This is a genomic window from Amycolatopsis sp. NPDC024027 (assembly GCF_040638975.1).
Classification (GTDB): Bacteria; Actinomycetota; Actinomycetes; order Mycobacteriales; family Pseudonocardiaceae; genus Amycolatopsis.
The window spans coordinates 314,991-372,661 of record NZ_JBEZYY010000005.1; the positions used below are offsets into that span (position 1 = coordinate 314,991).

The 57,671-nt window shown below is 72.2% G+C and carries 39 protein-coding genes and 1 pseudogene (2 of these 40 cut by a window edge); 11 read left to right on the plus strand and 29 right to left on the minus strand.

Annotated features, from left to right (window positions below):
• Positions 1-631: the 3' portion of a thiolase family protein gene (locus AB0F52_RS15860; RefSeq protein WP_360170420.1), read on the plus strand. Its footprint begins 566 nt before the window's first position; the window shows 631 of its 1,197 coding nt (coding positions 567-1,197); its start codon lies off the left edge, out of view; the stop codon is at positions 629-631.
• A 289-nt stretch (positions 632-920) separates the two neighbouring features.
• On the opposite strand, the pseudogene ligD reads toward AB0F52_RS15860, so the two are convergent.
• Positions 921-1,872, minus strand: a pseudogene (gene ligD, locus AB0F52_RS15865) (non-homologous end-joining DNA ligase).
• Between the two features lie 40 nt (positions 1,873-1,912).
• Between ligD and AB0F52_RS15870 the strand changes: the two are divergent.
• Positions 1,913-2,749, plus strand: a complete 837-nt coding sequence (locus tag AB0F52_RS15870) for a PHP domain-containing protein (protein ID WP_360170423.1) — start codon at positions 1,913-1,915, stop codon at positions 2,747-2,749.
• A 344-nt stretch (positions 2,750-3,093) separates the two neighbouring features.
• Here AB0F52_RS15870 and AB0F52_RS15875 read toward each other — a convergent pair whose 3' ends face one another.
• From AB0F52_RS15875 to AB0F52_RS15905, 7 genes are all read right to left on the minus strand, one after another.
• The gene (locus AB0F52_RS15875) at positions 3,094-5,124 is read right to left on the minus strand and encodes an MDR family MFS transporter (protein ID WP_360170426.1); all 2,031 of its coding nucleotides are present in this window, start codon (positions 5,122-5,124) and stop codon (positions 3,094-3,096) included.
• 80 nt (positions 5,125-5,204) lie between these two features.
• Positions 5,205-6,041 (minus strand): SDR family oxidoreductase, encoded by an 837-nt coding sequence (locus tag AB0F52_RS15880; RefSeq protein ID WP_360170429.1) that lies wholly within the window; start codon positions 6,039-6,041, stop codon positions 5,205-5,207.
• 121 nt (positions 6,042-6,162) lie between these two features.
• Positions 6,163-7,332 carry a glycosyltransferase gene (locus AB0F52_RS15885; protein WP_360170432.1) on the minus strand — a complete coding sequence of 390 codons (1,170 nt, stop codon included), beginning with the start codon at positions 7,330-7,332 and terminating at the stop codon, positions 6,163-6,165.
• Complete coding sequence (locus AB0F52_RS15890; protein ID WP_360170435.1) at positions 7,332-8,138, minus strand: alpha/beta fold hydrolase; 807 nt, start codon at positions 8,136-8,138, stop codon at positions 7,332-7,334. The genes AB0F52_RS15885 and AB0F52_RS15890 overlap by 1 nt, the downstream gene beginning before the upstream one ends.
• Positions 8,135-8,440: a phosphopantetheine-binding protein gene (locus AB0F52_RS15895; RefSeq protein ID WP_360170438.1), complete on the minus strand. Its 306-nt coding sequence runs from the start codon at positions 8,438-8,440 to the stop codon at positions 8,135-8,137. Before AB0F52_RS15895 ends, AB0F52_RS15890 begins: the two co-directional genes overlap by 4 nt.
• Positions 8,437-12,723, minus strand: a complete 4,287-nt coding sequence (locus AB0F52_RS15900) for a beta-ketoacyl synthase N-terminal-like domain-containing protein (RefSeq protein ID WP_360170441.1) — start codon at positions 12,721-12,723, stop codon at positions 8,437-8,439. Before AB0F52_RS15900 ends, AB0F52_RS15895 begins: the two co-directional genes overlap by 4 nt.
• On the minus strand, positions 12,720-19,517 hold the full coding sequence (locus AB0F52_RS15905) for an SDR family NAD(P)-dependent oxidoreductase (protein ID WP_360170444.1): 6,798 nt from the start codon (positions 19,515-19,517) through the stop codon (positions 12,720-12,722). The genes AB0F52_RS15900 and AB0F52_RS15905 overlap by 4 nt, the downstream gene beginning before the upstream one ends.
• A 742-nt stretch (positions 19,518-20,259) precedes the next feature.
• On the opposite strand from AB0F52_RS15905, the gene AB0F52_RS15910 reads away from it, so the two are divergent.
• Both AB0F52_RS15910 and AB0F52_RS15915 read left to right on the plus strand, forming a co-directional pair.
• Positions 20,260-21,369, plus strand: coding sequence for a pyridoxal-phosphate dependent enzyme (locus AB0F52_RS15910; RefSeq protein ID WP_360170447.1), 1,110 nt, complete (start codon positions 20,260-20,262; stop codon positions 21,367-21,369).
• Entirely contained in the window at positions 21,366-21,983 is a 618-nt protein-coding gene (locus AB0F52_RS15915; RefSeq protein ID WP_360170450.1) for a PAS domain-containing protein, read from the plus strand. The genes AB0F52_RS15910 and AB0F52_RS15915 overlap by 4 nt, the downstream gene beginning before the upstream one ends.
• 2 nt (positions 21,984-21,985) lie before the next feature.
• On the opposite strand, the gene AB0F52_RS15920 is transcribed toward AB0F52_RS15915, so the two are convergent.
• Positions 21,986-22,891 (minus strand): glutaminase, encoded by a 906-nt coding sequence (locus AB0F52_RS15920; RefSeq protein WP_360170453.1) that lies wholly within the window; start codon positions 22,889-22,891, stop codon positions 21,986-21,988.
• A gap of 160 nt (positions 22,892-23,051) precedes the next feature.
• On the opposite strand from AB0F52_RS15920, the gene AB0F52_RS15925 reads away from it, so the two are divergent.
• The 3 genes from AB0F52_RS15925 to AB0F52_RS15935 all read left to right on the plus strand — a co-directional run bounded on the left by AB0F52_RS15925 (position 23,052) and on the right by AB0F52_RS15935 (position 28,404).
• Complete coding sequence (locus AB0F52_RS15925) at positions 23,052-24,440, plus strand: amino acid permease (protein ID WP_360170456.1); 1,389 nt, start codon at positions 23,052-23,054, stop codon at positions 24,438-24,440.
• 31 nt (positions 24,441-24,471) lie between these two features.
• Complete coding sequence (locus tag AB0F52_RS15930) at positions 24,472-25,473, plus strand: LacI family DNA-binding transcriptional regulator (RefSeq protein WP_360170459.1); 1,002 nt, start codon at positions 24,472-24,474, stop codon at positions 25,471-25,473.
• A gap of 99 nt (positions 25,474-25,572) precedes the next feature.
• Complete coding sequence (locus AB0F52_RS15935) at positions 25,573-28,404, plus strand: glycoside hydrolase family 2 TIM barrel-domain containing protein (protein ID WP_360170462.1); 2,832 nt, start codon at positions 25,573-25,575, stop codon at positions 28,402-28,404.
• 31 nt (positions 28,405-28,435) lie between these two features.
• Here AB0F52_RS15935 and AB0F52_RS15940 read toward each other — a convergent pair whose 3' ends face one another.
• Positions 28,436-29,392, minus strand: a complete 957-nt coding sequence (locus AB0F52_RS15940) for a TetR family transcriptional regulator (RefSeq protein WP_360170465.1) — start codon at positions 29,390-29,392, stop codon at positions 28,436-28,438.
• A gap of 87 nt (positions 29,393-29,479) precedes the next feature.
• Here AB0F52_RS15940 and AB0F52_RS15945 point away from each other — a divergent pair, with 87 nt between their 5' ends.
• Positions 29,480-30,625 carry an FAD-dependent monooxygenase gene (locus AB0F52_RS15945; RefSeq protein ID WP_360170468.1) on the plus strand — a complete coding sequence of 382 codons (1,146 nt, stop codon included), beginning with the start codon at positions 29,480-29,482 and terminating at the stop codon, positions 30,623-30,625.
• Positions 30,626-30,651: 26 nt separating this feature from the next.
• Here the strand turns inward: AB0F52_RS15945 and AB0F52_RS15950 are convergent, their stop codons facing one another.
• Positions 30,652-31,329, minus strand: coding sequence for an NUDIX domain-containing protein (locus AB0F52_RS15950; RefSeq protein ID WP_360170471.1), 678 nt, complete (start codon positions 31,327-31,329; stop codon positions 30,652-30,654).
• A 78-nt stretch (positions 31,330-31,407) separates the two neighbouring features.
• Between AB0F52_RS15950 and AB0F52_RS15955 the strand changes: the two genes are divergently transcribed.
• Both AB0F52_RS15955 and AB0F52_RS15960 read left to right on the plus strand, forming a co-directional pair.
• Positions 31,408-32,409, plus strand: a complete 1,002-nt coding sequence (locus AB0F52_RS15955; RefSeq protein ID WP_360170475.1) for an SPFH domain-containing protein — start codon at positions 31,408-31,410, stop codon at positions 32,407-32,409.
• Positions 32,406-33,275: a hypothetical protein gene (locus AB0F52_RS15960; protein WP_360170478.1), complete on the plus strand. Its 870-nt coding sequence runs from the start codon at positions 32,406-32,408 to the stop codon at positions 33,273-33,275. The genes AB0F52_RS15955 and AB0F52_RS15960 overlap by 4 nt, the downstream gene beginning before the upstream one ends.
• Before the next feature lie 63 nt (positions 33,276-33,338).
• Here the strand turns inward: AB0F52_RS15960 and AB0F52_RS15965 are convergent, their stop codons facing one another.
• From AB0F52_RS15965 to AB0F52_RS16040, 16 genes are all read right to left on the minus strand, one after another.
• On the minus strand, positions 33,339-35,564 hold the full coding sequence (locus AB0F52_RS15965; protein WP_360170481.1) for a glycoside hydrolase family 15 protein: 2,226 nt from the start codon (positions 35,562-35,564) through the stop codon (positions 33,339-33,341).
• Positions 35,565-35,909: 345 nt separating this feature from the next.
• A complete protein-coding gene (locus AB0F52_RS15970) occupies positions 35,910-36,605 on the minus strand; it encodes a TetR/AcrR family transcriptional regulator (RefSeq protein WP_360170484.1) in 696 nt (231 codons plus the stop codon).
• Positions 36,606-36,657: 52 nt separating this feature from the next.
• A complete protein-coding gene (locus tag AB0F52_RS15975; protein WP_360170487.1) occupies positions 36,658-37,758 on the minus strand; it encodes a glycerate kinase in 1,101 nt (366 codons plus the stop codon).
• Positions 37,755-38,132 carry a gamma-glutamylcyclotransferase gene (locus tag AB0F52_RS15980; protein WP_360170490.1) on the minus strand — a complete coding sequence of 126 codons (378 nt, stop codon included), beginning with the start codon at positions 38,130-38,132 and terminating at the stop codon, positions 37,755-37,757. The genes AB0F52_RS15975 and AB0F52_RS15980 overlap by 4 nt, the downstream gene beginning before the upstream one ends.
• Before the next feature lie 9 nt (positions 38,133-38,141).
• Entirely contained in the window at positions 38,142-39,587 is a 1,446-nt protein-coding gene (locus AB0F52_RS15985; protein ID WP_360170493.1) for an NCS2 family permease, read from the minus strand.
• Positions 39,588-39,696: 109 nt separating this feature from the next.
• Positions 39,697-40,173 carry a nucleoside deaminase gene (locus tag AB0F52_RS15990; protein ID WP_360170795.1) on the minus strand — a complete coding sequence of 159 codons (477 nt, stop codon included), beginning with the start codon at positions 40,171-40,173 and terminating at the stop codon, positions 39,697-39,699.
• A 70-nt stretch (positions 40,174-40,243) separates the two neighbouring features.
• Positions 40,244-42,535, minus strand: a complete 2,292-nt coding sequence (gene pucD, locus AB0F52_RS15995; protein WP_360170496.1) for a xanthine dehydrogenase subunit D — start codon at positions 42,533-42,535, stop codon at positions 40,244-40,246.
• Entirely contained in the window at positions 42,532-43,002 is a 471-nt protein-coding gene (locus AB0F52_RS16000; protein WP_360170499.1) for a (2Fe-2S)-binding protein, read from the minus strand. Before AB0F52_RS16000 ends, pucD begins: the two co-directional genes overlap by 4 nt.
• The gene (locus AB0F52_RS16005) at positions 42,993-43,862 is read right to left on the minus strand and encodes an FAD binding domain-containing protein (protein WP_360170502.1); all 870 of its coding nucleotides are present in this window, start codon (positions 43,860-43,862) and stop codon (positions 42,993-42,995) included. The genes AB0F52_RS16000 and AB0F52_RS16005 overlap by 10 nt, the downstream gene beginning before the upstream one ends.
• 193 nt (positions 43,863-44,055) lie before the next feature.
• Positions 44,056-45,744: a glyoxylate carboligase gene (gcl, locus tag AB0F52_RS16010; protein WP_360170505.1), complete on the minus strand. Its 1,689-nt coding sequence runs from the start codon at positions 45,742-45,744 to the stop codon at positions 44,056-44,058.
• A gap of 1 nt (position 45,745) precedes the next feature.
• A complete protein-coding gene (locus AB0F52_RS16015) occupies positions 45,746-46,633 on the minus strand; it encodes a 2-hydroxy-3-oxopropionate reductase (protein WP_360170508.1) in 888 nt (295 codons plus the stop codon).
• On the minus strand, positions 46,630-47,442 hold the full coding sequence (locus AB0F52_RS16020) for a TIM barrel protein (RefSeq protein WP_360170798.1): 813 nt from the start codon (positions 47,440-47,442) through the stop codon (positions 46,630-46,632). The genes AB0F52_RS16015 and AB0F52_RS16020 overlap by 4 nt, the downstream gene beginning before the upstream one ends.
• A gap of 139 nt (positions 47,443-47,581) precedes the next feature.
• A complete protein-coding gene (locus tag AB0F52_RS16025) occupies positions 47,582-48,439 on the minus strand; it encodes a 2Fe-2S iron-sulfur cluster-binding protein (RefSeq protein ID WP_360170511.1) in 858 nt (285 codons plus the stop codon).
• Between the two features lie 33 nt (positions 48,440-48,472).
• Positions 48,473-50,215 carry an NAD(P)H-dependent oxidoreductase subunit E gene (locus AB0F52_RS16030; protein ID WP_360170514.1) on the minus strand — a complete coding sequence of 581 codons (1,743 nt, stop codon included), beginning with the start codon at positions 50,213-50,215 and terminating at the stop codon, positions 48,473-48,475.
• Between the two features lies 1 nt (position 50,216).
• Entirely contained in the window at positions 50,217-52,136 is a 1,920-nt protein-coding gene (locus AB0F52_RS16035) for a molybdopterin-dependent oxidoreductase (protein ID WP_360170517.1), read from the minus strand.
• Positions 52,137-52,148: 12 nt separating this feature from the next.
• The gene (locus tag AB0F52_RS16040) at positions 52,149-53,138 is read right to left on the minus strand and encodes a 2-dehydropantoate 2-reductase (RefSeq protein WP_360170520.1); all 990 of its coding nucleotides are present in this window, start codon (positions 53,136-53,138) and stop codon (positions 52,149-52,151) included.
• Positions 53,139-53,390: 252 nt separating this feature from the next.
• Between AB0F52_RS16040 and AB0F52_RS16045 the strand changes: the two genes are divergently transcribed.
• Positions 53,391-54,188, plus strand: a complete 798-nt coding sequence (locus AB0F52_RS16045) for a GntR family transcriptional regulator (RefSeq protein ID WP_360170523.1) — start codon at positions 53,391-53,393, stop codon at positions 54,186-54,188.
• 277 nt (positions 54,189-54,465) lie between these two features.
• Here the strand turns inward: AB0F52_RS16045 and AB0F52_RS16050 are convergent, their stop codons facing one another.
• Together AB0F52_RS16050 and AB0F52_RS16055 are read right to left on the minus strand one after the other, a co-directional pair.
• Complete coding sequence (locus tag AB0F52_RS16050; protein WP_360170526.1) at positions 54,466-55,842, minus strand: OFA family MFS transporter; 1,377 nt, start codon at positions 55,840-55,842, stop codon at positions 54,466-54,468.
• Positions 55,843-55,874: 32 nt separating this feature from the next.
• Positions 55,875-57,671: the 3' portion of an acetate--CoA ligase family protein gene (locus AB0F52_RS16055; RefSeq protein WP_360170529.1), read on the minus strand. Its footprint extends 330 nt past the window's final position; the window shows 1,797 of its 2,127 coding nt (coding positions 331-2,127); its start codon lies off the right edge, out of view — the gene reads right to left on this strand; it ends in the stop codon at positions 55,875-55,877.

A 57,671-nucleotide genomic window follows, 5' to 3' on the forward strand; every position in this document is an offset into this window, starting at 1 on the left:
CGCCGGCGAAGTGGCCCCGCTGAAGGCGCCCGCCGCCGACGGCACGCTGCGTGAGATCACGACCGACGAGACCGTCCGGCCCGCCACCACGCCGGAGATCCTCGCCGGCTTGAAGCCCGCATTCCGCGCCGACGTCTGGGAGAAGCGCTTCCCGGATCTCGCCTGGCACATCACGGCGGGCAACTCATCGCCGATCAACGACGGCGCGGCCGCACTACTCATCACCAGCGCCGAGACGGCCACGGCACTGGGCCTGAAGCCCCGAGCCCGCATCCACAGCTTCGCGGTCGCCGGCGACGACCCGCTGTTCATGCTGACGGGCGTCATCCCGGCCACCCGCAAGGTCCTGGCACGCGCCGGACTCGACGTGGCGGACATCGACGCATTCGAGGTCAACGAGGCATTCGCCAGCGTCGTGCTGGCCTGGCAGCGCGAGATCGGAGCGGACCCGGCAAAGGTCAACATCAACGGCGGCGCGATAGCGCTGGGCCACCCGCTGGGCGGCAGCGGCGCCCGCTTGGCGACAACACTGCTGTCGGTACTGGAGCAGACGGGCGGCCGCTTCGGCTTGCAGACAATGTGCGAGGCGGGCGGCCTGGCCAACGCAACGATCATCGAACGCCTGAACTGACCGCACGGTCGACCGGCCCGCCCGCCAACCGCCGGCAAAGGCGCCGCACGGCCCACAGCCGGCCAACGCGCCGCACGACCCCCGGCCCGCAGCTGGCCAACGCGCCGCACGCCACGCCGGACGGAGCCCAGTCCCCCCGCAACCCCGATCCGAAGCCAGAACACGGCCGGCGGTGCCGGGTCAAGGCACGCTTTCCCGCCTTGACGCGGTACCGCCGGCCGTAGTCACAATCGCGGCTTCGGGGTTGCGGACAGCAGGAAAGAACCCGCCGAGCGCCGAGGCAAACACATCACGCAGGCTCAAGAGGCTCCTCGACCCCATCCCGATCAGCCCATTCCAGCAGCGGCTCAAGCGAGAACACCGCATCATCCATCCCGGCATGAAGGTCCCCCACCTCGGCAAACCGGGCCGGAACGGTGGCAATGGTGAAATCCCCCGGCTCGGCATCATCGATCTCCGTCCACCGGATCGGCGTGGACACGGTACCTTCAGGATTCCCGCGAACCGAGTAAGCGCTGGCGATCGTGTGATCGCGAGCATTCTGGTTGTAGTCGACGAAGAGCAGCCGCGGATCCCGATCCTTCCGCCACCAGGTGGTGGTGACGTCATCCGGAGCCCGCCGTTCAACCTCGTGAGCAAAAGCCAGCGCAGCCCGGCGAACGTCGGCGAAGCCCCAACGCGGTTCGATCCGGACATAAATGTGCAGACCACGCCCCCCCGGACGTCTTCGGCCACCCGACGGCACCAAGCTCGTCGAGGATCTCGTGGGCCACATGCGCTACCCGGCGAACCCGGTCATAGCCGCAGTCGGGCATCGGGTCGAGATCGATCCGCCACTCATCAGGCTTCTCGGTGTCGGCCCGGCGGGAATTCCACGGATGGAACTCCACAGTGGACATCTGCACGGCCCAGGCGACGTGCGCGAGCTCGGTGACACACAGTTCGTCCGCGTGCCGGTTGTAGCGCGGAAACGTCACCCGGACGGTTTCCAGCCACGGCGGCGCGCCGTTCGGCACGCGCTTCTGGTGCACCTTCTCCCCCGCCACGCCGGACGGGAAGCGGTGCAGCATGCAGGGGCGTTCGCGCAGGGCGTTCACGATGCCGTCGCCCACCGAGAGGTAGTAGTTGACCAGGTCGAGCTTCGTCTCGCCGCGGGCCGGGAAGTAGACCCGGTCCGGGTTCGAGATCCGCACGGTGTGCGGGCCGACCTCCAGCTCCACCGCCGCCGACTTCTGCGCCATGCGTCAGAAGGTAGCCCAAAACCCGGGTTACGGTGGGCTGGTGAGCCTGCCGACGGACGGTCACGTCCACACCGAATGGTCCTGGGACACGATCACCGGCTCGATGATCGGCTCGTGCGAGCGGGCGCTCGAGCTGGGGTTGCCGTCGGTGGCGTTCACCGAGCACGCGGACCTGACGCCGTGGCTGATGCCGGAGCCGATCCGGCCGTTGCTGCCGGACCACTTCCGGGTGCGGCTGCGCCCGGACGGCGTCCTTGAGCCGCCGGAGCTGGACGTCGAGGGGTACTTGGCGTGCGTCGAGGAGTGCCGCTCGCGGTTTCCGGGGCTGCGGATCCTGTCCGGAGTGGAGCTCAGCGAGCCGCACTGGCACCGCCCGCAGGCCGACGCGCTGCTGGCGGCCCACGACTTCGACCGCGTGCTCGGCTCGGTGCACTCCCTTCCGGACGGCGAGCACCACCGCGAGCTGACGGTCGTGTCGGACCGGTCGCCGGGCGAGCTGCTGCGTGCCTACCTCGGCGAAGTGCTGGGCCTGGTCGAGTCGACGGCGGATTTCGCGGTGCTCGCCCACATCGACTACGCGCTGCGATCGTGGCCGGCCGAGGGCCCGCCGTTCGTGGCGGAGGACTTCGAGGAGGAGTTCCGGACGGTGCTGCGGGCCCTGAAGGCGAGCGGCCGCGCGCTGGAGGTGAACACGAAGGTGCCGCTGCCGGGCGAGGTGGTCCGGTGGTGGTTCGAGGTGGGCGGCGAGGCGGTGGCGTTCGGCAGCGACGCCCACGAGCCAGGACTGGTCGGCCACGGCTTCACGGAGGCGGCGGCCCTGGTCGAGTCGTGCGGCTTCCGGCGAGGCCGCACCCCGCACGACTTCTGGCGCCGCTGACCCCACCACGGCTCGCCATAAGCGCCCGAAGTGGGTATTGGTTGCGCTAACTGCACCGATGGCTGCCTTGGGGGCGCCGGCACCCGCCCGCAGGCAAGCCCCCGCCCGGACCGGCGCGGCGGCATCACGCCAGGGCGCGGCGGCCCTCAGGCGAGGGTGTGGCGAGCCGTCCGGCCAAGGCGCGGCGAACATCGAGCCCCGGCGCGGCGAGCCTCAAGCCAAGGCGCGGCCGGCCTCAAGCCCAGGCGCGGCGAGCCTCAAGCCAAGGCGCGGCCGGCCTCAGGCTAGGGCGCAGCGAACGTCAAGTCATGGCGCGCCGGCCTCAGGCCCCGGCGCGGCGAGCCTCAAGCCAGGGCGTGGCGGCCGGAGGTGCGCGACTCGGCGCTCTGGTCCATCAGCCGGGCCGCGACCCGGCCGATGGCCGCGTCCAGTTCGGCTCGGTCGTTCGTTCCCCAGTCGCCGAGGCGGTCGGCCAGCCAGTCGTGCCAGGCCTGGACCACCTTTGCGAACTCCTCGCGGCCCGCGGAAGTCAGCTCCCAGCCGTCGCGTGTGTACCGGAGGTGGCCGGTCAGCTCCAGGCGGTTGAACGCCGGCTCCAGCACCGGCGCCGGCACGCCGAAGTCCTCGCCGATCGCCCGCAGTGTGGCCGGCGAACCACGGCGTTCCCGCAGGTGGACCTGCAGCAGGCACCAGATCCCGCCCTCGTCGAGGTCTCCCCCGGCGAGCTCGATGATCGCGGGGGCCACCTTCCGGCGCTCGCGGAAGAACAGCGTCGCGACCGCGCGTTCCAGCTCGCGGTCGTCCGTGCGGGCCTCCGGCATCGCGAAGCCGTCACCGAGGTCGGGGGCGGCCGCGCGGGCCGTGTCGCGCAACGGGATCTCCTTGAGGAAGAACGCCAACGCGAACGCCACCAGGCCGACCGGGGCCGCCGCGAGGAACACGACGTGCAGGGAGTCGCTGTACGCCTGGATCACCGGGGCGGACACCGGCTCCGGCAGCGCGTGCAACGCCGTGGGCACCTGCAGCGCCCGCGGATCGACCCCCGGCGGCACCGGCAGCGCGGCCAGCTTGGGGGTCAGCTGGTTCGCGTACACCGTGCCGAAGATCGCCGCACCGAACGAGCTGCCGATCGAACGCAGGAACGTCACGCCCGAGGTCGCGACGCCGAGGTCGGCGTAGTCGACGGTGTTCTGCACCGCGATGGTCAGCACCTGCATGCCGAGCCCGATGCCGAGCCCCAGCACGGCCATGTACGCCGAGGCCTCCCAGAACCCGGTGTCGGTGTCCAGCCGGGACAGCAGGTACAACCCGGCGGTCATGGCCGCCGCGCCGGCCAGGGGGAAGATCTTGTACCGCCCGGTGCGGCTCACCGCGTTGCCCGCGGTGATCGACGCGACGAGCAGCGCCAGCACCATCGGCAGCAGCCGCACCCCGGACGTCGTCGCGGACGTGCCCTGGACGTACTGCATGTACGTCGGCAGGTAGGACAGCGCGCCGAGCATCGCGAAGCCCACGACGAAACTCATGATCCCGCCGACGGTGAACACCGGGTTGCGGAACAGCCGCATCGGCAGCATCGGCTCCTGCGCCCGCAGCTCCACGAAGACGAACGCCGCGAGCAGCACCACCGAGCCGAGCGCCATCCCGATGATCACCGGCGAACCCCACGCGTACTGCGTGCCGCCCCAGCTGGTGACCAGGGTCAGGCCGGTCGCGGCCAGGCCGATGAGCAGGATGCCGAGGTAGTCGATCACCGGCTTGACCGCGGCGCGGGCGTTCGGCATCGCCGAGGACGCCACCACCAGCACCACCACGACCAGCGGGATGTTGACGTAGAACGCCCACCGCCACGAGAGGTGGTCGACGAAGAACCCGCCGAGCATCGGGCCCGCCACGGTGACCACGCCGAACACCGAGCCGAGGACACCCTGGTACTTGCCGCGCTCGCGCAGCGGGACGACGTCGGCGATGAGCGCGGTCGAGGTGACCATCAAGCCGCCGCCGCCCAAGCCCTGCACCGCGCGCCAGACGATCAGCCAGACCATGCTGTCGGCGAAGCCGGCGCAGAACGAGCCGACGCCGAACACGATCACCGACAGCTGGAACATCAGCTTGCGGCCGAAGAGGTCGCCGAGCTTGCCGACAACCACGGTCATGATCGTCTCGGCCAGCAGGTAGGAGGTCACCACCCAGGACAGGTGCCCGGCACCGCCGAGGTCGCCGACGATGGTGGGCAGCGCCGTGCCGACGATGGTCTGGTCCAGCGCCGCCAGCAGCATCCCGAGCAGCACGGCGCCGAACACCGCGTTGACCCGGCCGCGGCTCAGGGCGGGCGGCGCCGCGGCGCCGGGGGTGACCTCCGCGGTGGCCGTCATCTCCGCCCTCCTCGCTCGGCCTCCAAGCTAGTGCGCGAGGTCCACTGTGGATAGCCACCCGTTCCGGTGGTCCGCGCCGCTCAAAGGGTCCAGCGGTCCCGCGGCGGCGATTCGAGGACGAGCTCGCCGGCGACGGCCGCGGCGATCTCTTCCACCGTCCAGTGCTCCCGGTGCAGGACCGGCCGGATGATGGCCGGCTGCCGGACGGCGTGCAGGTGCCCGTCGGCGAGCCGCAGCACCTGCCCGGTGACACCGGCCGAGAGGTCGCTGAGCAGGTAGGTCACCAGCGGCGCCACCCGTTCGGGTGGCGCCGCGTCCCGGTTCCCGTTCGGGTCGGCGGCCATCAGCCGGGTCCACGCGATCGGGCTGACGGCGTTGACCCGCACGCCGTGCTTCGCCAGGTCCCCGGCCCACGAGTACGTCATCGACGCCACCGCGCCCTTCGACGCCGAGTACGCGGCGGCACGGCGCTGCCCGATCATCGACCCCGACGTCACGTTGACGATGACCCCGCGGCCCTGGGCGCACATGACCTTCGCGGCCGCGGTGCCACAGTGGAGCGGACCGAGCACATTGGTCTCGACCAGTGCGCGGGCCCGCTCGGCGTCGTCGTCCTCCCACGGCGGCGCGTGGTAGCCGACCGCGGCGTTGTTGACGAGCCCGTCCAGCGTCCCGAACTGCGTGCGGCACTGGCTGATCAGCGACCGGGCGTAGGCCGAGTCGGCCACCGAACCGACGCTCGCCACGGCGGTCCCGCCGTCCGCGGCGATCGCCGCCACCGTCTCGCGGGCCGGTTCCGCGTCGACGTCGTTGACGACGACCGCGGCCCCGTTCTCGGCCGCGTGCCGGGCGAACGCCCGGCCCAGCCCGCGTCCGGCACCGGTGATCACGACGGCCCGCCCGTCCAGGAAGCCCATGGCGTCCAGTGTGACCCGGGACCGGCCCGGCTGCGCGGCAGGACCAGCGGAAACCGCTGCGCGCGACGGAAAAGCGAGTGCACCGGCGTTCTGCGCGTACGCCTGCACGGGCGGTCCGGGTTCAGGTTCGCAGGTGCGCCAAGCTCTCCAGCGCCAGCTGTTCCAGGTGCCCCGCGGCCGCCGGGCTTCCGCCCGCCGCGTGGAACGAGGCCGCCACCGTCTCGGCCGCGCGCCGGTACGCCGGTTCCGTGAGGATCTCCTCGACCGCCGCCGCGATGCGGGGTGCGTCCGCGCGGCCGAACCGCAGGCGGATCCCCGCGCCCGCCGCGACCACCTGGGCCGCGACGATCGGCTGGTCGTCCCGGATCGGGGCCACCACCAGCGGCAGGCCGTGCCACAGCGTTTCGCAGACCGTGTTGTGACCCGCGTGGCACAGCACCGCGTCAACGCGCGACAGCAGCGGCAGCTGCGGGACCTGCGGCCGCACCAGGACGTTCGGCGGGACCTCGCCGAGCACGCCGCCCGGGTCGACGATCACCGCGCGCGCGGGCGAGCCGGCGAAGGCCTCGGCCGTCGCGGCCAGGAATCCGGCGCCCGCGGCGGTGTTCGCCGTGCCGAGGGAGACCAGCACCGTCGGGCGGAGCGGGTCGAGCCACTCCCACGGGAAGTCCGTCGTGGACGGCCGCGCGCCGAGGGCGGGCCCGACGAGCCGGACCGACGGCGGCAGGTCGGCCGGGCCGAGCAGTTCGCGGGTGGTGAAGGCCAGGACGCCGTGGGGTGAGAACCGCGGGTCCGCCGTACCCCGGCCGCCGGCGACCCGCGCGCGCAGCCCGTCGAGCAGCGAGCCGACCCACTCCCCGACCTTCGGCATCCCGGCCAGGGGGTCGACGAGCTCGGCCGAGGTCGTCGCCGACGTGACCCACGGCAGGCCGGCGGCTTCGGCGAGCAGGCCGCCGGCCAGTGCCTGCTGGTCGGCCACCACGACGTGCGGCTCGAAGGCCTCGAGCGCCGCGGCCACGCCGGGGGCCATCGCGTCGGCGAGGGGAACGAGGAAGTCCTGCCAGAGGAAGCGCAGCGCCGCCGGGCCTTTCAGCTCGGCCGGGCGCACGGGCAGGTCCCGCGGCACGGGGCACGAGAACACGAGCGCCTCGGGGCCGGCCAGCTGCCACAGCAGTTCGTCGTGGCCCGCCCAGGCGACCTCGTGACCGCGCGCGGTGAGCTCGGCCGCCACGCCGACCGCCGGGTTGACGTGCCCGACCAGGGGCGGGACGACGAAGAGGAACCGGGCCACTACCGCACCCGCGTCCGCGTGCGCGCGGTGTCGCGGACCCACCCGAAGATCAGCTCGGTGACCTCCGCGGTCCGTTCGACCAGCACCGAGTGCCCCTGGTCGGGCAGCACGACGCAGCGGCACCGCTCCAGGTGCGTCTCGAAGTGCGGCACCTGCGCCGACAGCCCGGAGTCACCGCCGAAGATGGCGAACACCGGGCAGCGCACCGCCGACAGGTCCGCCGCGATCGTCGCGCTGCGCGGGATGTCCTCGGCGATCGTGGTGGTCTGCAGGATCTTGTTGGCCGCCTTGGACAGCCGGGCGGTGTGCGCGCCGTGGTTGTCGGCGATCCAGCCGATCACCTCGTCGATCGCCAGCCGGGTCTTGGCGTCGGCGAGCCCGTCGGCCATGTGCCGGGTCCACTCTTCGGTCGGGGGTTCGCCCTCGAGCACGACGACGCTGGCCACCCGGTCGGGTCGCGCGGCGGCCAGCCCGAACGCCACCGAAGCGCCGAAGGAGTTGCCGACGACGTGCACCGGGCGGGTGATGGCACACGCGTCGAGGACCGCGACGAGGTCGTCGACGAACCGCTCGAGGTGGTAGCCGGACGCCGGGCGTGTCGTGCGGCCGTGCCCGCGCAGGTCGTACATCAGCACGTCGAGCCCGCGCGCGGCGAAGTCCGGGCCGAGGGTGAAGTAGTAGCTGGCCAGGCTGTCGGTGAGCAGGCCGTGGACACAGACCACGATCGGCGCGTCGCCGTCCAGCGGCACGTCCGGGGTGAGCCGCTGGACGTGCACGTCCAGCTCGCCCGCGCGGATCCGGCTCACGCCGTCGCCCGCAGGGAGGCGACGATGTACCGCACGAGCTCGCCGACGGTCAGCGCGATGATCTCGTCCAGTTCGCGCTCGGCGATGAAGGTCGCGAAGTTGACGCGGTCGCCGTAGTGCTCGCGCAGCTGCCCGGACAGCGCCACGAGGTCGACGCTCTCCAGTTCGAGGTCGTCGTGGAACGTCGTGTCCATGGTGATCTCGGTGTCGTCGAGGCCGTATTCCTCCAGCAGCTCCCGCAGCATTTCGCCGAGCTGGGCGAGCACGGTCACCTCGTTCGCGGCCGTGGTCTCGATGCTCATCCGGCACTCTCCTTCGTCTCTTCGGTCCAGGCGACGACGTAGCGGCGCGGCGGCGCACCAGGGGGGTTCTCGATGTCGGCGCAGCACACGCGGTACTCGCCGCCCGCGACGCGGACGGTCAGTTCTTCCGGGGTCGCCGCGACGACCTCGAAGTCCCGGGGTTCGCCGCGCAGGCCGGTGCCGCGCAGCTTCGCCACGGCCTCCTTCGCCGTCCAGAACCGGGCGAACCACTGCTCCGGGTCGCCGGGCAGGCTCGCGAACAGCGCCAGCTCGCCCGCTCCGAGCGCGGCCTCCACAGTGGACTCCGCGCGCGGCACGACCGCTTCGACGTCGATGCCGCAGCGCCCGTGGCGGGCGATCGCCACGCCGGCTTCCGCGCGGTGCGCCACGGAAATCGTCACCGGCGGCAGCTCCCGGCCGTAGGCGCCGGTCGCGAACGGCCGGCCGGCCTCGTCGTTGCCGATGCGCAGTTCGGCGGGGAACATCTCGGGTTCACCGCGGGACCAGAGGAACTGGCGGACCGCGTCCTTGGCCGCGATCCGGCCGAGCAGCCACTGCCGCCGCCCGCGCGGAGGATGGCGTTCGTAGGCGTCGCGCTCGGGGCCGGCGAGGTAGTTGCGCATGATCAGCTCGCGGGTCGCCAGGTCCGGCCACTGCTCGTGCACCAGCGCCCAGCCGCCCGGCTGCTCGTGCGACAGCGTCGAGCGCTCGGGCGTGCGGTCGGCCTGCCGGATGTGCGGGGTGCTGTCGAACCTCCGGTCGCGCCAGCCGGTGAACTCGGCCCAGACCTGCCCGTGGTGGACCAGCTGCATGTCCGCGTCGAGGAACTCCTCCGTCAGCCCGGTGATCCGGACCAGGCACTCCAGACGCTCACCCGGGGCCGGGTGCGGGCCGTGGAACCGGATTTCGCGCATGGCGACCGGGAAGACGGTGGTCCGCTCGGGCAGCCGGGACATGATCCAGTAGCCGAGCACCTGGCCGATGTTGTCGAGCAGCGCGCCGGGCGCGGCCGGTGTCGTCAGCACGGCGCGGACGTGCCGTTCGCCGACCGCGGTCAGCTCGGTGACGCCCTGGAACCGCGGGCCGTGGAACATCCAGCGCTCGTCGTAGAGCTGCGCCGCGGTGGTCTCGGGGACCTGCTCGGCCGACGCCGGGAACCGCCACGGCGCCGGCGCACCGGCCGGGTGTTCCGGCGCGAGTTCCACGACGGCCTGCGAGTAGCCGGCGATGGCCGCGTGCACCCGGCCGGCGCCCTGCGGCCGGACGCGCACCGGCACGGTGACCGCCGGGACCGCGGTGATCCACTGGCTGAGCCGGACGTCGTGCACGGCGACCGCGCGGCGGCCGGGCGCGGCCTGCTCGGCGAACCGCATCAGGTGGTCGATCACCGTGGTGGCCGGGACGACCGGCCAGCGGTCGCCCGGGTCGGCCTGCGGCGGCTGTTTGAAGAAGCAGTGGTCGAGCAGGTACGGCATCGCCTCGAGCGACACCGTGAGCGTGGTGTCCAGTTCCTGCGGTGCCGGGAGGCGGCGGGCCGGCCCGGCGAGCACCGTGGACGCCAGCTCGGCGGTATCGGCCAGCAGGGCGGCGAACTCCGCGGCGAGCGGGCCCTTCGCCGCCAGATCGTCCACAGTGGACCGGCGGCCGGCCGGCAGCGCGATCCGCGCGCGGACCTGCTCGTCGAGCGAGATCAGGCGGCCGCCGAGGTCGAGCTTGACCGCCTTCGGCGTTGCCGCGCGCTCGCCCGGCAGCCGGGCGAGGTCGAGGTCGAGGCCGTCGGCCCACAGCGCGGTCGCGACCCGGCACAGCTGCGCGAGGCCGGGGCGCTGCGCCGAGTGCGCCGCCACGACGAGGTGCTCCTCGCCGTGCAGGGTGTCACCGACCAGGGAGCCGAGCTGCCCGGCGCCGACCTGGACGAACGCGCGGAACCCGGCGGCGTGCATCGCCTGCACGAGCGGGCGGAACCGCACCGGCCGCAGCAGGTGCCGCACGAACAGTTCCCGGACCTCGGCCTCGGCCGCCGGGTATTCCGAGACCGTGGTCGCCGACCAGAGCGGCAGGGACGGCGGGTGCAGCGTGAAGCGCTCGGCCGCTTCGCGGATCGGCCCCAGGTAGGGCCGCAGCATCGGGGTGTGGAAGCCGGACCGGAACGGCAGCACCTGCGCCACGACGCCCGCGTCCCGGAACCGCCGCACGAGCGCGCCGACCGCCGCTTCCGGGCCGCAGATCATGGCTTGGTTCGGGGAGTTGTCGTGGGAGAGGACGACGTCGGCGCGCCCGGCCAGCTCCTCGAGCACGCGTGGCGCGGGCGCGCCGACCGCGGCGAAGGCGAGCCCGGGGACGACGAGCGCGTCCGGGTCGAACCCGGCGAGGAAGGCGTCGACCTCTTCTTCGGCGTGGACGCCGGCCACGGCCATCGCCGTCCACTCGCCCAGGCTGTGCCCGGCGACGGCGTCCGGCGTGACGCCGATCCGGCCGAGTGCCGCGTGCAGCAGCCGGCCCAGTTCGAACACCGCGGCGCCCTGCCGGCCGACGTCGCCGACCTCGACGTCCGCGTGCTTCCAGGGCAGGCCGAAGTGGCGGGCGACATCGCCGCAGTTGAGCGTGAGTTCCGACTCCAGGCCGGGGAAGAGGAACGCGATCTTGCCGCCGCCCGGGCCGAGCAGGGGACGGTCGGCGAACCACACGTCGTTGCGGCCACGCCAGGGCCGGCCCCGCGTCAGGACCTTCCGGGCCAGGGCGAGCCGCTTCTCCGTCGGGTCGACGACGCCGAGCCGGACCGGTCCGTCGCCGGTTTCCGGCAGGCCGGGCCGGTCGAACGCCTCACGCAGCGCGTCGAGCGTGGGTGCGGCGAGCCGCAGCACCCGTTCGGGCTCGCGCACCGCGACCGGCGTCGCGCGGCCCGGCGCCTGTTCCAGGACGACGTGGGCGTTGATCCCGCCGAAGCCGAACGCGTTGACCCCCGCCCGGCGCACCGGCGCGTCCCACGGCTCGGCGGTGGCCAACGTGGAGAACCGGGTGCCGGCCAGCGCCGGGTGCGGGTCGTCGCAGTGCAGGGTGGGCAGCAGGACGCCGTGGTGGACCGCCAAGGCGGCCTTGACCAGCCCGGCGATCCCGGCCGCGGGCATCGTGTGGCCGATCATCGACTTGACCGAGCCCAGCACGGCGGCGCCCGCGGTGCCGAACACCTCCGCGAGGGTGGCGAGTTCCGCCGCGTCGCCGGCCGGGGTGGCGGTGCCGTGGGCCTCGAGCAGGCCGATCGAGTCCGGGGCGGCCGGGTCGAGGCCCGCCGCGGCCCACGCCTGCCGGACGGCCCGGACCTGGCCGCCGGAGTCGGGGCTGGCCAGGCTCGCGGTGCGCCCGTCGGAGGCGACGCCGGTGCCGGTGATCACGGCGTAGACGCGGTCGCCGTCGCGCTGGGCGTCGGCGAGGCGCTTCAGGACGACGATGCCGGTGCCTTCGCCGATCAGCACGCCGTCGGCGTCGCGGTGGAACGGCCGGATCCGCTCGGACGGCGACAGCGCGCCGAGCTGGGTGAACACGCTCCAGAAGGTGATGTCGTGGCAGTGGTGCACGCCGCCGGCGAGGACGACGTCGCACCGGCCGCTGGCCAGTTCCCGCACGGCGTGGTCGACGGCGATCAGCGAAGACGCGCACGCGGCGTCCACCGTGTACGCCGGCCCGCGCAGGTCGAGCCGGTTGGCCAGCCGCGACGCGGCCAGGTTCGGCACCAGCCCGATCGCCGACTCGGGCGCCTCCGGGCCCAGCTGGTCGGTGAAGGCCTGCCGGACGGCGTCGAGCCGGTCCGGGTCCAGGTCCGGCAGCAGCTCGCCGAGGGTCCGGACGAGCTGGGTCGCGGTGCGGACGCGCTGGTCGAGACGGACCAGCCCGGGGGTCAGGTAGCCGCCGCGACCCAGGACGACCCCGACCTTCGCGCGATCGGCGGGCAAGCGGGCCGGGCCACCCGCGTCCGCGACAGCCTGTGCCGCGACCCGCAGCGCGATCAGCTGGTCGGGCTCGGTGGCGGGCACGGAGTTCGGCATGATGCCGAAGCCGGTGACGTCCACTTCGGCCAGTTCGTCGACGAACCCGCCGCGCCGGCAGTAGAGCCGGTCGGCCCGGCGCTGCTCGTCCGGCGCGTAGTGCGCGAGATCCCACTTCCCGGGGGGCACCTCGGTGATCGCGTCGACGCCGCCGGCCAGGTTGCGCCAGTAGCTCGCCAGGTCGGGAGCGCCCGGGAGCAGTACCGACATCCCGACGATGGCGACTCGCACGTCCGTCACCACCCGGACGCGGTGTGGACGACGGCGCCGGTGCCGGCGCGGCCCCACGCCAGCTCGCGCAGCAGGCCGAGGGTGCCCTCCTCCGGATCGATCAGCGCGATGCCGCGGCGGGCGTAGTCGCGCATCAGCTCGGGCGTCACCATGCCGTCGTGCTCGCCGGTCGGCGCCCACGGTCCCCAGTGGACGGTCACCGCCCGCCCGGCGGGCCACCGGCGGCCGAGCGCCTCGAGGGCGTCGTTGGCGGCGGCGTAGTCGGACTGGCCGCGGTTGCCGAGTGCGGCGGCGATGCTGCCGAACAGGACCACGAACGCCGGCTCGTCGGGCAGGTCGGCGGTCGCCTCCAGGAGGGTGCGGGCGCCGTCGACCTTGGTGCCGTACACGCGCTCGAACGACTCCGGCGTCTTCTCGGCGACGAGCTTGTCCTCGATCACGCCGGCCGCGTAGACGATGCCGTCGAGACGGCCGTGCTCGGCGTGGATCTCCTTGACCGCGCGGTGCACGGCTTCGGCGTCGAGCATGTCGACCGACTGGTAGCGCACCGGGCTGCCGAGGGCTTCGAGCTTGGCCAGGGTCTGCCGGACTTCGCGTTCGCTCCGGATCCGGCGGACCGTCCGTTCGATTTCGGCGGGGCGCTTCAGCCCGGCGGCGATGAGCGCGGCGCGGAGGTCCTCGGTGGTCGTCGCCTGGGGGTGTTCGTCTTCCGCCGCCGGAACCGGTGTCCGCCCGAGGAGTTCGATCCGGCAGCGGGCAGTTCCGGCGAGGGTCGCGGCGAACCGGGCGGTGATGCCCTTGGCGCCCCCGACGAGCAGGACGACCGAGTCGCGGTCCAGCCCGATCGCGGCGGCTTCGGCGGCGCCGTCCCCCGCCGGGCCCGCGCCGCTGCTGCCGAGCGGGCCGAGGTCCTGTTCGGTCATCCGGAAGCCCTTGCGGTCCGGGCCTTCGCGGACGACGACCGGCTCGCGGTCCGTGGTGGACAGCTCTTGGACGAACGCCGCGGCCTGTTCCTCGGGCGTCTCGGCCGGGGACAGCTCGACCACGCAGGTGCACGTGTCCGGGTATTCGCGGGCGAGGCTGCGGTGGAAGCCGCGCAGACCTTCGCCGGGTCCGGCGGTCAGCAGCCAGGCGGGATTCGCGGCCAGTGCGGCCTGGTACCGCGGGAAGGCGGCGGGCAGCGCCGGTGCGTCGCCCGGAAGGAACAGGACCCCGTCGAACCCGGCACGGACCTCGTCGGCGATCTCGGCGGACGCGCCGCGCCCGGTGAGGTGGGCCTGGACGGCGTCGGCGAGCGGGCCACGGCCCAGAAGCAGGAACTTCCGGCCGGTGACGTCGGGGGCCTCGGCGGGTGCGAGGTCGACTTCGGCCATGACCAGGCGCTTCGGCGCAACGACGAGCGGCGCGGGCCCGTCCGGCTCCGAGCGCCCCAAGGTGGCCTTCGGCGCACCCACGGCGGCCTTCGGACGCTCGCCGTCGATCAGCTCCGCGATCGCGGCCGCCGTGCGGGCCTTGGCCAGCTCCTCGACGTCGCCTCCGGTGTCGAGGTTCAGGCGGGTGGCCAGTTCCCCGGCGATCTCGGCCCGCTTGATCGAGTCCACGCTCAGGTCGGCTTCCAGGTCGAGGTCCGGCTCGATCATCTCCACCGGATAGCCCGTCCGCTCCCCGATCACCGCCACCACGGTCTCCAGCACCGAAGCCGCTGCCGGCTCCTCGGGAGGACGTTCGCCGCCGATCAGCTCGGCGATCGCCGCCGCCGTGCGGGCCTTCGCGAACTCCTCCACGTCCCCACCGGCGAGCCCCAAGCGGGACGCCAGCTCGCCCGCGATCTCCGCCCGCTTGATCGAGTCCACGCTCAGGTCGGCTTCCAGATCGAGGTCCGGCTCGATCATCTCCACCGGATAGCCCGTCCGCTCCCCGATCACCTCGACGACCGTCTCCAGCACCGAGGCCGTCCTGGGCGCCGCGACCGGAACGACCACGGGCGGCTCGATGACCGGCACCGGGATCGGGGCCGCAACCGGCAGCGAAACCTCGGTGCCGAGGAAGCCCAGGAGCACGTCACGCTGGGCGGCGATCATCTCGCGGCTCGTGCGCAGGAAGTCGGCGACCATCGCCTCCGACGTCGCCGCCTGCGGGGCCGCGGCCGCCACGCCGAACGAGACCCGTTCCGCCGGGCGCAGGGCGCCGGCCGGGATCGTTCCGTCCGCCGCGCGGACCAGGTGGCCGTCGACCGTCCACCCCGGACGCTTCGGACGGGGCGCGGTGAAGGCGTCGACCGCGTCGCGGCCGCGGAACAGCCAGCTCGTCTCGATGGTCGCCCCGGACACCGCCAGCTGCGCCAGCGCGCCGAGGAAGCCCGGCAGGCCGCGGCGGCCCGGCTGTTCGAACCCGACCGTCCGGTGCGGCCGGTCGCCGAGGATGGCGGCGACCTGCCTCGCCAGCACGGCCCCGGGCCCGGCCTCGACGAACACCCGCGCCCCGGCCGCGTACATCGCCTCGACCTGCTCGACGAACCGGACCGGCGCGCCCAGCTGGGCGGCCAGCTCGCCGCGGATCGCGTCCGGGTCCGCCGGGTAGGGCCCGGCCGTCCGGTTGCCGTACACCGGAACCGCGGGCCGCACGACGCCGATCGCGTCCAGCGCCCGGCCGAACGCCTCCCCCGCCGGTGCCACCAGCGAGCTGTGGAAGGCGCACGCGACCTGGATCCGCTTCGCGCCGAGCCCGGCGGCGCGCAGGTGGCCGACGGCGGTCTCGACGTCGGCGGTGGGCCCGGAGATCACCGTCTGCTTGGGCGAGTTGTGGTTGGCCAGGACGACGGCGCCGAGTCCCGCGTCGGCGAGGACCTTCCCCGTTTCCGCGGCGCCCGCCGAGACCGCGGCCATCGCGCCCGGGTCGTCCGCCGGTACCGCGTCGACGATCGCGCCGGCCCGGGCGTGGCTGGCGTGGAGCAGGGCTTCCGGCGTCAGCGCACCGGACGCGGCCAGCGCCGTCAGCTCGCCGTAGCTGTGGCCGCCCAGCATCGCGGGCCGCACGCCGGCGCGGGTCAGCAGCCGGAACGCGGCCAGCCCGGCCATCCCGAGCGCGGGCTGGGCGACGCGCGTATCGGTGACCCGCTCGACGGAGTCCCGCCGCGCCGTCTCCCCGAACACCGCCGGGCCGAAGACGACCTCGGCCGTCGCCGGGTCCAGGCGCAGGTACCGCTGCAGCTCGGGGAAGGTGACGAACAGCTCGGCGAACATGCCCGGCTGCTGGCTGCCCTGCCCGGGGAACAGCACCGCGACCTCGCCCGCCACCGCGTCGTCCGCGCGGAACACACCGCGTGCGTCGTGCCCGGCCAGCGCCTGCCGCAGCAGTTCGGTCAGCTCGTCCACAGTGGACGCGACGACGGCGAGCCGCGCCGGGCGTCCGTGCGCCCGCTGGGCCGCCGCCAGCGCCAAATCCCGCAGCCGCCACGGCGACGAGACTTCCGAAGCCATGGCCAGCAGCTCCCGCGCCGCCGACTCCGTCGTGAAGGTGAACAGCTCGGCGGGCCACTCGTCCGCGGCCTGCGCGGGCGGCACACCGTCGTGCGCGCCCAGCACCACGTGGAAGTTGGTGCCGCCGAAGCCGAACGCGCTCACCCCGGCGAGCCGCTCGGCCGGTGGCGCGGTCCACGGCCGCGCGGCCGACTGGAACACGAACGGGCTGGTCTCGGCATCCCACGCCGGGTTCGGTGCCGAAAGGTGCAGCGTCGGCGGTTTGACGCCGGTGTGCACCGCCAGCGCGGCCTTGATCAGCCCGGCCAGGCCCGCGGCGCACTTGGTGTGCCCGATCTGCGACTTCACCGAGCCGATCGTGCACCCGCCCGGCGCGGCGCCGGCCTCGGTGAACACCTTCGTCAGCGTGCCGAGCTCGGTCCGGTCGCCGACGACGGTGCCGGTGCCGTGCGCCTCGACGAGCCCGACGCGCGCGGGCGAGACGCCGGCGTTGCGGTAGGCGCGGGTCAGCGCGGTGTGCTGGCCCTCGGGCCGGGGCGCGGTCAGGCCGAGCGCGCGGCCGTCGGAAGCCGCGCCGACGCCCTTGATCACGGCGTACACCCGGTCGCCGTCGCGTTCGGCGTCGGCGAGGCGCTTGAGGGCGATGCACGCGACGCCTTCGCCGAGCGCGATGCCGTCGGCCGCGCTGTCGAACGTCGCCGACCGCCCGGTCGGCGAGAGCGCGTGCGCCGAAGCGAACAGGAGGTAGTCGTTGATGCCGTTGTGCAGGTCGGCGCCACCGCAGAGGACGAGGTCGCTGGTGCCCGCGGTCAGTTCCTTGCAGGCGACGTCGACCGCGGTCAGCGAGGACGCGCACGCGGCGTCGACGGTGTAGTTGGCCCCGCCCAGGTCGAGCCGGTTGGCGATCCGGCCGGCGATCACGTTGGCGAGCACACCCGGGAAGGAGTCCTCGGTGATCCGCGGCAGCCGTTCGTCCAGTTCGGCCGGCAGTTCGCCCAAGTAGGACGGCAGCACCGAGCGCAGGGTCATCGCGTTCGACAGGTCGCTGCCGGCTTCGGCGCCGAAGACGACCGACGTCCGGGTCCGGTCGAACGCGCGGTCGGCGTAGCCCGCGTCGGCCAGCGCGCGGTGCGCGGCCTCCAGGGCCAGCAGCTGCGCGGGCTCGATGCTGGCCAGTGACGACGGCGGAATGCCGTACTTCAGCGGGTCGAAGCCGATTTCCGGCAGGAACCCGCCCCAGCGCGACGGCGTCCGCTCGCCTTGGCCCGCGGGGTCGTAGTACAGGGCGGTGTCCCAGCGCTGCGGGGGTACCTCGGTGACCGCGTCGGCGCCGGCCAGGACGTTCGCCCAGAAGGAGGCCAGGTCGGGAGCCTGCGGGAACATGCCGGCCATGCCGACGATCGCGATCTCGAGCGGCTCGGGCGCGGGCGGTTCGGCCTCGGTGACACCGAATGCGGCGGCCCGCGCGCGCAGGAACGCGTTCGCGCCTTCGCCCACCGAGTGGTGCAGATCGGCGATCGTGGTGACGGCCGAGCGCAGCACGGCGACCTCGCCCGCCATGAACATGCCTTCGGCCAGCTGGCGGTCTTCGGCGACGTCCCGCAGCTCGGCACCGACGCGCTCGATGCCCTTGCTCGCCAGGCGGAGCCGGCCGACGTTGAGCGTTTCCAGGTGCTCCCAGGCGTCGCGGCTCGGCACACCGCGTTCGGCGAGGTCCGCCTTGATCGCGGCGTACTCCTCGGTGAACGGGCTGCGCACGCAGCGGGTGGCGTGGCCCGGCGCGGTCTCGAGGAGGTCGGTCTGCTCGGCTTCGAGGAGCCGGCGCTGGAACAGCGGGAGCACGGCGCCCGCGTCGACGGCCTCGCGGGTGAAGAGGTAGGCGGTGCCCATCAGCACCCCGATCGCCGCCCCGCGCGCGGCCACCGGGGCGGCGAGGGCGGCCACCATCGCGGCCGAGCGTTCGTCGTGGATGCCGCCGGCGAACAGCAGCCGCAGTTCCGCGGCCGCGGCCGGGGTGGCCGCGAGGAAGTCGGCGAGCACGCCGAGCTGGGCCTCCCACAACGGGAAGCTGGTCCGCGGGCCGACGTGGCCGCCGCACTCGGAGCCTTCGAAGACGAACTTGCGGGCGCCCGCCTCGAGGAACTGCTTCAGCAGTCCCGGCGACGGCACGTGGAGGAACGTGGCGATGCCGGCGTCTTCGAGGGCCGCGGCCTGGGCGGGGCGGCCGCCGGCGATGATCGCGTGCGTGGGCCGCAGTTCGCGGATGACCGCCAGCTGCGCGGCCTTGACGTCGTCGGCGGCGAAGCCGAGGACACCGACGCCCCACGGCGCGTCGCCCACGGCCGCGCGGGTCCGTTCCAGCACGTCGCGGGTTTGCTCCGGGCCGGACAAGGCCAGCGCGATGAACGGCAGCGCGCCGCCCGCGGCGACCTCGGCCGCGAACGCGGGCTGGTCGCTGACCCGGGTCATCGGGCCCTGGGCGACCGGCAGCGCCGTGCCGAGCGCGCGGCTGCCCGCGCTGCCGGGGCCGAGCACCGCGTCCGGCAGGTGCAGGGCCGCGCCGATCGCGTCGGCCAGGCCGCGCACCGCCGCGGTCACCGTGCCCCAACGGTCCCGGAACCGGGTGGCGAGGAAGACGTCCTGACCCGCTTCGAGGGGCTCGATCCCCCGCCGGGCCAGCACGCGGACGCCGTCGGCGACGGTCGTTTCCGAGCCGTCGAGACCGGTGACGGCGGTGGTGAGGGCCGACGGCAGTTCGGCTTCCGGCAGCAGGGCGAGCTGGGTGTCGACGACGACGCCGGCCGCGCCACCCGCGACGGCGGCCGCGGCGGTGTGCGGCCCGATGCCGCCCGCCGCCCACACCGGGACGGCGATGCCGTCGTCGGCGAGCAGGGCCTGCAGCAGCACGAAAGTACTCAGTTCGCCGATCCGGCCGCCGCATTCGTGCCCGCGGGCGATCAGGCCGTCGGCTCCGGCGGCGACGGCCCGGACGGCCGCCGCGCGGGAGGTCACCTCGGCCAGCACCCGCCGGCCCGGGAAGTCCCGCGGCGTGCCGACGGCGTCTTCGGTCAGCAGCACCGTGGTCACGGCATCGGGCAGGTCCACCGGCCGCGCCAGCCGGACCCCGAACGCCGGGACACCCCATTCCCCCAGCAGCGCGAGCTCGTCCGCGGCCGCGGCCGCGGCCGCCCGGGCCGTCAGGTCGAGCACGCCGAGCCCGCCCCCGCGCGCCGCGGCGGCGACCCCGCGCGCCGACGGCCATCGCAGCGGCGACACGGCGACGACCAGCCCGGCCGGCACGGAGTCGTCTTTCGAGAGACGCATGGGAACTCCCGCTACGCACGAAAGGGTGAAGGGTAACGGGGAGTACTTAAGCGGGTTCCTTCCAAGCCGTCAACAACCCGCCGCGATTTCATAGCCGAGGTTCAGAAAATTCGGGATCGACCAGGCCTGCGGCGCAAGAATTTAACGTCGCCGTCACGTTCCCCACCCCGGCCGAGCTGCGCGGACCGGTTCCGCGGCGTGGTCCGCCCGGCTTGCACGGCCGGACGGTACAAGCCATGCCGCCGGGTGGAGGCGGCACGGTTGCCCGATCCGGACCACGTCGACCGGAGGGTCCCCGGTCGCCGCAACCCCGCACGCTTATCCCGCCGGTAAAGCAGGCGTGCGGAAACGGTCGCTTCACGGATTCGAACACGTCACTCGTCGCCGGTGACGAGCCCCCATTCCTCCCCCTTTTCCGGAGCCGCGAAACAATGCGCCGAAGAATGCGCGGCCGAGCCCGTCCCCACCCATGACGTCCATTGTGGATTGGTCGCGCGCCGGGATTATCGGTGCTCACAAGACCACGAACGAGGACACCGGCGGGCGGCCGCGCCCCACCGGGCACGACCGGCGGTATTCGGGCGGCCACCAGCGGTGCGCCGCCGGGCACGCGTGATCGAAATTTTCCACCACCGCGTTACAAGCTTTTCCTGAGAAGAAGCTGAAGACATTTCGCATACTCGGGAGTAGCACTAGACAGTACGTCTAGACTTGGACTGTTCGTCCAGACGAGGAGGTAGCGGTGGCGTACTGGTACACCGACGAGCGGTCGGGGGCGCGCTACCCGGGTGACCCGCTGCGCTGGCGTGGCGACGACGGTGCCCCGCTCACCGTCGCCGCCCGGCCCGGCCTGCGCCCGGAGGACGTCGACACCGGTGTCCGCTCGCTCTGGCGCTACCGGGCCGCGCTGCCCGGCGACCTCCGCCCGGTGTCGCTCGGGGAAGGCTGCACCCCGCTCGTCCCGCAGGAGTGGGACGGCGCCGAGGTCCGGTTCAAGCTCGAATGGTTCAGCCCGACCGGCAGCTTCAAGGACCGCGGCACCAGCGTCATGGTCTCCGCGCTGGCCGGCGCCGGGGTGCGCGAGCTGCTGGAGGACAGCTCCGGCAACGGCGGCTCGTCGGTGGCGGCCTACAGCGCCGCGGCCGGGATCGCGGCCACCGTCCTGGCTCCGGAGGGGACGTCGCCGGCGAAGGTGCTGCAGACCCGCGCGTACGGCGCGGCCGTCGAGCTGGTGCCGGGCACTCGCGACGACACGGCCGCCGAAGCCGTCCGCCGCTCGGACCGCACCACCTACGCCAGCCACAACTGGCACCCGTTCTTCCTGCAGGGCACCAAGACCCTCGCCTACGAGCTGTGGGAGGACCTCGGCTTCCGCGCGCCGGACGCCGTCGTCACGGTGGCCGGCGCGGGCAGCATCGTGCTGGGCTGCGACCTCGGGTTCGGGGAGCTGCTGGCCGCGGGGTCCATCGCGCGGCGCCCGCGCCTGCTCGTCGCGCAGCCGCGGAACTGCTCCCCCGTCGACGCGTCCTTCCACGACCGGAAACCGCCGGAGTTCGCCCCCACCGTCGCCGAGGGGACGGCGATCCGCCGTCCGGTCCGGCTGCCCGAAGTCGTCGCGGCGATCCGGCGCTCGGGCGGCGACACCGCGGCGATCACCGAAGACGCCATCGCCGCGGCGGCCCGCCGCCTGGCTTCCCTCGGCCTCTACGCGGAGCCGACCAGCGCGACGGCCGCGGCGGCGATCGACGTCTTCCGCGCGCGGGGCGCCATCCGGCCCGGCGAGACCACGGTGGTCGTGCTCACCGGTTCCGGCCTCAAGGCGGCGGACAAGCTGCGAGAGCTGATCGGATGACCGAGGACGAGCTGCTGCTGCGTGAGGCCGAGAAGATCGCCCACGCCGTCGGCCGGATGTTCCCCGGCCTGTGCGAGGTGGTGCTGCACGACCTGCGCGACCCGGCCCACGCGGTGCGCGCGATCGAAGGCGGCCTGTCCGGCCGCGCGGTCGGCGACCCGGCGACCGAGCTGGGCCTGGCCCGCATCGCCGACCCGGAGTTCCCGGACGTCCTGCAGAACTACCCCAACCGCTTCCCGGACGGCAGGCCCGCGAAGAGCACGTCGATCGGCATCCGCAATTCGGGCGGTGAGTACGTCGCGGCCCTGTGCCTCAACCTCGACGTCTCCCTCCTCGGCTCGGCCGCCCACGCCCTGACCCGCTTGGCCGCCACCGACGAGCCGGCCCCGCTCGCCGAGTCCCTGCGCGCCCGGACGGTGGACGAGCTGCGCGCCCTGGTCGAGGACTACGCCACCGTGCGCGGCCACACCCCGCGCAGCCTGCCCGCGAGCGCGAAGAAGGACTTGGTGCGGTCACTGAAGGAGCGCGGGTTCCTGGAGCTGAAGAACGCGGTGCCGTCGCTGACCGACCTGCTCGGGATCTCGCGGGCCAGCGTTTACAACTACCTACGCTGACTTCAGAAGATCGACCAGCCGGTCAGCGTCGTGAACCGGTCCAGGGCGGCGACGCCGGCGACGGAGTTGCCGCGTGCGTCCAGCCCCGGGCTCCACACGCAGACCGCGCACCGGCCCGGGACGATCGCGAGGATGCCGCCGCCCACGCCGCTCTTGCCCGGCAGGCCGACGCGGTAGGCGAACTCGCCGGCCGCGTCGTACGTGCCGCAGGTCAGCATCACCGCGTTGATCCGCTTCGCCGCGCTCAGCCCGAGCAACCGTGAGCCGTCGTTGCGGACGCCGTGGCGGGCCAGGAACAACGCCGACCGGGCGACGTCGGCGCAGCTCATCGCGATCGAGCACTGGCGGACGTACTGGTCCAGCACCGACGGCACCGGGTGGCGCATGTTGCCGTAGGAGGCCATGAAGTACGCGAGGGCGCGGTTGCGGTCGGCGTGCCCGGCCTCCGACGCCGCGACCTCGGGGTCCACGGCGATCTCCGCCCGGCCGCTCTCCTGCCGGAGGAAAGTGAGCAGCGCGTCCACCGCGTCACCCTGGCGGGCGAGTTCGTCGGTCACCACCAGCGCACCCGCATTGATGAACGGGTTGCGCGGAACACCGTCCTCGTGTTCGAGCTGCACCAGGGAATTGAACGGATCCCCCGACGGTTCGCGGCCCACCCGCGCCCACACGCCGTCGCCGCGGGAAAGCGTCAGCGCGAGGGTGAACACTTTGGACATGCTCTGCACCGAGAACGGGTGCTCCCAGTCGCCGACGCCGTGCACCGCACCGTCCACTTCGGCCACCGCCATGCCGAACCGCCCCGGCTCCACCCTGGCCAGCGCGGGAATGTAGTCCGCGACGGCGCCTCGGCCGACCTCGGGCGCGACGTCGTCGGCTATCCGGTCCAGCAGCGCCGCGAGATCCACGGCCGTAGCGTAGAAGGCACTCCCGGCCGTTCGGCACGCACCCCGGGGCAACTCGGAACCGGCGGACAACGGGAAATCTCCACCGTGATCTCCGGCACACCTTAAGTCTTCCTTAGCCGGCTTGGTGACCCGCCGCACACCGCTCTAGCGTCCGATAACCATGGATTCCTCGCTGCTCACCGAAAACGGTGAAAGCTACTCGAAGGCGCTGGGCAACCGCCAAGTGCAGATGATCGCCATCGGCGGCGCGATCGGCGTCGGGCTGTTCCTCGGCGCCGGCGGCAAGCTCCACCAGGTCGGCCCGTCGCTGATCTTCTCCTACGCGATCTGCGGCGTGGCCGCCTACTTCGTGATGCGCGCGCTCGGCGAACTCGTCCTGCACGAGCCCAGCTCCGGCAGCTTCGTCACCTACGCGCGGAAGTTCATCGGGCCGTGGGCCGGCTTCGTCTCCGGCTGGATGTACTGGGTGAACTGGGCGATGACCGGGATCGCCGAGATCACCGCGGTCGCCATCTACGTCCACAAGTGGCTGCCGGACGTGCCGCAGTGGATCACCGCGCTGATCGCCCTGGGTGTCCTGCTGGCGGTGAACCTGCTGTCGGTCAAGGTGTTCGGCGAGCTGGAGTTCTGGTTCTCGGTGGTCAAGGTGCTGGCCATCGTCGTCTTCCTGGTCGTCGGCGTCGGTCTGGTCCTGACGAGCACCGACATCGGCGGCACGCCCGCCGGCGCGCACAACCTGACCGGACACAGTGGACTGTTCCCGGCCGGCATCGGTATCGCGCTGATGACGCTGCAGGCGGTCATCTTCGCCTACTCGGCCATCGAGGTCGTCGGCATCGCGGCCGGGGAGACCAAGGACGCGCGCAAGGTGCTGCCGAAGGCGATCAACGGCGTGGTCTGGCGGATCGGCGTGTTCTACGTCGGCTCGGTGCTGCTGCTGGCGATGCTGCTGCCGTGGCCGTTCTACAGCGGCGACGAGAGCCCGTTCGTCACCGTGTTCAGCCGGCTCGGCATCCCGGGCATCGGCGACGTGATGAACGCGGTGGTGCTGACCGCGGCGCTGTCCAGCGTCAACTCCGGCCTCTACTCCACCGGGCGCATCCTGCGGTCGCTGGCCGAAAAGGGCGAAGCGCCGTCGTTCGTCAGCCGGATGAACCGCCGTCAGGTGCCCTACGGCGGGATCTTGTTCACGTCGGTCGCGTACGTGCTGGGCGTGGTGCTGAACTACCTGGTGCCGAAGGAGGCGTTCGACATCGCCATCGCGATCGCGTCCCTCGGCGTGATCAGCACCTGGGCGACGCTGATCTTCTGCCAGCTGCGGCTGCGCCAGGCCGCCCTGCGCGGCGAGCTGGAGCGCCCGTCGTACCGGATGCCGTGGGCGCCCTACAGCGGCTGGGCGACCCTCGGGTTCCTGGCCCTGGTGGTGGTGCTGATGGGCTTCTCGGACGGCGCGGAGAAGATCGCGTTCTCCTCGATCCCGGTGCTCGCCGTGGTCCTGGCGGTGGGCTGGCGCTTCGTGAAGCGCCGCGAACGCGCCCCGCTGGGGTAGCGGCCGGGCCGCGGGCGGGCATACTCGACGGGTGTCTTCGAGCAGCACGGAACCCCGGCGGGTGACGATCCACGACGTCGCCCGCTCGGCCGGGGTTTCCCGGCAGACGGTGTCGCGGGCGCTGAACGACAAGGGCGAGATCGACGGCTCGACCAAGCAGCGCGTCCTCGACGCCGTCCGCGAGCTCGGGTACCGCCCCAGCCGCTTCGCCCGCGGCCTGGTCCGGCCGGACACCACCACGATCGGCCTCGTCGTGCCGGACCTGCTCAACCCCTTCTTCACCGAGGTCGCCTCCGGCGCGCTGGAGGCGGCCCGGGCCCGCGGCTGGCACGTCGTCGTGCACGACACCGCCGACGACCCCGAGCAGGAACTGGCCACGCTGCGGGTGATCGGCACCCAGGTCGACGCGGTCACCGGCTACTTCGGCCGGTCCGACGAGGACCTCGACCGCCTCACCGCCGGGATCCCGGTCGTCCTGATCGGCCGCGAGCCGCACACGCCGCGGTTCAGCGGCATCGGGATCGACGGGGAAGACGGCGTCCGCGAGGCCGTCGCCCACCTCGTCTCGCGCGGGCACCGGCGGATCGGCATGCTCGACGGGAACCCGGCCCCGAGCGTCCGCCGTCAGTGGTTCCTGCGGGCGGCCGCCGGGTGCGGGATCTCGGTGCACCCGGGCTGGATCGCCGCCGGCGCCCAGACTGTCGACGGCGGCGGCGCCGCGCTCGCCGACCTGCTCGCCGCCCATCCCGACGTCACCGCGCTGTTCGCCTTCAACGACGTGATGGCCATCGGCGCCCTGCGCGAGGCCCGCCGGTTCGGCCTGCGCGTGCCCGCCGACCTCGCCGTGATCGGGTTCGACGGGCTCGCCCTCGGCACCCTGGTCGAGCCGGAGCTCTCGAGCGTCGCCATCGACACGCGCGCGGTCGGCGCGCTGGCCGTCGAGCAGGCGGCCCGCCTGGTCACCGGCGCGACACCGCTGGCACCCGCCGAGCTGGTCGTCCACGCCCGCCTCCACCTGCGCGAATCCGCCTGATCCCTTGACACCCGGTCGCACCCCGAAGCACACTGCGAAGCGGTCCGTGAACGTTCACGGGAACGTTCTCGGGCGCCTGCCGAACGCGGAAAGGACCCCATGTCGTACCTCGAAGACCCCGGCCCCGGCCGCGGTTCGCTTCCGCCGCGCGCGGCCTTCACCTCCGACGCGCCCGCGCTGTCGCTGAACGGCACGTGGCGGTTCCGGCTGTCGCCGAGCCTCGCGGCCGCGCCGGCGGGGATCGAAGCCGGGGAGTTCGACGACTCGGCGTGGGACGAGCTGCCGGTGCCGTCGCTGTGGCAGCTGCACGGCCACGGGCGTCCGGCCTACACGAACGTCCCCTACCCGTTCCCGGTCGACCCGCCGCACGTGCCGTCGGACAACCCGACCGGCGACCACCGGCTGCGGTTCGACCTGCCCGCCGGCTGGCCCGCCGGAGCCGCGGTGCTGCGCTTCGACGGCATCGACTCGTGCGGCCGGATCTGGCTCAACGGCACCGAACTCGGCGTCACGCAGGGCAGCAGGCTGCCGTCGGAGTTCGAGGTCGGGCCGCTGCTGCGACCGGCCGGGAACGTCCTCGTGGTGCGCGTGCACCAGTGGTCGGCGGGCAGCTACCTCGAAGACCAGGACATGTGGTGGCTGTCGGGCATCTTCCGCGCCGTCACCTTGCTCGCCCGGCCGGCCGGCGGCATCGGCGACTACTGGGTGCGCGCCGATTACGACCACACCACCGGCCTGGGCACGGTCCGGGTCGAAACCGGCCCGGACGTCCTGCTGGACATCCCCGAGCTGGGCGTCTCCGGGCACCCGGCGGGGGAAGCACTGGAGCTGCCGGCCGAGCCGTGGAGCGCCGAGACCCCGCGGCTGTACGAGGGCACGCTGGCCACCGCGGCCGAGCGCGTGCCGGTGCGGATCGGGTTCCGGACGGTGCACATCGAGGACGGGCAGCTCAAGGTCAACGGCCGCCCGCTGATGCTGCGCGGGGTGAACCGCCACGAGCACGACCCGCGCACCGGGCGCGTCGTGTCGCCGGAGACGGCGCTGGCCGACGTGCTGCTGATGAAGCGGCACAACGTCAACGCGGTCCGGACCAGCCACTACCCGCCCGACCCGGCGTTCCTCGAGCTGTGCGACACCTACGGCCTCTGGGTGATCGACGAGTGCGACCTGGAGACCCACGGCTTCGAGCCGCTGGACTGGGCCGGCAACCCCAGCGCCGACCCCATCTGGGCCGAGGCGTACCTCGACCGGATGCGGCGCACGGTGGAGCGGGACAAGAACCGGCCCAGCGTGATCCTCTGGTCGCTGGGCAACGAAAGCCACACCGGCGAGAACCTCGCGCGGATGGCCGAGTGGGTGCGCCACCGCGACCCGACGCGGCCGGTGCACTACGAAGGCGACCACGACTGCGACTACGTCGACGTGCACAGCCGGATGTACGCCACGCACGAGGACGTCGAGCGGATCGGCCGCCGGGAAGACGCCAACGAGCGGCGCCGGGACCTGCCCTTCCTGCAGTGCGAATACGGGCACGCGATGGGCAACGGCCCGGGCGGCCTGCTCGAGTACCGGGAGCTGTTCGAGCGGTACCCGAACTGCCAGGGCGGTTTCCTCTGGGAGTGGATCGACCACGGCCTCGCCGCCGACGGCCACTTCGCCTACGGCGGGGACTTCGGCGAGCCGATCCACGACGGCAACTTCGTCATCGACGGCCTGGTCTTCCCCGATCGGACGCCGTCACCGGGGCTGGCCGAGTTCGCGAAGGTCATCGAGCCGGTCCGGATCGACGCGGACGCGGCCGGGATCCGGGTGCGCAACCACTACGACTTCGTCAGCACCGGGCACCTCACGTTCACCTGGACGCTCGAGGACGAAGGAACCGTGGTCGCCCAAGGCGTCCTCGACGTGCCGGCCGTCCAATCCGGACAGAGCACTTCGGTCCCGCTGCCCGGGCTGCCCGCGACGAGCGGCGAGTCGTGGTTGACCGTGTCGGCGTCGCTGACGTCGGCGACGGCGTGGGCGCCGGCCGGGCACGTCGTCGGCTGGGGGCAGCTGGCGGTGTCGGCGGCCCCCGCGGCGGCGCCGCTCCCCCCGCGCGGGCCGGTGTTCCGCACCGGCGGACGGCTGGTGCTGGGCGCCGGCGAGTTCGACCCGGTGACGGGCGGCTTGGCGGCCCTCGGCGGGCACGTCGTGGCCGGCCCGCGGCTCGACGTGTGGCGCGCGACGACCGACAACGACCGCGGCACGTTCGCCGGGCGGCCGGTCGCCGAACAGTGGCGCGAAGCCGGGCTGCACCGGTTGCAGCACCGGGTGATCACGGTCGACGCCGACGGCGAGGAGCTGGTGGTGCGCACCCGGGTCGCCCCGCCGGCCCAGCCGTTCGGGCTGTTCGCCGACTACACGTGGACGGCGTTCGACGACCGCCTGCGACTGCGCGTCGAGGTCACCCCGGACGGCGAGTTCCCCGGCACGCTCCCCCGGCTCGGGCTGGCGATGGCGGTCCCGGGCGCGCTCGGCTCGGCGGAGTGGTTCGGCGGCGGCCCGGGCGAGGCGTACCCGGACAGCCGCCAGGCGGCGCGGATCGGCCGGTTTTCCCGCAGCGTCGACGGTCTGCAGACGCCGTACGTCTTCCCGCAGGAGAACGGCAACCGGACGGCGGTCCGCTGGGCCCGCTTGACGGCCCCGGACGGCACGGGCCTCCGGGTGGACGGCGAGCCGGTCTTCGACTTCACGGCCCGCCGCTGGACCGCGGCAGCGCTGGAGGAAGCCCGCCACACCGACGATCTGGTACCGGACGACGTGGTGCACCTGACGTTGGACGTGGCCCAGCACGGCCTCGGGACGGCGTCGTGCGGGCCGGGGGTGCTGCCGCGGTACCGGCTGGTGCCGCAGAAGACGGAGTTCACGCTGTGGTTCCGCCCGGTGACCTAGGTTGTCTCAAAAAGTCTCATAAAGTGTCTCATTAATCGGCGCTGGGCAGGTGGCGGTAGATCGTCGCCCGGGAGACACCGAGCGCGGTCGCGATGTCGGCGGGAGCGCGCCCGGCGTCGTAGAGGCGCCGGGCGGCGTCGATGGTTTCAGGACTCATGGCGGACGGCCGCCCGCGGCGGCCTTTGCGCGCGGAGGCGCCGTTCCAGCCGGCGACGGGCGGCCGGAGGTGCGAGTTCTTGTCTCCGGCCGCGCCGGCAGCGTTGCCCTCGGGCGGCTTGCCGTTGCCCGCTGCCGCGGTGGTCCGAGGCGTGTCGGGCCCCGGCCCGGCGTGGGCGCCTTGGCTTGCTGCCGCGGCGGTCCCGGTCGCGTCCACCCCCGGGCCACCGGGCCCACCTGTGCCCGCTGCCGCAGCAGCCTGGACCGCGTCCGGCCCCGGCCCGCCGCGGCCGCTTCTCCCCCCACCCGCGGCCGTGAACAGGCGGTCCACTCCGTCCAGGATCGCCGCGCGCAGCTCGGCCTGCGGGGCCTCCGCGAAGAGGACCACCGGGTCGCTCAGCATCGCGATCGCCTGGGCCGCGCGGACCCGGTCCGCGAAGTCCGCGTCCGGCCCCGCGACCAGGCCGTTCGCCCGGAGCATGCCGTCGCGGAAGCGCTCGAACACCACCGCCGAGGCGGTCAGGCCGAGGTCGCGCAGGTTCATCCGGAGCAGGTACCGGTGGGTCAGCCACACCTCCAGCAACCCCTCGACGGCCGCCCGGCGGGTATCGGACGCCTCCGCCGCCCGCGCCAGCGCGGCTTCGAAGTCCGCCAGCATCGGCTCGGCCAGCGCCGTGACGATGTCCGCCTTGCCGGGGAAGTGGTAGAGCACCGCGGTCTTCGTCACGCCGACCCGCTCGGCCAGCTCCCGCACCGAGGTCTCGTGGAAGCCGCGCGCCGAAAACTCCTCCAGCGCCGCGCGCAGGATCTTCGCCCGGGTGTCGTCCGTCATCGGCCAAGCCTAGCCGCTTGCCTGACCGATGGACAGGAGAGTACGGTCACGACTGACCGATGGTCAGGACCGAGATGGGGGCACACCATGACCGAACAGACCGTGCTGATTTCCGGCGCCGGCGTCGCCGGCCCGACCCTGGCGTACTGGCTGGCCCGCGCCGGCTACCGGCCCACGGTGGTGGAACGCGCCGCCGGCCTGCGCTCGAGCGGGAGCCCGGTGGACGTCCGCGGGCCGGCGTCGCGCGTCGCGGACCGGATGGGCATCACCGCGAAGCTGCGCGAAGCGAGCACGAGCGCGACGGCGCTGAACTTCGTCGACGACGCGGGACGCCGGACCGGCCGGATCCCGATGCGGCTGCTCGGCGCGGAGGGCGACATCGAACTCCCCCGCACCGACCTCGCCGCGATCCTCCACGACGCGGCGCGCGAGCAGGCCGAGTTCGTCTTCCACGATTCGATCACCGAACTCCACGAAGACGCCGGCGGCGTCGACGTCACGTTCGAACGCGGCGCCCCGCGGCGCTTCGGCCTGGTGATCGGCGCGGACGGGCTGCACTCGGCGGTCCGGCGGCTGACCTTCGGCCCGGAGCAGGCGTTCGTGGAGCACGTCGGCGTCTACATCGCGACACTGCCGCTGGCCGGGCCGCCGTCCGGCGCGACCGCGATCGAGATGTACAACTCGCCCGGCCGGGCGGTGGCGATCCACCCGTCCCGCGGTCACGGCATCGCGGCGTTCATGTTCCGCGGCGACGCGGTGCCGGGATTCGACCACCGGGACACGGCACTGCACCGGCGCATGCTCGCCGACGCCTACGAAGGTGCGGGCTGGCGGGTCCCGGAGCTGCTGGACCAGGTGCACACGGCGGACGACCTGTACCTCGACTCGGTGAGCCGCGTCCGGATGGACCACTGGAGCACGGGCCGCATCGTGTTGGTGGGTGACGCGGCATCGTGCGTGTCCCTCTTCGGCGACGGCTCGACGCTGGCCATGGCGGGCGCCCACACGCTGGCGGAAGAGCTCGGCCGGACCCCGGAAGACCCGGCGGCGGCGTTCCGCCGGTACGAGACGGCGCACCGGAAGCTGGTGGAGCCGAAGCAGCGAGCGGTGTCGACGGCGGCCGCGCTGCTGATCCCGGCGACCCGCGGCGGACTGGCGGCCCGCAACTTCGGCACCCGCCTGCTGCCGATCGTCTCGGCGGCCCGCCGCCTGGTTCCCGCCCGGGCGGCTTGAGCGGCGGTCCACGAAACCCGCCGAAGTCAGCTTCGCAACATCGGCGGGTACAGCACGTCCGCCTTCCCCCGCCGGTAAAGCCGGGCCGGGCGGCCGCCGTCGCGGGTGGTCGTCCGGCCCGTCGGCTCCAGGAGGCCCTCCGCGCCCGTCACCTTGCGGTGGAAGTTGCGGGGGTCGAGCCGGGTGTCCCACACCAGTTCGTACACCCGGCGCAGCTCCGCGACCGTGAACTCCGGCGCGCAGAACGCCGTCGCCAGCGGTGAGTACTCCAGTTTCGCGCGGGCGCGCTCGACGCCGTCGGCCAGGATGCGGTCGTGGTCGAACGCCAGGCGCTCGGTCCGCAGTGCGCGCACCGGGGCCCAGCGGGCCTCCGCCGCGTCCGTGCCCGCGCGCGGCACCGGCAGGTCCGGCGCCAGCGCCAGGTAGGCCACCGTCACCACCCGCATCCGCGGGTCGCGGTCCGGGGCGCCGTAGCCCGCCAGCTGTTCGATGTGGACGGTCCCCGAGGCCAGTCCCGTCTCCTCCGCCAGCTCGCGCCGCGCCGCGTCCGCGAGGTCCTCGTCCTCCCGGACGAACCCGCCCGGCAGCGCCCACTCGCCGCGGTACGGCTCCACGCCCCGGCGCACCAGCAGCGCGCACAGCTCGTCCCCGGTCAGGGTGAGCACGACGAGGTCCACGGTGACGGCGAACGGTGGGTGACCCATGCCACCCACCCTAATCGTCAGCTTGACGATTAGCGAGTCCACCCCATATCGTCACCACGACGATAAGAGGAGGACTTCATGGCCGACATCAACCGCCGGTTCGGGTTCCGGCACCTGCGCGGTGCGCCCACCGTGCACATCCGGCACTACCGCCGCGGCAAGCTCGCGCACGACGGCGTCGGGCTGTCGTTCTGGTACCGGCCGCTCACCGCGGTGGTCTCGGAAGTCCCGGTCGACGACCGCGAACTGCCGCTGCTGTTCCACGCCCGCACGGCCGACTTCCAGGACGTCACCGTCCAGCTCGCCCTCACCTTCCGGATCGAGGACCCGGCGCTCGCCGCGCAGCGCATCGACTTCTCCATCGACCCGGACACCGGCCGCTGGCGGAGCGACCCCCTGGGGCAGATCAGCGGGCTGCTCACCGAGAACGTCCAGCAGTACGCGGTCGAAGTGCTGACCCGCACGCCGCTCGAACAAGCCCTCGCCGACGGCGTCCGCGCGGTCCGCGACCGGATCCGCGCGGGCCTGGCCGAAGAGGACACGCGGCTCGCGCAGACCGGTTCGGTGGTGCTCGACGTCCGCGTCGTCGCGATCCGGGCCGAGCCTGAGGTCGAGAAGGCGCTCCAGACGACCGCGCGGGAGAAGGTGCAGCAGGAGGCCGACCGCGCGACCTTCGAGCGGCGCGCGCTCGCCGTCGAACGCGAACGCGCGATCAGCGAAAACGAGCTGCAGAGCCAGATCGAGCTGGCCCGCCGGGAGGAGCAGCTGCTCGCCCAGCGGGGCACGAACGCCCGGCGGCAGGCCGAAGAAGCCTCGGCGGCGAACCGGATCGAGACGGAGGCGCAGGCTTCGCGCGAAGAGCGGTTGACCCAGGTGAAGGCCGACGGCAAGCGAGCGCTCGGCGAAGCGGAAGCGGCGGGCGAGGCGGCCCGGCTGGCGGCGTACCGCGACCTGCCCGAGGGCGTGCTGACCGGGCTGGCGCTGAAGGAACTGGCCGGGAACCTTCCGCGGATCGACAGCCTGGTGCTCACCCCGGACCTGCTCACGCCCCTGTTGGCGAAACTGGGTGTTCGCTCGTGAGCCTCGCCCCTCGGGTCGTGCTCGTCCACCGCCGCACCGAGCTGGCCGAGCTCGTCGCCCGCCACGGCACCCGCGGCCAGGCCGAGTTCTTCCTGCGCACCCGCGGCCGCGACCTCGCCGAGGTCACCGCGGCGGACGCGGCCGTGCGCGCCGCCCTCGCCGCGGCCAGTGCCGCCATCCCGCTGGACTGGCGCCGCGGCGAGGTCGAACGCGCGGACCTCGACCGGTTCCTGTTCACCCCGGAGGACGTCGTCGTGGTGGTCGGGCAGGACGGCCTGATCGCCAACGTGGCCAAGTACCTCGACGGCCAGCCGGTGATCGGCGTCGCGCCCGGTGAGCCCGGCGTCCTGGTCAAGCACCCGGTCGAGGCGGTCGCGGACCTGGTGCGGTCCGCGAACGACGTCGAACACCGGACGATGGCCGAGCTCACCGCGGACGACGGCCAGCGGCTGCTCGCCCTCAACGAGATCTACCTCGGGCACGCCGGGCACCAGACCGCCCGCTACCGGCTGGGGGTCGGTGGCGGGCAGGCGGAACGCCAGGCGTCGTCGGGAATCCTGGTCGGGACGGGCACCGGGGCGACCGGCTGGTGCGGCTCGGTGTGGCGGGAACGCCGCAGCGGGCTGCCCCTGCCGGCCCCCGGCGAGGCCCGGCTGGTCTGGTTCGTGCGGGAGGCGTGGCCGTCGCCGTCGACCGGGACCACCTGCACCGAAGGCGACTTGACGCAGGCGCCGTTGACGGTCGAGGTCGAATCCGACCGCCTGGTCGCGTTCGGCGACGGGCTCGAGGCCGACACGGTCGCCCTCACCCGCGGCCAGACGGCGACCTTCGCTCCCGCGGCGAAGACCGTCCGCCTGGTGCGGTGACGGAACGGACGACACGCGTGCTTGAACGGACGACACGCTTGTCTGGCGGGACGACACGGTGGGTCAGGTGCCGTAGCGGGCCTTGACGATCGAGGGCGTGTCGAGGTTGTGGCCCGCGTCCATGCTCTGCGCCAGCCGCAGGTACTGGCCCTCGGCCCACATCAGCGGGCCCGCGCTGCCGGTCGGCCGGCCGAGGCCGAAGCAGCCGACGTCCGCGCGGTCCCAGACCTGCTCGGGCACGAAGTAGCCGCCGTTGGCCGAGTCCGCCATCGACTTCAGGTACACCGCGGCCGAGCGGCCGTTGGCGAGCTCGTACTGCCCGCGCTCCCCCGACAGCACCGGCCACAGCCGCCCGAACCGCTGGGCACCGCCGGCCGGCCAGCCACCGCAGTTCGCCGTGCTCTCGCCGTAGTTGTCGTGCGGGTAGCGGTGGAAGTAGACGTCGCCGTTCGGCAGTGTCACCTGCATCGCCGAGTTGCCGTCCGACGCGGCGGCCGTCGGCGCGACCGAGTTCGCGATCGTCGCGTCCCCGGCCGGGCGGATGCCGAGCCGCACCAGCTCGAGGAAGCCGAAGTCGGTGACGTCGTGTTCGTAGAAGCAGCCTTCGTCGAAGCAGATGGTCGCGGTGTCGTTCGGGTTGCCGGCGCGGTCGAGGCGCTCGTAGTAGGTGTGGCCGCCCCAGTAGCCGGACGTCGTGACGGTCCAGCCGGCCAGGGAGTTCCGCCACGAATCCGCGGTGGACTCCCACGTCGACGCGCTCGCCGTGTCGGCGTTCGCCCGCGCGATGGCTCCGGCGGCGATCAGCCCGGCGATCTCCGCGGCCACCGAGGACGGCGACTTGCCGTACTGCTCCTCCCACCGCTCGGTCGTGTCCGGGCCGGTGGCGACGATGTGGTTCGCGGTCGTCTTGACCTTGGCGTAGGTCGGGGCGTCGGTGAGGCCGGTCAGCCAGGCCAGCAGGATCGCGTCGGCGTCCTGGTCCAGTTGTTCGCAGCAGCCGAGCTGCCGGGGGTTGGCCCCCGCGACGCCGGAAACCGGGCTGTAGCGCGGGAAGGACCCCGCCGGGTACGTCGTGCCGTCGCCGGCCGTGGGGCTGCCGATCCACTGCGCGTTCCAGAGGAACTGGGCCATCCGCTTGGCCTGCGCAGCGTCGCCCGCGGCCAGGAGCCCGGTGGCCTGCTGGTAGAGGTCACGGCCCCAGACGCGGTGGTAGCCGTCGTTGAGCTGGTCGCCGTTCGTGAAGTTGCCCCAGGGCGTGGCGAGCCCCGCGACGCTCGCGCCCGGGTGCTGTTTGTCTTCGGCGGTCTTCAGCGCCATGGCCGCGACGTAGTAGGCGCGACGCCGTTGCGTGTCCCCGGAAACACCGGCGGGAGCGGGTTTGAGGGAGTTCACGTACGCGTTCCAGCCGCTGCGGTAGGAATTCGACACGGCCGCGAAGCCGCTGCTCAGCGAGGCGCTCGCGGTGGACATGGCCGCTGCCGCCGTGTCGCCGTAGCCTTGCGCGACGGTGAAGGTCGTGTCGGTGCCCACCGGGACCTGTCCACACTGGACGACGTTGCCGGTGCCGGAGACGGCGTCGAACTGGTTGTTCAAGGTCTTGTCGGCGCGCAGGTCGACCAGGCAGTCGCTGGCCGCGCCGCTGTAGCCGTTGTCGTGTGCCGTGAAGCCGGTCGAGACGCGCAGGGCGGAGACGACTGTCGTGGCTGTGCCGCCGAAGAGCGTCTCGGTTCCGCTGGCCATGAGGGCGCCGGTGGAGTCCCACCAGGCGTTGTCGTTGGCGCCGCCGCCCGCCATCGACGGGTTGGCCAGCAGGTAGAGGCGGTAGCTTCCGCCGTCGAGGGACTGGAAGCGGGTGTTCGTGACCAGCGTTGCCCGGGCCGGGTCGGTGACGTAGTCCGTCGTGATGCGGTACTTGCCGCTCTTGGCCGTGTTCGTGATCGTGTACTGGAGAGCCTTCTCGTCGGGCATGGTCACGACGTGGTCGGTGGCGTCGCGCTCCAGGTCTACGAATGTTGCCCCGTCGGTGATGATGAACTGGCGGTCTTGGGTGTTGGGGATGTCGGCTCGGGGGTAGAAGACCTCGGATGTTATGCCGTCTGCGACCGTGAACCAGACTGGGCTGTTCGGGCTTGTGGCGGTGCCTAGGGCGGATTTGTTGCCCGTTGCCCAGGAAGCTCCGCCTCCGCAGCAGTCGGTTGCCGTGCCGGTCGCCTGGGCTGTTGCGGGGAGGGCTCCGGCTAGGAGGATTGCTGTTCCGGTGCAGGCCAGGAGTGCTTTCCAGCTGATCATCGGGCCCCTTCGACGGCTCTGTCGGGTTAATATGTTGTGGGCGGCAACATATTGGGCTTGTTTGGGGTTGGGGGCAATGTCTGATCGGACTGGATCGATTCTGGTGGGTGCTCTCCGCAACCCCGAAGCCTGATTGTGACTACGGCCGGCGGCACCGCGTCAAGGCGGGAAAGCGTGCCTTGACCCGGTGTCGCCGGCCGTGTTCTGGCTTCGGATCGGGGTTGCGGGGGGTCTGGGTTGCGAGGGGGCCGAGTCCCGCCGGAGGGTCGAGTTTCGGGGAGGCCAGAAGGCTGGTTCGGAGGGTTCAGCCCTGAGTGCCGGGAGCGGATTGCGGCTTGGGGGTGCTTACGCGTCCGCTATGCGGTCCAGCCACTCGGCCAGCAGGGTGCGCTCGGCTTCGGTCAGTGCCGTTGCGCCGTCGAGGCCGGCTCGTAGGGCGATTGCTCGCTCCGGCAGGTCTGATCCCGGTGACTCGGGTGTGCCCGTCAGGATGCGGGTCAGCACCGTCTCGCGGGCTGTTTCCGACAGGTCGGGGTCGCGCTGGTCCTCCGGTGTTGCTATCTGGGTCAACACGACGCCCATCCCCGCCGCGTGCGTCAACCTGGCCGCACGCTCGACGCCCACGCGGAGGCGGCCCGCCGCCGCTACTCGCTCGATGATCGCTCTGAGCATTGCCTCGGCTTCGCGGGCTGCGGGGGACGTTCGGCCCGGGCGTGGGTCGCCGTACATCAGCACGTAGAACTCGGGGCGGGACAAGCCGAATTCGATGTGCAGGTCCCAGCCGCGGCGGAGGTCCTCCACCGGGTCGCCCGTTGAGCCCATTGCGCGCTTGCTCTTGAGGTACTCGTCGAAGCCGTACGCCGCGACCGCGTCGAGCAGGCCGTCCTTGTCTCCGAACAACCTGTACAGCGCGGGCGGCTGGACGCCCGCCGCCGCGCTGACCGCGCGGGTCGACAGACCGTCGCGGCCCTCCGCCGCCAGCAGGGCCGCCGCCGCTTCGAGGATGCGGATGCGGGTGTCCACCGCCGTCTTCGTCGCCATGGTTACGATGGTAACAAATCCTCGGTAGCGGTTGTTCGCTCCGCCGGGACACTCACCTGCGCGGCGAGAGGTGGTCGAGCGCCACTCGGTGAGCGAGTCGACGCAACAGTGGTGCCGCCTCCGCCATGCACCGCGCCGGGTCCGGTTCCAGGTCCGTCAGCGCGTACGCGGCCGAGATACCCGCGTTCGCCAGCTCCGCTGCCGCCAGCCGGCAGCGGCCGGACACCGCGACGCAGGGGATGCCCCGGGCTGCCGCCGCCCGGGCCACGCCGGACGGGGCCTTGCCGGACAACGTCTGGTCGTCCAGCGATCCCTCGCCCGTGATCACCAGTGCGGTGCCGGCCAGGGCCGCGTCGAAACCGAGCAGGTCGAGGAGCAGCTCGATGCCGGGGCGCATGCGAGCTCCCAGCAGGGCCATCGCCGCGAAGCCCACTCCGCCGGCCGCTCCGGCGCCCGGGCGGGAAGCGAACTCCGGACCCGCGATCGATGCCCAGTGCCGCAGCGCCGCGTCCAGCGTCGCGACGTCGCCGGGGGATGCGCCCTTCTGCGGGCCGTAGACCGCCGCGGCCCCGCGCGGTCCGTACAGCGGGTTGTCCACGTCGCTCGCCAGCTCGATGTCCACTTCGGACAGGCGGGGCACCTCCAGCGAGGCGAGCCGGGAAAGGGCCGCACCGCCCGGTGGGAGCTCGCGCCCGGCGTCGTCGAGGAGGCGGGCGCCCAGTGCCGTCAGCATGCCCGCGCCGCCGTCGGTGCAGGCGCTGCCGCCGACGCCCAGCACGATGCGGCGGCAGCCGGCCCGGATGGCCGCCGCGATGACGTCGCCGGTTCCCGCGCTGGTCGCCGTGAGCGGCTGCGGTGGCCCGGGCAGCAGGTGCAGGCCGGATGCCTCCGCCAGCTCGACCACCGCGGTGTCACCGCGCGCCGCGTAGGACGCCGTCACCGGCGCCTCCGTCGGCCCGCGCGCCGGGACCCGCACCCGCTCGTACCCGGCGGCGACGGCCGCGTCGACCGTGCCCTCGCCGCCGTCGGCCACCGGGAGGGTGTGCACCACCGCCGCCGGGTGGACGTCGGCCAGGCCCGTGGCCACCGCCGACGCCACCTCGGCCGCGGTCAGCGACCCCTTGAACTTGTCCGGCGCGACCAGGACCTTCACGCGCTCGCCTTGAAGGCCCGCCAGTCGCCGATCTCGGTGATGTCCCGCAGGGCCACGTGCGAGGTGTACGGCCGCCGCAGCAGCATCGCGAACGCCGAGCTGCCGTCGGCCAGCTCCACCACCCCCAGCTCCAGCTCGTGGGGTTCGGACGGGAGCACCTTGTCCCGCAAGGCATCCAGCGAGACGTCGTACACCTCGCCGGTCACCGCCGCGCCGCCGTGCGACACCGGGTACAGCGCCGGGCACTGGTCGCCGACGGCGTAGAACCGGTACTTCGGCGCGGTCTTCGCCGTCGCGACGAACGGCGAACCCGCCAGGAGGTGGTGCAGCGGCTCGCCGCGCATGGCGCCGCCGTTGAAGAACATCAAGGCCACGAGAACTCCTTAACGGAAGAGGGCTTCGACGCCGTCGACGGCGAAGTACACCGCGAACACCAGTGCCAGCAAGGAAAGCAGCCAACCGGCCTCGCGCCACTTGCCGCGGCCGATCTTGATCAGCACGAACGCGATCAGACCGGCGCCGACGCCGTTGGTGATGGAGTAGGTGAACGGGATCAGCGCGGCGGTCAAGAACACCGGGATCGTGTAGTCCGGGTCGTGCCACGGGATGTTCCGGCACTGCGCGACCATCATGCCGCCGATGACCACCAGCGCGGGCGCCGCGGCCTGGGCCGGGACCACCCCGGCGAGCGGCGTGAACAGCAGTGTCCCGGCGAACAGCAGTCCGGTGACCACGCTCGCGAGGCCCGTCCGGGCGCCTTCGCCGACCCCCGCCGCGGACTCCAGGAACACCGTGTTCGGCGACGAACCGGTGACACCTCCGGCGATCGCGCCCGCGCCGTCGACCAGCAGGATCCGGCCCATCCGCGGGACCTTGCCGTTCTTCGACAGCCCGGCTTCGTCCGAGACGCTGGTGATCGTGCCCATGGCGTCGAAGAACCCGGACAGCACCAGCGTGAACAGGAAGACCGTGGCCGCGAGCGCGCCCGCGGAGGCAAAGCCGCCGAACAGGTCGATGTGGCCGAAGAGCCCGAAGTCGGGTGCCGCGACGACGTGGTCGGGCAAGGCGGGGGTGGTGAGACCCCAGCCGCCGACGCCGAACCCCTGGTGCAACACCACGGCGAACACGGTCGCCACCCCGATGCTGATCAGCACCGCGCCCGGGACCTTGCGGGCCATCAGCACGATCATCAGCAGCAGGCCGAAGCAGAACACGACGATCGGCCAGCCGTGCAGGTGCCCGCTCGCCCCGAGGCGCACCGGGACCGTGGTCTGCGCCGCGTCCGGCATCCGGGTCACGAACCCGGCGCTGACCAGCCCGACCAGGGCGATATATAGCCCGATCCCGACGGTGATCGCCATCTTGAGCGGCCTGGGGATGGCGTTCATGATCCGCTCGCGGACGCCGCTGACGGCCATCAGCACGATGCACACGCCTTCGAGCACGACCAGCCCGAACGCCTGCGCCCAGGTCATCGACGGCGCCATCTGGAAGGCGACGATGCCGTTGATGCCCAAGCCGGCGGCGAGCGCGAGGGGCGCGTTGCCGACGAGTCCCATGAGGACGGTCATCACCGCGGCGGCCAGCGCGGTCGCCGTCGTCACCTGTGCGGCCGAGAGCCGGGCGCCGGTGATGTCGGCGGAGGCGCCGAGGATGAGCGGGTTCAGCAACACGATGTAGGCCATCGCGACGAACGTCGTGACGCCTCCGCGGACTTCGCGTCCGATCGTGCTTTGCCGGGCGCGCAGCTCAAACAGCCGATCGAGGAAAGATCGCCGTGGCGCGGGTACTTCGTCGACTACTGGGGTGGGGACTTCCGTCTGGGTCATGCGTCCTGCCCTTGCCGGTGGGTGTGCTCGGCCAGGCCAAGGCACTACGCCGTGCCTGGGCGAGCGGGACGTTCGATTCGGTTTTGCTCCGGTCAGCTGGCCTTGTGGGTCAGTAGTCGGTGCGGTCGGCCTTGTCCAGCCAAGCCGCGAACGGCGCGAAACCGTCCTTTGCAGACAGTCGCGTGACGGGGACCGTCCAGGTGTCGCGAGGACGGTCGAAGAGCTCGTAGAAGGCGCGGTCGTCGAAGCCGGCCTTGGCCGCGTCGTCGCGGTCGGCGGCGAAGAGGACCTTGTCGACGCGCGCCCACAGCGCCGAGGACAGGCACATCGGGCACGGCTCGCAGCTGGACACGAGCACGCAGCCGTCCAGCTTGAACGTGCCGAGCGCCTGGCAGGCCGCCCGGATCGCGACGACTTCGGCGTGCGCGGTCGGGTCGAGGTTGGCGGTGACGCGGTTGACGCCGGTCGAGACGATCTCGCCGTCCTTCACGATCAGCGCACCGAAGGGCCCTCCGCCGTTCGCGACGTTCGTCTCCGCGATGCGGATGGCTTCGCCGAGCCATTCCTGCTCGACGGAAAGCGACATGTCTTTGCGGGGATCCGGGTGGCGGAGCCCCCGGCCCGGGGCGGAGCCCCGGCGTGTAACGGTGGTCATCTCAGACTCCAGTGATGTGTTCGGGGCGGATGGGGACGCGCGGCAGCTCGAGGCCGGTGGCCGCGCGGATGGCGTTGGCGATCGCCGGCGTCGCGGAGATCGTGGGCGGTTCGCCGACGCCGCGGACGCCGTAGGGCGCGTGCGGATCGGGTCGTTCGAGCACGTCGACGCGCATCGGCGGCATGTCCAGGATGGTCGGGATGAGGTAGTCGGTGAACGACGGGTTCCGCACCTTCCCGCCCTCGACCAGGATCTCCTCCATCACGGCGAGGCCGAGGCCCTGCGCGGAGCCGCCCTGGATCTGGGCGACGACGGCGTCGGGGTTCATCGCCTTGCCGACGTCCTGGGCGCAGTCGAGCTGCACCACCTTGACCAGGCCGAGGTCGAGGTCGACGTCGACCACCGCGCGGTGGGCCGAGAAGCCGTACTGGACGTGGGCGTCGCCCTGGCCGGTTTCGGGATCGAGCGGGTGGGTCGGGCGGTGGTGGAACTCGCGGGTCTCCTCGATCGCCGTGTCGCCGAGCACCTCGGCCAGGTCGGCGACGACTTCGCCGTCGGCCGCGACCACCTTCCCGCCGGTGAGGGACATGCCTTCGGAGGAGACACCGAGCCGGGCGCAGACCGCGTCGGCGACCGCGCGGCAGGCGTTGCGGACCGCACCGCCGGTGACGTAGGTCTGCCGCGACGCCGAACTGGAGCCGGCGTCGCCGACGCTCGTGTCGGCCGGGTGCACGCTGACCCGCGTCACGCCCAGCTCGGTGCGGGCGATCTGCTGCTGCAGCGTCACCAGGCCCTGGCCGACCTCGGCCGCCGCGGTGTGGACCATCGCCACCGGCTCGCCGCCGAGCACCTCCAGGCGGACCCGGGCGGTCGAGTAGTCGTCGAGACCTTCGGCGTAGGAGATGTTCTTGATCGTCACGCCGTAACCGACCCCGCGGACGACGCCTTCGCCGTGGGTGGTGTTGGACGCGCCGCCGGGCAGCTCGCGGATGTCGCGGTCACCGGTGGGCTCCGGCGGGAGGGGCAGGTCGCGGACCCGCTGCACCAGCTCCGCCACCGGCGCCGGGAAGTCGACCACCTGCCCGGTGACCACAGTGGACCCTTCGCTCAGCGCGTTGCGGATCCGCAGCTCCGCCGGGTCCATGTCCAAAGCGGCCGCGAGCTTGTCCATTTGGGACTCGTAGGCGTACGTCGGCTGCACCGCGCCGAGGCCGCGCATCGCCCCGCAGGTCGGGTTGTTCGTGTAGACGCCCCAGCCCTCGATGTGCGCGTTCGGGACGTCGTAGGGGCCGACGCTCAGCGTGGTGCCGTTGCCGACCACCACCGGGGTCTTGGAGGCGTATGCGCCGCCGTCGAAGTACAGCTTCGCGCGGACGTAGACGAGCTTGCCGTCGCGGGTGGCGCCGTGCTCGTAGTACATCTTCGCCGGGTGGCGGTGGACGTGCCCGAAGAACGACTCCAGGCGGTTGTAGCTCATCTTCACCGGGCGGCCGGTGCGCAGGGCCAGCATGCACGAGTGGATCTGCACGGACAGGTCCTCACGGCGGCCGAACGCCCCGCCGACACCCGAGAGGGTCAGCCGGACCTTCTCGAGGGGCAAGCCGAGGGCCTTGGCCGTCTGGCGCTGGTCGACGTGCAGCCACTGGGTGGCCAGGTAGAGGTCGACGCCGCCGTCCTCGGCCGGCACCGCGAGCCCGGACTCGGGACCGAGGAACGCCTGGTCCTGCATGCCGATCTCGTACACGCCGGACACGACCACGTCCGCGGTCGCCGTCGGGTCGCCCTTGACGATCCGCTGGTGGCGCACCAGGTTCCCGCCGGGGTGCAGCTTCGGCAGGGTGTCGTCGTGCGCGGCCCGCTCCGGGTCGGTGATCGGCTCGAGGACGTCGTACTCGACGACGATCTCCTTGAGTGCCTGCCGCGCGATCTCCGGGTGGTCGGCGGCCAGGATGGCGACCGGTTCGCCCTGGTAGCGGACCAGGCCGTCGGCCAGCGCCGGGGTGTCCTGGTACTTGAGGCCGTAGACGTTCTCACCGGGTACGTCCTCGTGCGTCAGCACCGCGTGCACACCCGGCTGGGCGAGTGCGCGGGAGACGTCGAGGCGGACGATCCGGGCGTGCGGGTGCGGGCTGCGCAGGGTGGCGCCCCACAGCATGTCCTCGTGCCACAGGTCCGAGGAGTAGGCGAACTCGCCGCGGACCTTGAGCGTGCCGTCCGGGCGCAGCGGGCTCTCGCCGATGCCGCCGGCGATCGTGTCGTGCAGCTCCTGCGGGGAGCGGGCCGGGGCGCTCATCGGACGGCCTTCTTCGCGGCGGCGTCACGGACGGCGTCGAGGATCTTCTCGTAGCCGGTGCAGCGGCAGAGGTTGCCGGCGAGGGCCTCGCGGATCTCGACGTCGCTGGGGTCGGGGACGCGCTCGATCAGGTCGTGCGCCGCGACCAGCAGGCCGGGCGTGCAGAAGCCGCACTGGACGGCGCCGCGCTCGACGAACGCCTCCTGCACCGGGTCGAGGGCGTCCCCTGATGCGAGCCCTTCGACCGTGACGACGTCGCGGCCCTCGGCCTGGCCGGCCGCGACCAGGCACGCGCAGGCCGGAACGCCGTCGAGGTAGACCGTGCAGGAGCCGCACTCGCCCTGCTCACAGGCGTTCTTGGAGCCCGGCAGGCCGAGCCGCTCACGCAGCACGTAGAGCAGGCTCTCGCCTTCCCAGACGTTGTCCGCCCGGCGGTGCTCGCCGTTGACGGTGACGTTCACGCGCACTTCGCGCTCCCTTCGCAGTATTCGCTCCAGGCCCAGGTCAACGTGCGCCGCGCCATCACGCTCAACGCGTGACGCCGGTAGGCCGCACTCCCCCGGACGTCGTCGATCGGCGAGGCGGCCGACGCGACCAGTTCGCCGAAGCGGCGTTTCACGGAGTCGGTCAGCGCCCGGGGCGAGTCCCAGTCCAGCTCGCCGGCCAGGAACTCCTCGGCGTCGAGGGCCCGGCGCGGGGTGGGCGCGGCCGAGCCGACCCCGGTGCCGACCCGCTTCTCCGACGGGCGCAGGGCCAGGCCGAAGGCGGCCACGGCGATGACCATGGCGTTGCGGGTGCCGATCTTGCTGAACTGCTGGGGCCCGCCGGCCGGGGCCAGCAGCACGGCCGTGATCAGCTCGTCCGGCTCCAGGACGTTCCGCTTGACGCCGGTGTAGAAGTCCTTCGCCGCGACGACCCGGGTACCGCGGACCGAGGCGATCTCGACTTCGGCGTCCGCGGCCAGCAGGGCCGGGTGCGAGTCCCCCGCGGGCGAAGCCGCGCCGAGGTTGCCGCCCACGGAACCGCGGTTGCGGATCTGCGGAGAGCCGACGGTCCGCGCGGCCATCGCCAGGCCGGGCAGCTTCGTGCCGAGCTCGGTGATGATCCGGGCGTAGGGCACGGCCGCGCCGATCCGGATCCGGCCGCCGTCGGTGCCGTGCTTGTGCAGCTCGGCGACGCGGCCGAGGTCGAGGAGCGACTCCGGGCGGCGGTGGTCGAAGTTGAGCTCGACCATCACGTCCGTGCCGCCGGCGATCGGGACCGCACCGGGGTTCGCGGCCTTCGCGGCGAGCGCGTCGGCCAGCGAGGCGGGTCGGAGGAATTCCACTGTGGACGTCCTTTCGGGGCTGCTTCGTGAAGAAGTACACACGCTCGGGTGTGGCTCCGACCACGGCTAAACCCCTGAAAGACGGGTGAATTTCGGCCTCGCGTTTGTACTTTCCGACAACCCCCTGATCGCGGCCGCGGAAAGGCCGCCGCACGAGGTCAGGTCTCGTGCGGCGGCCGTGGTCACGCGGGGGTTACGCGAGCTCGAACTCCTTCACGGCGTCGAGGGCGGCGCCCATGGCGGCGTTGCCCTCGCGCTCGATCATGATCTCGACCAGGACCGGGCGGCTGGTGCGCTCGGCTTCCTTGCGCGCCCATTCCAGGGACGTCCGGATCTCCCCCGGCTCGTGCACGCGGGTGCCGGAGCAGCCGTAGGCCTCCATGATCTTCACGTTGTCCGTGCCGATCGAGTCGTAGTGGATGTCGACCTCGAAGTTCATTTCGTAGCCGGTCTCGGCCTGCCGGATGAGCCCGAGGTACTCGTTGTTCAGCATGATCAGCACGAACCCGACGTCGTACTGGGCGGCCACCGCCAGTTCCTCGACCAGGAACTGGAACGAGTAGTCGCCGACCACGCCGACGACCTCGGCTTCGGGACGCGCCTTCTTGACGCCGATGGCGGCCGGGATCTCCCAGCCGAGCGGGCCGGCCTGGCCGCACACCTGGTAGTGGCGCGGCTTGTGCACCTGCTGGAACTGGCCCGACCAGATCTGGTAAAGCCCGATCGCGGTGACGAAGTAGGTGTCTTCGCCGAAGGTTTCGTTGATCTCCTTGAACACCCGCGGCGCCTTGATCGGCAGGCTGTCGAAGTCGTCCCGCCGGGGCAGCGCCTGCTTGAGCTCCGCGATCCGGGCGACCCAGTCCCGCCTTTCCGAAACCTCGCGCTTCTCCAGGGCCGTCAGCAGCGCGTCGAGGAACTCCCGCGTGTCCGAGACGATCCCGAGGTCGGGACCGAACACCTTGCCCAGCTGGGTGGGCTCGATGTCGACGTGGATGAACTTCCGCTCGCCGCGGTAGACCGACAGCTCGCCGGTGTGCCGGTCGCCGAACCGGGCGCCCAGCGCGAGCACGAGGTCGGCCTCGAGGAAAGCCGCGTTCGCCCAGCGCTGGGACGTCTGGATGCCGGCCATCCCGGCGAACAGCTCGTGGTCCTCGGGGAAGCTGCCTTTGCCCATCAGCGTCACCTGCACCGGGACGTCCAGCCGCTCGGCGGCGGCCCGCAGCTGCTCGCTCGCCTCGCCGAGGACGACCCCGCCACCGGCCAGGATCAGCGGGCGCTCGGCGGCCAGCAGCAGGTCCAGCGCGCGCTCGACCCGCGCCGGCGCGGGCTTGACGGCCGTGACCGGCAGCGGCGAGTCGATCGAGGAGTCCCACTCGATGTCCTGCTTCTGGACGTCGATCGGGAGGTCGATGAGCACCGGACCCGGGCGGCCGGACCGGGCGATCCGGAACGCCTCGCGGAAGATCCACGGCAGCTGCGCGGCCTCCTTGACCTGCACCGCCCACTTCGTCACCGGCTTGGCGATCTCGACGATGTCGACGGCCTGGAAGGCCTCCTGGTGCAGTTTGGTGGTCGCCGCCTGGCCGGTGATGCAGATCATCGGGATCGAGTCCGCGTGCGCGGTGTAGAGCCCGGTGATCATGTTCGTCCCGGCCGGGCCGGACGTGCCGATGGCGACGCCGACGTTGCCGTTGGTCCTCGCCCAGCCGTCGGCCATGTGCGTCGCGCCCTCTTCGTGGCGGACGATCAGGTGCTCGATCGGCCGGCCTTGTAGGGCGTTATACAGCGGGAGGATCGCGGCGCCGGGGCAGCCGAAGACGGTGTCGACGCCTTCGCTTTCCAAGACGTCGACGACCGCCTGCATCGCGGGGATCCTGGGCATGTCACACCTCCGCCGGGACGCGGCCCGACAACTGTTCGACGACCTTCAGCAAGGCCGAGTGGTCCAGGGAGCCGTACCCCATGGCACGGCCGGCGGCGACGAGCTGGGCGACCAGCCCGGTGAGCGGGAGCGCGACGCCGGCCTGCCGGGCGGCGGCCAGGGCGATCCCCATGTCCTTGTGGTGCAGGTCGATCCGGAAGCCGGGGGCGAACCGGCGGTCCACCATGGACTGTCGCTTGAGCTCGAGGATCCGGCTGCCGGCGAGGCCGCCGGCGAGCACGTCGAGGCCCGTGGCCGCGTCCACTCCGGACGCTTCGAGCAGCACGATCGCCTCCGCCACGAGACCGTAGATCCCGCCCACGACGAGCTGGTTGGCGGCCTTCACCACCTGACCGGCGCCGTGCGGCCCGACGTGCACGACGGTTTTGCCGACCGCGTCCAGGACCGGCTTGGCGGCTTCGAAGTCTTCTTCGCGGCCACCGACCATGATGGACAGCGACGCCTGTTCGGCCCCGGCCTGCCCGCCCGAGACGGGGGCGTCGAGCACGTGGATCTTCTTGTCCCGCGCGGCTTCGGCGATCGCGATCGACGTCTCCGGCCGGATGGTGCTCATGTCGATCAGGAGCGTCCCGGGCCCGGCGGTGTCGAGGACGCCACCGGCGGCCAGCACCACCTCCTCGACGTGCGGGTGGTTCGGCAGCATCGTGATCACGACGTCCGCACCGGCCACGGCGTCGGCCACGTCGCGGGCCGCCCGCCCGCCCGCGGCTTCGAGCTTCTCCCCCGCGGCCGCGGCGACGTCGTAGCCGCTGACGTCATGGCCGGCCGCGACCAGGTGCGCGGCCATCGGGGCACCCATCACGCCCAGTCCGATGAATCCCAGTTTCATGCTCGTCCCCTTCGGGTCTTCGGCAGCCAGCTCAGCGACGTGACGGTGTCGGGTTCCGGGACGTACTCGATCCCGACGAACCCGGCGTAACCCGCCTTCTGGAGCCTCGCGAGGTACCCGTCGATGTCCAGCTCGCCGGTGCCGGGCTGGTGGCGCCCGGGCGCGTCGGCGATCTGCACGTGCCCGATCCGCGGTGTGTGCACCGTGACCAGGGCGTCCAGGTCGTCTCCGTTGACTGCCAGGTGGTAGAGGTCGGCCAGCAGCCGCACGTTTTCGCGCCCGAGGTCGTCGAGCACGGCCACGGCGTCCGCGGCGGTCTTGAGCGGATAGCGGTCCGCCCCGGAGAGGGGCTCCAGGACCAGCTGCGCACCGATCCGCGCGGCGGCGTCGGCGGCCTTGTCCAGGTGCACGCGGGCCAGGTCGTCCTGCTTGGCCGGATCTTCGCCGTCGAGCCGGTTGCCGTAGAGCGCGTTGAAGCTGCGGCAGCCGGTGCGTTCGGCGATCCCGAGGGCGACGACGAGGCTGTCGGCGAACTCGGTTTCCCGGCCGATCCACGAGACCAGGCCCCGCTCCCCCGCCGCCATGTCCCCGGCGTAGAAGTTCAGCCCGCGCAGGCGAACCCCGTCGAGGCTCCGCACGAAGGCGTCCACCTCGTCGCGCACGGGGACCGCGGTGTCGAACGGCCACCAGTACTCGACGTCGGTGAACCCGGCGTCCCGCGCGGCGGCGGCCCGCTCGAGGAGGGGGACCTCCTTGAACAGGATCGACAGGTTGGCGACGTACGGCAGGGAGTGGCCCTCTTCAAGCATCGCGACCTCGAATTTCACTATCCGGAATTTTTCTTTCGCATATCGAGAATAGCTGCTGAGCTGCGGCGCGGTCAACGCCCGGACGACGAAGGCGCCGTGACTCGTCGAGCCACGGCGCCTTCGGGCGGACGTGGTGCCGCTACCGGTTCTGGACGTGCTGCCAGCCGAAGCGGCCCTTGATGCAGAGGTTCCCGTGCGTCACCGAGCTCTCGTGCGGGGAGGTCACCTTCACGATCTCGTTGTCCTGGACGTGCAGCGTCAGGGTGCAGCCGACCCCGCAGAACGTGCAGATCGTGGACGTGGCCGTCTGGCGGGACTCGTCCCACGTGCCGTCTTCGCGCTTGTCGTACTCGCGCTTGAAGCTCAGGGCCCCGGTCGGGCAGACCTCGACGCAGTTGCCGCAGTACACGCACGCGCTGTCCGGCAGCGGGTTCGAGAACTCCGTCGAGATCCGGGCGTCGAAGCCGCGGCCGGCCACGGTGATCGCGAACGAGTTCTGCCACTGCTCGCCGCACGCGTCGACGCACTTGTAGCAGAGGATGCACTTCCCGTAGTCCCGGACGTAGAGCTCGTTGTCCACGAGAGCCGGCTGGGCGACGGTGGCGGCGTCGGGGCCGAAGCGGCCGGGATCGGCGCCGGTTTCCGCCAGCCACTCCGCGACGCCCGGCGTGGTCGACAGGTCCGTGGCCGACGCCAGGAGTTCGAGCACCACCTTGCGGCTGGTCCGCGTTCGCTCCGAATCGGTGTGCACCACCATTCCCGGCTCAGCTTTGCGCGAGCAGGACGGGACCAGTGTCCGCGAACCCTCGACCTCGACCATGCAGACCCGGCAGGCGTTCGCCGGTTCAAGGGTGTCGCCGTAGCACAGCGTGGGAATGTCCTTGCCCGCCGCGGTGCAGGCGTCGAGGATCGTCGAACCTTCCGGAACCCGGACGTTCTCGCCGTCCACGGTGAACTCGATCAATCGGCGCGGAATTCCGATGTCCACAATGGTCATGGCTCCTCCACGGGAAACGTGTGTCGTCGCTGGTCACTGCAGTGCTCCCAGCCGGTCGATGGCGGATTCGATGGCGTTCCACGCGGTCTGGCCGAGGCCGCAGATCGACGAGTCCCGCATCACCCCGCCGACCTCGCGCAGCAGCGGCCGCTCCTCCGTGCCGGCCGCGAGGACCCGGCGGATCGCCTCCTCCTGCCGCACGGTCCCGATCCGGCACGGGACGCACTGGCCGCACGACTCGTCGCGGAAGAACTCCGCGATCCGCAGCAGGAAGCCACCCAGGTCGGCCAGGTCGTCGAGGACGAGGACCACGCCCGAGCCGAGCGTCGTCTTCGCCGCCCGCGCGTCCTCGAACGTCAGCGGCAGATCCAGTTCGTCCGGCCGGACGAACCCGCCGGCGGCGCCGCCCAGCAGCACCGCGCGCAGCGAGCGGCCCTCGGGCACTCCCCCGGCCAGCGCGAGCAGCTCCCGCAGCGTCGCCCCGAACGGCACCTCGTAGACACCGGGCCGTGCGACGTTGCCGGACAGGCAGAACAGCTTCGGCCCGGCTGACGCCTCCGTGCCGATGGCCCGGTACGCGGCCGCGCCTTCGGTCAGGATCAGCGGCACGTTGACCAGCGTCTCGACGTTGTTCACCACGGTCGGCTTGCCGAACAGCCCCTGTTCGACGGGGAACGGCGGCTTCGTGCGGGGTTCGCCGCGGAAGCCCTCGATCGAGTTGAAGATCGCGGTCTCCTCGCCGCAGATGTACGCGCCCGCGCCGCGCCGGATCTCGATGTCGAACGAGAAACCCTCGTGCCCCATGACGTCCACACCGAGGAACCCGCGCTCGCGGCAGACGTCGAGCGCGTTCCGCAACAGCCGGAGCGCCCGGGGGTATTCGCCTCGCAGATAGATGTACCCCTGGCGGGCTCCGATCGCGAACGCGGCGATCGTCATCGCCTCGACGAGGGCGAACGGGTCGCCTTCGAGCAGCACCCGGTCCTTGAACGTGCCGGGTTCGCTCTCGTCGGCGTTGCACACCAGGTAGTGCGGCGCGGCGGGCTGGGCGGCCGCGGCCGCCCACTTGCGCCCGGTCGGGAACGCGGCCCCGCCGCGGCCGAGCAAGCCGGACTCGCTCACCTCGCGGATCACCGCGGCCTGACCGATGCGGAGGGCGTTCCGCAGGGCTGCGTAGCCGCCGGACGCGCGGTAGTCGTCCAAACTGGACGGATCGACGACGCCGACCCGGCGTAGCAGCCGCAGCCCTTCCTTCTGGTGGATCACCGGTGGCGCGCCTTCTCCCGCCGGCGTCCTCCCAGCGGCGAGGACGGCCGACGCGCCGGTGGCCGGGGCGAGCAGCTCGGACGTCGCCGGGTCGCCGGCTTGGAACGTCAGCGCCGCGGGGGCTCGTTCGCACACGCCGAGGCACGGGCTGCGCAGCCACGTGACCCCGCCGCGCGCCTTCCCCGCGGCGCCGACGTGCTCGGTGAGGACATCGCATACAGTATCCGCGCCGGTGAGCCGGCAGGCCAGGTCGGTGCAGACGTGCACCACCCGCTCCGGGCGCTCCTCCAGCGCGAACAGCGAGTAGAAGCTCGCCACGCCGTACGCGTCGGCGGGCGGCACGTGCAGCGTTTCGCAGATGAGGTTCAGCGCGCCCTGGCTGATCCAGCCGACCCGGTCGTTGACGGCGTGCAGGGCGGGGAGCAGCTGGTCACGGCCGCCGCCGGCGAACCCGGCGACCGCCGCCCGTTCTTCGTGCGACGCGACCGCGTCCAGCAGTTTGAGGTCCACTTCAGACCTCGGCCGGGATCTTGTCGACGCGGATGGCCGCCGCCTTGTACTCCGCGGTCCCGGCGATCGGGCAGGTCGCCTCGATGGTGATGACGTTGACGTCGACCTCGTCCGGGAAGTGGAAGGTCATGAACGCCAGCCCGGGCTTCAGCCCCTTGTCCAGCCGCACCGGCGCGACGATCTCGCCGCGCCGGGACGAGATCCGGACCAGCTCGTCGGGTTCGACACCGAGGGCGCGCGCGTCCTCCGGGCAGAGGTCGAGGGTCTCCCCCTGCCGCAGCGGGGACGGAAACCCGCCGGACTGGACGCCGGTGTTGTAGGAGTCCAGCCGCCGCCCGGTGGTGAGCCGGATCGGGAACTCCTCGGTGAGCAGGTCGACCGGCGGGCTGTGCTCGATGACCGTGAACGGCGCCGGCCGGCCGCGTTCGGCGGGGTCCCCGGCCCACAGCCGGGCGTGCAGGAACGTCGGCTCGAGGGTGTCCTCGGAGCAGCACGGCCATTGGAGACCGCCGAGCTCTTCCAGGCGCGCGTACGACATCCCGGCGTGCATCGGCGACAGCGACCGCAGCTCCTCCCAGACCTCTTCGCCGCCGGTGTAGTGCCAGTCGTGACCGAGCCGGCGGGCCAGCTCCGACAGCAGTTCGATGTCGTCCCGCGCGCCGTCCGGCGGCTCGAGGGCCTTGCGGACGCGCTGGACCCGCCGTTCGGAGTTGGTGAAGGTGCCGTCGCTCTCGCACCAGGCCGCGGTCGCCGGCAGCACGACGTCGGCCAGCTGGGCGGTCTTGGTGAGGAAGATGTCCTGGACCACCAGGTGGTCGACGTTCGCCAGCCGCTTGACCGTGTGCTCGCAGTCCGCTTCGGACTGCACGGGGTTTTCGCCGATGATGTACACGCAGGTCAGGTCGCCGCGGTCCATCGCGTCGAGCATCTGGGTGAGGTTGAGGCCCTGGTGTGGCGGGATCGACGAGCCCCACGCGCTGTCGAACTTGGCTCGGACGCCGGGGTCGAGGACGTCCTGGAAGCCGGGGAGCCGGTCCGGGATGGCACCCATGTCGCCGCCGCCCTGGACGTTGTTCTGCCCGCGCAGCGGGTTCAGCCCGGCGCCGTAGCGGCCGACCTGCCCGGCCAGCAGGGCCAGGTTGATCAGCGCGAGCACGTTGTCGGTGCCGTTGTGGTGCTCGGTGATACCTAGGGTCCACGAGAGCTGGGCGCGGTCGGCGCGGGCGTAGGTGTGGGCGAGTTCGCGGATCAGCCCGGCCGGGACGCCGGTCGTCTTCTCCGCGGCTTCGAGCGTCCACGGCTCGACCGACGCGGCGAACTCGGCGAACCCCTCGGTGGCCCGCTCGACGAACGTGGTGTTCACGAGTCCGGAGTGGATGATCTCCCGCGCGATGGCGTGGGCCAGGGGGATGTCGGTGCCGACCTCGAGCTGCAGCTGCCGGTGCGCCCAGCTCCCGGTGCTGGTCTGCCGCGGGTCGACGACGAAGAGCTTCGCTCCCTTGTGGACGGCCTTGAGCACGTGGTGGAAGAAGATCGGGTGCGCCTCGCGCGGGTTGCCGCCCCAGATCACGATGACGTCGGCGTCCTCGATTTCCTGGTAGGACGACGTGCCTCCGCCGCTGCCGAACACCCTCGCCAGGCCGGCGACGCTCGGCGCGTGGCAGGTGCGGTTGCACGAGTCGACGTTGTTCGTGCCGATCACCGCGCGGGTGAACTTCTGGGCGACGAAGTTCATCTCGTTGGTGGCGCGGGCGCACGAGAACATCCCGAACGCCTCGGGCCCCTTTCCCGCCAGGGTGCGGCGGATGCCGGCGGCGGCCCGGTCGAGGGCTTCGGCCCAGGTGGCCGGCCGCAGCACGCCGGAATCGCGGACCAGGGGCTGGGTGAGCCGGACGTACGGCTCGGTGTTCCTGCGCTTCACGGTGACCTCCGGTCAGTGCGACCCGACGGGGACTTTGCTGGTGTGGTCGAGCAGGGAAACGGCGGCGTGGACGTACCGCAGGGCCGGCGCGGGCACGCCGGTGAGGCCGGCCAGCTCGACGACCGCGCCGATGATCGCGTCGATCTCGAGGGGCTTGCCCGCTTCCAGGTCCTGCAGCATCGACGTCTTGTGGTGGCCGACGCGCCGGGCGCCGTCGATGCGCTTCTCGACCGAGATCGCCGGGTCGGCGCCGGCCGCGCGGGCGATGGCCAGGGTCTCGCTCATCATCGTGGCGACGAGCTCGCGGGTGTCCTCGTGCTCGCACATCTGGGCCATGGTCGCCCGGGTCAGCGCCGAGAGCGGGTTGAAGGCGACGTTGCCCATGAGCTTGATCCAGATGTCGTTGCGCAGGTCGGGTTCGACCGGCGCCTTGAGCCCGCCGGCGATCATCGCCGCGCTGAGCACCTTGGCGCGCGCCGAGATTTCGCCTCCGGGCTCGCCGAGGGAGAACCGGGTGCCCTCCAGGTGCCGGATGACGCCCGGCTCCTCGATGACCGTCGAGCAGTAGACGACGCAGCCGATCGCCCGGTGCAGTTCCAGCACCGCGGTCACCGAGCCGCCGGGGTCGACGGTCTCGACTCGCCGCCCTTCGAGCGGATGCCCCCGCAGGCCGTGGAAGTACCACCACGGGATGCCGTTCTGCGCGGCCACGATCGCCGTCTCCGGGCCGAGCAGCGGCGCGAGCAGCTCGCGGCACGCGGCGTAGGAGTTGGCCTTCAGGCCGAGGAAGACGAAGTCGGCTTCGCCCACTTCGGCGGGGTCGTCCGTGACGTGGGGATGGGCCGTGAAGTCACCACGGGGGCTCAGCACGCGGACGCCGTGCTCGCGCATCGCCGCGAGGTGGGCCCGGCGGGCGATCAGGTGCACCTCGGTCCCGCCGCGGTGCAGTGCGGCCCCGACGTAGGCGCCGATCGCCCCGGCCCCGAGAACAGCCACCTTCATGATGCCTCCCTGGTCCTGCGCGTGATTGCATACAGTATCCTGGATCCAGGATCGTGAACAGCCCTCTTTCCGCGACCACACGGGCGGCGCAGCAGAAAGCGACAATTCAGACACAAGGGGTGACGTCAACCGGCTGCGATTGATCCACATCGGCCCGAAACCAGCACCAGCGGGTGAGTTGCGGGATTTTGCATACCAAAACCTGTATCCTGGAGGCAGATCACCGCTTTCCTCTCCGACTCGAGGTGCCCCGTGAGCCAGCCCGCTTCCCCGCTGCCCGACCGCGGCCCGACCGGCCGCCGCACGGCCAAGGGCTCGCTCAGCTCGACCGCCGCCAAGCGCGTCGAGCGGCCCGCGCCGCTGCGCCAGGTCGTCTACGAAGCGCTCGCCGAACTGATCATCAACCGCACCCTCGAACCCGGGCAGCACCTGGTGGAGGCCGACCTCGCCGAATACCTCGGCGTGAGCAGGCAGCCGGTCCGGGAGGCGCTGCAGCGGCTGCAGAGCGAAGGCTGGGTCGACCTCCGTCCCGCGCAGGGCGCCTTCGTGCACCTGCCCACCGACGAGGAGGCCGACCAGCTGCTGAGCGTCCGCAGCGTGCTGGAGACCCACTCCGCGAAGCTCGCGGCCGAACGAGCGAACGCCAGCGACGTCTTCCGCCTGCACGAACTGCAGCAGGCCGGAATCAAAGCGCTCGCCAAAGAGGACACCGAAGGCCTGGTCGCGGCCAACGCCGCCCTCCACGCGTTCATCACCGAGCTCTCGGGGAACGCCGTACTCGCGGAACTGATCGGCCTGGTCGACCGCCGGGTCCGCTGGTACTACACGCCGATCGCCCGGCCCCGCGGGCGCGACGCCTGGAACGAGCACGAAGAACTGATCCAGGCCATCGCCCGCCAGGACGCCGGCGCCGCCGAGAAGATCATGGCCAAGCACACCGAACGGACCCGCCAGGCGTATCACGAACGTCCGGCTGTGTCTTCTGGGGCCGAGCCCCAGACCCCGCCGGGGGCAAGCCCCCGGCCCCCCGGCGGGGGCGAGCGCCGCTGAATCTCCCGGGCAGGGCAAGCACCGCTGGACCCCCGGCCGGGCGAGCACCGACTCCCCAGCGGGGTGAGCACCCCTCCCCACCCCGGCCGGGCGGGACCGCTGAATCCGCCGGCCGGGTGAGAGCCACTGGCCCCCCAGGCTGGGTGATCTCCGCTGAATTCCCCAGCGGGGTAAGCATCGCCCCCGGAGAGGCCACCAGACCAGATGAGCGCTGTCTCCCCGGAGGAGGCCCGCCGCTGCCTCTCCGGCGGAGTCAGCGGCCGCATCCTGGTAGTGGTCAGCCGCCGGCTGCGGCGGAAGGCCGGGCCACCAGCTCGGTTTCCGCGAGCTGGTTGCGCGGCCGGCCCGGCTGGCGCAGGAACAGCGTCAGCACCGCCGAAAGCACCGCGATGCACCCGGCCAGGACGTACGCGCCGGTGTAGCCCCACGCGCTGATCACCCCCGCCGCGAGCCCGCCACCGCCGACGCCGCCGACCAGTTTCGCGCTGTAGACCAGTCCGTAGTTCGACGCGTTGTTGTTCTCGCCGAAGTAGTCCGGCACCAGCGCGGCGAACAGCGGGTAGAACGCGCCGCCGCCGAAGCCGGTCAGGAACGCGAACACCATGAACAGCACCAGGTTGTGCGTGTTCCCCGCGTACAGCACGCCGAACTGCGCGCCGGCGGCGATCAGCAGCACGATCGTCAGCGTCTGGCGCCGGCCGAGCTTGTCCGATGCCCAGCCGACGACCGCGCGACCCGTGCCGTTGACGATCGCCAGCACGCCGGCCGACGAAGCCGCGACGAACGCGCCGAAGTGACTTTCCTTGGCGAAGGGCACCTGGAAGTTGATGCCGAACAGCGAGACCCCGCCGATGATCACCAGGCACACCCACATCAGCGGGAGCATGCCGGTCCGGATCGCTTCCACCGGTGTGAACTGGCGGACCGCGGGTGGGTTCTTGGCGAGGGTCTGCACGCCGACCTTGCCCTTCGCCCACGTCAGCGGGTCGACCTCCTGCGGCCACCAGCTCTTCGGCGGGTCCTTGAACAGGAACCCGCAGACGCCGACGACGATCAGCATGTACAGGCCGATCCCGTCCAGCACCCCGGTGACGTTCTCGTGCCCGAGGAACGCGCTGAACAGGTAGATGAACGGCACCGAGCCGTAGGCGAAGCCGCCGTTCACGAACCCGGTGCGCGCGCCGCGCTTCTCCGGGTACCACTTGCCGACCATGTTGATGCAGGTCGCGTACACGAGGCCGGCGCCGGTGCCGCCGAGGACCGAGTACCCGATGAACGCCAGCGTGAGGTTCCCGCTGTGCGCGATGGTGAAGTAGCCGATGCCGCTGCACACGGCACCGGCCAGCATCGCCGTCTTCGCCGAGACGACGTTGCGTTCCCGGAGCCGGCCCGCCGGGAAGGCGACGCCGGCCTGGAACACCGCCCAGATGCTGGCCAGCCAGAACGCGTCCGACAGCGTCCAGCCGTACTTCTCCTCCAGCGTGCCCTCGACGGCGCCCCAGCCGTACTCGAACACGCTGACCGCCATCATGGCGACCCACGGCAGCCACACCATCCAGCTGCGTGAGCGTCCCATGATGTCGTGCGGGGATTCGCCTACCCGGTAGACTCTTCCGTTCTGGTCAACTATCTCCTGGTACGTGGCTGCGGTCATGAGAGTTCTCCTTCGTCGCCGTTGACTCAGGTTCAGAGCAGGCCCGCGGCCCGCGCCCAGCGGTACTTCGCGCCGAGCACCGCCACGGGCTTCTCGGTCGTGTACGGGTACGCGACGACGCCGCGGTCGTACAAGTAGTCGCTCGCCTCCTCGACTTCGACGTCACCGGACAGCGACGCGACAACGGGCTTGTGGATCCCCTTCTCGCGGTACTCCGCGACCACCTCGGCGACCAGTTCCGCGAACACCATCGGCGGGGTGACGATGGTGTGCCAGTAGCCCAGGATCAGAGCGTGGATGCGATCGTCCTCGAGGCCCAGCGCGATCGTGTTGCGGTAGGTCGAGGGTGGCTCGCCGCCGGTGATGTCCACCGGGTTGCCCGCCGCACCGAAGGGCGGGATGAACTTCCGGAACGCCGTGTCGAGGTCCGGCGGGATCGCCATCAGGTCGAGCCCGTTGTCGACGCAGGCGTCCGACAGCAGCACGCCCGAACCACCCGCGCCGGTGATGATGACGACGTTCTCGCCCTGCGGCGTGGGCAGCAGCGGGATGCCGCGGGCGTATTCGAGCATGTCGTTCAGCCCGGGAGCCCGGACCACGCCGCTCTGGCGCAGGATGTCGTCGTAGACCTTGTCGTTACCGGCCAGCGCGCCGGTGTGCGAGCTCGCCGCTTTGGCACCCTGGGACGTCCGGCCGGCCTTGAGCACCACGACCGGCTTCCGCCGCGAGACCCGCTTCGCCGTCTCCGCGAACGCGCGGCCGTCCTTGAGGTCCTCGAGGTGCATGGCGATGAGCTCGGTGTGGTCGTCGTGCTCGAAGAAGGTGAGCAGGTCGTCCTCGTCGATGTCGGCCTTGTTGCCGACGCCGACGATCGAGGAGACACCCATCTTCGCCGACCGGCTGAAGCCGAGGATCGCCATCCCGATGCCGCCGCTCTGCGACGACAGGGCGACCCCGCCCTTGACGTCATACGGTGTACAAAATGTCGCCGACAGGTTTTCCGGCGTGTAGTAGTAGCCGTAGATGTTGGGCCCGAGGATGCGCACGCCGTGCCTGCGGGCGATCGCGACGACCTCGTCCTGCAGCTCGATGTTGCCGGTTTCGCCGAAGCCGGACGGGATGAGGATCGCGCCGGCCACGCCCTTCCGGCCGGCCTCTTCGAGGGCCGCGGGCACGAACTTCGCCGGGATGGCGAAGACCGCGACGTCGACGTCGCCGGGTACGTCGGTGATGCTCGCGTAGGCCTTGCGGTCGAGGATCTCGGCGGCCTTGGGGTTGATCGGGTGGATCTCCCCCGCGTAACCGCCGTCGACCAGGTTCTTCAGCACCGAGTTGCCGATCTTCCCGGCTTCGGCCGACGCGCCGATGACCGCGACCGACGCCGGTTTCATGATCCGGTTCATCGAGGCGAGGATCTCCTCCTGGGTGAACCGCACCGGCTCCTTCGCCGCCTCCGGGTCGACCAGGATGCGGACGTCGACCGCGGTGGCCCCGCTCGCCGTGGCCAGCACCGGGTTGAGGTCCACTTCGGACAGCTGCGGGAAGTCCGCGACCAGCTGCCCGAGCCCGGTGATCACGGCCGCCAGCGCGTCGCGGTCGACCGGATCCGCACCGCGGACGCCGCGCAGGATTTCGGCGGCCTGGATACCGTCGACCATCGACAGCGCTTCCGCCGTGGTCGTCGGCGCGAGCCGGAACGTGACGTCCTTGAGCACCTCGACCAGGATGCCGCCGAGACCGAACGCGACGATCTTGCCGAACGTCGGGTCGGTGACCGAGCCGATGATCACCTCCTGGCCCTCGGTGAGCATCTGCTGCACCTGGACGCC

Bases quoted from the DNA above. Each gene is read 5' to 3' on its own strand.
- AB0F52_RS15875 (WP_360170426.1), bottom strand. From the start codon at position 5,124: ATGACGGCCACCGCGGAGGTCACCCCCGGCGCCGCGGCGCCGCCCGCC.
- AB0F52_RS15880 (WP_360170429.1), bottom strand. From the start codon at position 6,041: ATGGGCTTCCTGGACGGGCGGGCCGTCGTGATCACCGGTGCCGGACGC.
- AB0F52_RS15895 (WP_360170438.1), bottom strand. From the start codon at position 8,440: ATGAGCATCGAGACCACGGCCGCGAACGAGGTGACCGTGCTCGCCCAG.
- AB0F52_RS15905 (WP_360170444.1), bottom strand. From the start codon at position 19,517: ATGCGTCTCTCGAAAGACGACTCCGTGCCGGCCGGGCTGGTCGTCGCC.
- AB0F52_RS15915 (WP_360170450.1), top strand. From the start codon at position 21,366: ATGACCGAGGACGAGCTGCTGCTGCGTGAGGCCGAGAAGATCGCCCAC.
- AB0F52_RS15925 (WP_360170456.1), top strand. From the start codon at position 23,052: ATGGATTCCTCGCTGCTCACCGAAAACGGTGAAAGCTACTCGAAGGCG.
- AB0F52_RS15935 (WP_360170462.1), top strand. From the start codon at position 25,573: ATGTCGTACCTCGAAGACCCCGGCCCCGGCCGCGGTTCGCTTCCGCCG.
- AB0F52_RS15940 (WP_360170465.1), bottom strand. From the start codon at position 29,392: ATGACGGACGACACCCGGGCGAAGATCCTGCGCGCGGCGCTGGAGGAG.
- AB0F52_RS15945 (WP_360170468.1), top strand. From the start codon at position 29,480: ATGACCGAACAGACCGTGCTGATTTCCGGCGCCGGCGTCGCCGGCCCG.
- AB0F52_RS15950 (WP_360170471.1), bottom strand. From the start codon at position 31,329: ATGGGTCACCCACCGTTCGCCGTCACCGTGGACCTCGTCGTGCTCACC.
- AB0F52_RS15955 (WP_360170475.1), top strand. From the start codon at position 31,408: ATGGCCGACATCAACCGCCGGTTCGGGTTCCGGCACCTGCGCGGTGCG.
- AB0F52_RS15965 (WP_360170481.1), bottom strand. From the start codon at position 35,564: ATGATCAGCTGGAAAGCACTCCTGGCCTGCACCGGAACAGCAATCCTC.
- AB0F52_RS15970 (WP_360170484.1), bottom strand. From the start codon at position 36,605: ATGGCGACGAAGACGGCGGTGGACACCCGCATCCGCATCCTCGAAGCG.
- AB0F52_RS15985 (WP_360170493.1), bottom strand. From the start codon at position 39,587: ATGACCCAGACGGAAGTCCCCACCCCAGTAGTCGACGAAGTACCCGCG.
- AB0F52_RS15990 (WP_360170795.1), bottom strand. From the start codon at position 40,173: ATGTCGCTTTCCGTCGAGCAGGAATGGCTCGGCGAAGCCATCCGCATC.
- pucD (WP_360170496.1), bottom strand. From the start codon at position 42,535: ATGAGCGCCCCGGCCCGCTCCCCGCAGGAGCTGCACGACACGATCGCC.
- gcl (WP_360170505.1), bottom strand. From the start codon at position 45,744: ATGCCCAGGATCCCCGCGATGCAGGCGGTCGTCGACGTCTTGGAAAGC.
- AB0F52_RS16015 (WP_360170508.1), bottom strand. From the start codon at position 46,633: ATGAAACTGGGATTCATCGGACTGGGCGTGATGGGTGCCCCGATGGCC.
- AB0F52_RS16020 (WP_360170798.1), bottom strand. From the start codon at position 47,442: ATGCTTGAAGAGGGCCACTCCCTGCCGTACGTCGCCAACCTGTCGATC.
- AB0F52_RS16025 (WP_360170511.1), bottom strand. From the start codon at position 48,439: ATGACCATTGTGGACATCGGAATTCCGCGCCGATTGATCGAGTTCACC.
- AB0F52_RS16040 (WP_360170520.1), bottom strand. From the start codon at position 53,138: ATGAAGGTGGCTGTTCTCGGGGCCGGGGCGATCGGCGCCTACGTCGGG.
- AB0F52_RS16050 (WP_360170526.1), bottom strand. From the start codon at position 55,842: ATGACCGCAGCCACGTACCAGGAGATAGTTGACCAGAACGGAAGAGTC.